Origin of the sequence: Paraburkholderia sp. XV (genome assembly GCF_020177535.1) — a bacterium.
Taxonomy (GTDB): domain Bacteria; phylum Pseudomonadota; class Gammaproteobacteria; order Burkholderiales; family Burkholderiaceae; genus Paraburkholderia; species Paraburkholderia caribensis.
Genome location: NZ_JAGUUD010000078.1, coordinates 1 through 42039, shown reverse-complemented (window position 1 = coordinate 42039; position 42039 = coordinate 1). Strand labels below are relative to the sequence as shown.

General features: G+C 59.1%; 41 protein-coding genes. 30 read left to right on the top strand and 11 right to left on the bottom strand.

What is annotated here, in order from left to right; all coding sequences use genetic code 11:
* Positions 1-285: 285 nt before the first annotated feature.
* Positions 286-1374, bottom strand: a complete 1089-nt coding sequence (locus tag KFO72_RS28965) for an IS630 family transposase (protein WP_225033573.1) — start codon at positions 1372-1374, stop codon at positions 286-288.
* 91 nt (positions 1375-1465) lie between these two features.
* Here KFO72_RS28965 and KFO72_RS28960 point away from each other — a divergent pair, with 91 nt between their 5' ends.
* The 4 genes from KFO72_RS28960 to KFO72_RS28945 all read left to right on the top strand — a co-directional run bounded on the left by KFO72_RS28960 (position 1466) and on the right by KFO72_RS28945 (position 5251).
* Positions 1466-2356 carry a LysR substrate-binding domain-containing protein gene (locus KFO72_RS28960; protein WP_225033572.1) on the top strand — a complete coding sequence of 297 codons (891 nt, stop codon included), beginning with the start codon at positions 1466-1468 and terminating at the stop codon, positions 2354-2356.
* Positions 2357-2530: 174 nt separating this feature from the next.
* Positions 2531-3490, top strand: a complete 960-nt coding sequence (locus KFO72_RS28955) for a hydroxymethylglutaryl-CoA lyase (protein ID WP_412101806.1) — start codon at positions 2531-2533, stop codon at positions 3488-3490.
* Positions 3487-4701, top strand: a complete 1215-nt coding sequence (locus KFO72_RS28950; RefSeq protein WP_225033570.1) for a CaiB/BaiF CoA transferase family protein — start codon at positions 3487-3489, stop codon at positions 4699-4701. Before KFO72_RS28955 ends, KFO72_RS28950 begins: the two co-directional genes overlap by 4 nt.
* Positions 4702-4726: 25 nt before the next feature.
* Complete coding sequence (locus KFO72_RS28945; RefSeq protein ID WP_225033569.1) at positions 4727-5251, top strand: gamma carbonic anhydrase family protein; 525 nt, start codon at positions 4727-4729, stop codon at positions 5249-5251.
* Positions 5252-5276: 25 nt separating this feature from the next.
* Here the strand turns inward: KFO72_RS28945 and KFO72_RS28940 are convergent, their stop codons facing one another.
* Positions 5277-5474: a hypothetical protein gene (locus KFO72_RS28940; protein ID WP_225033576.1), complete on the bottom strand. Its 198-nt coding sequence runs from the start codon at positions 5472-5474 to the stop codon at positions 5277-5279.
* On the opposite strand from KFO72_RS28940, the gene KFO72_RS28935 reads away from it, so the two are divergent.
* The 11 genes from KFO72_RS28935 to KFO72_RS28885 all read left to right on the top strand — a co-directional run bounded on the left by KFO72_RS28935 (position 5395) and on the right by KFO72_RS28885 (position 18428).
* Entirely contained in the window at positions 5395-6771 is a 1377-nt protein-coding gene (locus tag KFO72_RS28935) for an MFS transporter (protein WP_225033575.1), read from the top strand. The two genes, KFO72_RS28940 and KFO72_RS28935, sit on opposite strands and share 80 nt — an antisense overlap.
* 52 nt (positions 6772-6823) lie before the next feature.
* Positions 6824-8035, top strand: a complete 1212-nt coding sequence (locus KFO72_RS28930) for a porin (protein WP_225033568.1) — start codon at positions 6824-6826, stop codon at positions 8033-8035.
* Between the two features lie 448 nt (positions 8036-8483).
* Positions 8484-8648, top strand: a complete 165-nt coding sequence (locus KFO72_RS28925; RefSeq protein WP_225033567.1) for an alpha-hydroxy-acid oxidizing protein — start codon at positions 8484-8486, stop codon at positions 8646-8648.
* Positions 8649-8731: 83 nt separating this feature from the next.
* Positions 8732-9691, top strand: a complete 960-nt coding sequence (locus tag KFO72_RS28920) for a helix-turn-helix domain-containing protein (protein WP_225033566.1) — start codon at positions 8732-8734, stop codon at positions 9689-9691.
* A 152-nt stretch (positions 9692-9843) separates the two neighbouring features.
* Positions 9844-10896 (top strand): carbon-nitrogen hydrolase family protein, encoded by a 1053-nt coding sequence (locus KFO72_RS28915; RefSeq protein ID WP_225033565.1) that lies wholly within the window; start codon positions 9844-9846, stop codon positions 10894-10896.
* A 150-nt stretch (positions 10897-11046) separates the two neighbouring features.
* Complete coding sequence (locus KFO72_RS28910; RefSeq protein WP_412101805.1) at positions 11047-12279, top strand: MFS transporter; 1233 nt, start codon at positions 11047-11049, stop codon at positions 12277-12279.
* A gap of 199 nt (positions 12280-12478) precedes the next feature.
* A complete protein-coding gene (iaaH, locus tag KFO72_RS28905; protein ID WP_225033564.1) occupies positions 12479-13900 on the top strand; it encodes an indoleacetamide hydrolase in 1422 nt (473 codons plus the stop codon).
* Between the two features lie 36 nt (positions 13901-13936).
* Positions 13937-15121, top strand: coding sequence for a substrate-binding domain-containing protein (locus KFO72_RS28900; protein ID WP_225033563.1), 1185 nt, complete (start codon positions 13937-13939; stop codon positions 15119-15121).
* 4 nt (positions 15122-15125) lie between these two features.
* On the top strand, positions 15126-15971 hold the full coding sequence (locus KFO72_RS28895) for a branched-chain amino acid ABC transporter permease (RefSeq protein WP_225033562.1): 846 nt from the start codon (positions 15126-15128) through the stop codon (positions 15969-15971).
* Positions 15949-17724: an ABC transporter permease subunit gene (locus KFO72_RS28890; protein WP_225033561.1), complete on the top strand. Its 1776-nt coding sequence runs from the start codon at positions 15949-15951 to the stop codon at positions 17722-17724. The genes KFO72_RS28895 and KFO72_RS28890 overlap by 23 nt, the downstream gene beginning before the upstream one ends.
* Before the next feature lie 20 nt (positions 17725-17744).
* Positions 17745-18428, top strand: a complete 684-nt coding sequence (locus KFO72_RS28885; RefSeq protein WP_225033560.1) for an ABC transporter ATP-binding protein — start codon at positions 17745-17747, stop codon at positions 18426-18428.
* On the opposite strand, the gene KFO72_RS28880 is transcribed toward KFO72_RS28885, so the two are convergent.
* On the bottom strand, positions 18425-19147 hold the full coding sequence (locus KFO72_RS28880; protein ID WP_225033559.1) for a helix-turn-helix transcriptional regulator: 723 nt from the start codon (positions 19145-19147) through the stop codon (positions 18425-18427). The genes KFO72_RS28885 and KFO72_RS28880 overlap by 4 nt on opposite strands.
* A 454-nt stretch (positions 19148-19601) precedes the next feature.
* On the opposite strand from KFO72_RS28880, the gene KFO72_RS28875 reads away from it, so the two are divergent.
* Complete coding sequence (locus KFO72_RS28875; protein WP_225033558.1) at positions 19602-20660, top strand: porin; 1059 nt, start codon at positions 19602-19604, stop codon at positions 20658-20660.
* Positions 20661-21521: 861 nt separating this feature from the next.
* Here the strand turns inward: KFO72_RS28875 and KFO72_RS28870 are convergent.
* Complete coding sequence (locus KFO72_RS28870) at positions 21522-22430, bottom strand: LysR family transcriptional regulator (protein ID WP_225033557.1); 909 nt, start codon at positions 22428-22430, stop codon at positions 21522-21524.
* A 102-nt stretch (positions 22431-22532) separates the two neighbouring features.
* Between KFO72_RS28870 and KFO72_RS28865 the strand changes: the two genes are divergently transcribed.
* From KFO72_RS28865 to KFO72_RS28850, 4 genes are all read left to right on the top strand, one after another.
* Positions 22533-23984, top strand: a complete 1452-nt coding sequence (locus tag KFO72_RS28865; RefSeq protein ID WP_225033556.1) for a M20 family metallopeptidase — start codon at positions 22533-22535, stop codon at positions 23982-23984.
* A 49-nt stretch (positions 23985-24033) separates the two neighbouring features.
* Positions 24034-25314, top strand: coding sequence for an MFS transporter (locus KFO72_RS28860; RefSeq protein WP_225033555.1), 1281 nt, complete (start codon positions 24034-24036; stop codon positions 25312-25314).
* A gap of 103 nt (positions 25315-25417) precedes the next feature.
* Positions 25418-27067 carry a gamma-glutamyltransferase gene (ggt, locus tag KFO72_RS28855; RefSeq protein WP_225033554.1) on the top strand — a complete coding sequence of 550 codons (1650 nt, stop codon included), beginning with the start codon at positions 25418-25420 and terminating at the stop codon, positions 27065-27067.
* Positions 27068-27150: 83 nt separating this feature from the next.
* Entirely contained in the window at positions 27151-28314 is a 1164-nt protein-coding gene (locus KFO72_RS28850; RefSeq protein ID WP_225033553.1) for a porin, read from the top strand.
* A gap of 558 nt (positions 28315-28872) precedes the next feature.
* Here KFO72_RS28850 and KFO72_RS28845 read toward each other — a convergent pair.
* The 3 genes from KFO72_RS28845 to KFO72_RS28835 all read right to left on the bottom strand — a co-directional run bounded on the left by KFO72_RS28845 (position 28873) and on the right by KFO72_RS28835 (position 32126).
* Positions 28873-29796, bottom strand: coding sequence for a 3-keto-5-aminohexanoate cleavage protein (locus tag KFO72_RS28845; RefSeq protein ID WP_225033552.1), 924 nt, complete (start codon positions 29794-29796; stop codon positions 28873-28875).
* A gap of 96 nt (positions 29797-29892) precedes the next feature.
* Positions 29893-30330, bottom strand: a complete 438-nt coding sequence (locus tag KFO72_RS28840; RefSeq protein ID WP_225033551.1) for an acyl-CoA thioesterase — start codon at positions 30328-30330, stop codon at positions 29893-29895.
* A gap of 242 nt (positions 30331-30572) precedes the next feature.
* Positions 30573-32126 carry an aspartate aminotransferase family protein gene (locus KFO72_RS28835; RefSeq protein WP_225033550.1) on the bottom strand — a complete coding sequence of 518 codons (1554 nt, stop codon included), beginning with the start codon at positions 32124-32126 and terminating at the stop codon, positions 30573-30575.
* Positions 32127-32214: 88 nt separating this feature from the next.
* Between KFO72_RS28835 and KFO72_RS28830 the strand changes: the two genes are divergently transcribed.
* Both KFO72_RS28830 and KFO72_RS28825 read left to right on the top strand, forming a co-directional pair.
* A complete protein-coding gene (locus tag KFO72_RS28830) occupies positions 32215-33117 on the top strand; it encodes a LysR substrate-binding domain-containing protein (RefSeq protein WP_225033549.1) in 903 nt (300 codons plus the stop codon).
* Positions 33114-34031, top strand: coding sequence for a LysR family transcriptional regulator (locus tag KFO72_RS28825; protein ID WP_225033548.1), 918 nt, complete (start codon positions 33114-33116; stop codon positions 34029-34031). The genes KFO72_RS28830 and KFO72_RS28825 overlap by 4 nt, the downstream gene beginning before the upstream one ends.
* 393 nt (positions 34032-34424) lie before the next feature.
* On the opposite strand, the gene KFO72_RS28820 is transcribed toward KFO72_RS28825, so the two are convergent.
* A complete protein-coding gene (locus tag KFO72_RS28820) occupies positions 34425-34814 on the bottom strand; it encodes a hypothetical protein (RefSeq protein WP_225033547.1) in 390 nt (129 codons plus the stop codon).
* Positions 34815-34853: 39 nt separating this feature from the next.
* Here KFO72_RS28820 and KFO72_RS28815 point away from each other — a divergent pair, with 39 nt between their 5' ends.
* A complete protein-coding gene (locus tag KFO72_RS28815) occupies positions 34854-35870 on the top strand; it encodes an IS30 family transposase (protein WP_225033546.1) in 1017 nt (338 codons plus the stop codon).
* Between the two features lie 270 nt (positions 35871-36140).
* Here KFO72_RS28815 and KFO72_RS28810 read toward each other — a convergent pair whose 3' ends face one another.
* Entirely contained in the window at positions 36141-36590 is a 450-nt protein-coding gene (locus tag KFO72_RS28810) for an SET domain-containing protein (protein WP_225033545.1), read from the bottom strand.
* Between the two features lie 319 nt (positions 36591-36909).
* Here KFO72_RS28810 and KFO72_RS28805 point away from each other — a divergent pair, with 319 nt between their 5' ends.
* The 7 genes from KFO72_RS28805 (at position 36910) to KFO72_RS28775 (ending at position 40902) form a co-directional block, all read left to right on the top strand.
* On the top strand, positions 36910-37188 hold the full coding sequence (locus tag KFO72_RS28805; RefSeq protein WP_225033544.1) for an HU family DNA-binding protein: 279 nt from the start codon (positions 36910-36912) through the stop codon (positions 37186-37188).
* A 428-nt stretch (positions 37189-37616) separates the two neighbouring features.
* A complete protein-coding gene (locus KFO72_RS28800) occupies positions 37617-38273 on the top strand; it encodes a hypothetical protein (RefSeq protein WP_225033543.1) in 657 nt (218 codons plus the stop codon).
* Between the two features lie 159 nt (positions 38274-38432).
* Complete coding sequence (locus KFO72_RS28795; RefSeq protein ID WP_225033542.1) at positions 38433-38690, top strand: hypothetical protein; 258 nt, start codon at positions 38433-38435, stop codon at positions 38688-38690.
* 507 nt (positions 38691-39197) lie between these two features.
* Complete coding sequence (locus KFO72_RS28790; RefSeq protein ID WP_225033541.1) at positions 39198-39440, top strand: type II toxin-antitoxin system CcdA family antitoxin; 243 nt, start codon at positions 39198-39200, stop codon at positions 39438-39440.
* Complete coding sequence (locus tag KFO72_RS28785) at positions 39440-39760, top strand: CcdB family protein (RefSeq protein WP_225033540.1); 321 nt, start codon at positions 39440-39442, stop codon at positions 39758-39760. The genes KFO72_RS28790 and KFO72_RS28785 overlap by 1 nt, the downstream gene beginning before the upstream one ends.
* A gap of 134 nt (positions 39761-39894) precedes the next feature.
* On the top strand, positions 39895-40257 hold the full coding sequence (locus KFO72_RS28780) for a hypothetical protein (RefSeq protein ID WP_225033539.1): 363 nt from the start codon (positions 39895-39897) through the stop codon (positions 40255-40257).
* Between the two features lie 342 nt (positions 40258-40599).
* Complete coding sequence (locus KFO72_RS28775; protein ID WP_225033538.1) at positions 40600-40902, top strand: hypothetical protein; 303 nt, start codon at positions 40600-40602, stop codon at positions 40900-40902.
* A gap of 259 nt (positions 40903-41161) precedes the next feature.
* Here the strand turns inward: KFO72_RS28775 and KFO72_RS28770 are convergent, their stop codons facing one another.
* Both KFO72_RS28770 and KFO72_RS28765 read right to left on the bottom strand, forming a co-directional pair.
* Positions 41162-41542 (bottom strand): type II toxin-antitoxin system VapC family toxin, encoded by a 381-nt coding sequence (locus tag KFO72_RS28770; protein ID WP_225033537.1) that lies wholly within the window; start codon positions 41540-41542, stop codon positions 41162-41164.
* Positions 41539-41745 carry a type II toxin-antitoxin system VapB family antitoxin gene (locus tag KFO72_RS28765; protein WP_225033536.1) on the bottom strand — a complete coding sequence of 69 codons (207 nt, stop codon included), beginning with the start codon at positions 41743-41745 and terminating at the stop codon, positions 41539-41541. The genes KFO72_RS28770 and KFO72_RS28765 overlap by 4 nt, the downstream gene beginning before the upstream one ends.
* Between the last annotated feature and the right edge of the window lie 294 nt (positions 41746-42039).

Here is a 42039-nt window from a genome sequence, read left to right as displayed (position 1 = left end):
TTTGTCTTCTTCATCGCGACATCTTACGTGACCACCTCGCCAACGTGACAGAGCCGTCAAAGATCCATCGAGGCAAGCACACAGTTTCTTGCCCGATGCACGAGATTAGTGAATTTTGCTTAAAGCCTGTCTGAGCTTCAATCGGCGAATGGTGGCCGACCGCTCGGACGGCTCCGACGCTTTCTCGGTCACCCACCTTGTTCCCGCTCGTACCGTTTGGGAAGGGTAAGATGCGCAACCATCCCTTATTCGTCACCTTTGGGTGTGCCTGAGAACGAAGTTACACTAGTGTCCCGAGTTAGAAATTCGTAGACAAAATCGCTTGACGCTGGCGAGGATGTCGTCGGCCGATTTGGTCCAGCTGAAAGGTCTCGGATCAGTGTTGTTGATCTGGATGTATTGGCGAATAGCCTGTTCGAGTTGCCGGGTGGAGCGATGCGTGCCACGGCGGATGTATGTCTCGCTGAGCGTGGCAAACCATCGTTCGACCTGGTTAATCCACGAAGCAGAGGTCGGGGTGAAATGCGCATGAAAACGCGGATGGCGAGCCAGCCAGGTATTGATCGAGGAGGTCTTGTGCGTACCGTAGTTGTCCATCACCAGATGCACGTCCAGTTGCGGTGGCACGTTGGCCTCGATGGTGCGCAGGAACTGCAGGAATTCACTGCTGCGGTGACGTCGATGCAGTTCGCCAATGACTTCGCCCGTGGAGATGTCCAGCGCCGCGAACAGTGTGGTTGTGCCGTGACGCATATAGTCGTGCGTGCGTCGCTCAGGGATGCCCGGGGCCAACGGCAGCATAGGCTGGGTGCGGTCCAGCGCCTGGATCTGGCTCTTCTCGTCCACGCACAACACCATGATCTTGAGCGGCGGGTCCAGATACAGCCCAACGATATCGCGCACCTTGTCCACAAACAATGGATCGCTGGAGAGCTTGAAGGTTTCCTGCCGGTGTGGCTGAAGCCCGAAGGCACGCCATATCCGCGTCACCGCCGTCTGCGACAGCCCCATCTCGCGGGCCATTGTGCGCGTGCTCCAGTGGGTCGCTCCCGTGGGCACGGACTCAAGCGTGCGAGCAATGAGCGCGTCGACCTGGGAGTCCTCGATCGTCCTCGGTGCTCCCGGGCGCGGTGCATCGATCAACCCATCCACGCGGTGATTGATGAATCGCGAACGCCACTTCGAAACCGTATGCGAGGTCACACGCTGTCTTGTCGCGACCGTCTTGTTGTCTATGCCCTCGGCGCAGGCCAGCACAATGCGTGCGCGCAAGGCCAGCGCCTGCGCGGTCTTGCGCCGCATGGTCAGCGCCGTTAGCTGTTCGCGTTCCGCTTCACTCAAGACCAGTGGCGCCTTCGGTCTTCCTCTCATCATCGCCTCGCTTATTTGCCAATCCTGCAACCCAGGTTAGTACACAACGCGAATAAGGCAATGAATTTTTAACTCGGGACACTAGGAGATATCGATGTGGCAGCCGGATCCGACCTCGCTTCGATTGTTTGTCGCCATTTGCGAGGAAGGCAGTATTGCAAGAGCAAGCGCGCGGGAAGAAGTTGCCGCGGCAGCCGTGAGCCGTCGAATCGCCGATATGGAAAACGCATTAGGGACGTCGCTGCTGTTGCGGCGAGCGCGAGGCGTCACGCCAACACCGGCCGGGGAAATCTTGTTGCGGCACGCCCGACATCTCATGCATTCGGTGGAGATTCTGCAGTCGGACTTGAGCGAATTCTCGAGTGGGGTGAGAGGCCTTGTCAGAGTGCTGGCGAACGTCTCCTCGATCGTCGAATTTCTCCCTAACGAGATCGCGTCGTTTCTTCAATGCAACGAGAAAATGAATGTCATTCTGGAAGAGCGGGTAAGTTCGGAAGTCGTACGGGGCGTCGCGGACGGCGTCGCCGATCTCGGCATCTGTCGTGATTTCGTCGGGGCATCCGAGGTTCAAACGCTTCCATACCGATCCGATCATTTCGCCGTGGTGGTGCACAGCAAGCATGCGCTGGCCGGATGCCAGGTCGTCTCCTTTGCGGAAACGCTTGCATATGAGCAAATCGGTTTGTCGGTCAATGCCGCACTGAACGGCCTCATGCGGCGAGTGGCAGCCGAGCACGGCCGGCAATTGCGATATCGCGCGAACGTGTCTACCTTCGATGCGGCGTTTCGCCTCGTGCAATTGAATCTCGGCCTCGCCATTCTTCCAGTGGAAGCCGTCAACCAATTCGGTCCTTACGATCTTCGGGCTATACCGCTTTCGGACCAATGGGCGACCCGGCAATTCGTGATCTGCGTAAGAAGCCAGGACCAGTTGACGCTGCCGGCGGGACGCTTTCTCGATCATCTTCTGCGAGGCCAGGATTAGCGCGGCCTTGGCAGTGGAAACCCTTAGGGGATGGACCCTAATGCCCTCGAGCCCTTGACGGACCGGCCGTCCAGCCCATCGCGAACGGCGATGGAGGCCATCGCGGCCACGTGATTGTTACATTGCGCGCGTCTCGGCATGCTGTCCGCATGACGGATGACCGAGGGACGTATCGTGACGCAGTCGAACAAGAGAGTAGTCGTGCAAGAGGTAGGGCTTCGAGACGGCCTGCAGAGCTTGTCTCAGGTGATGCCGACGGACGCGAAGAAGCGCTGGATCACTGCCGCCTACGAGGCGGGTGTCCGGCATATCGAAGTCGCGTCCTTCGTTCCGCCAAAATTGCTGCCGCAAATGGCCGACGCGGCCGAAGTGGTCTCGCATGCGCTGACGCTGCCGGATCTGGTCGTGACCGCGCTCGTGCCCAATCTCAAGGGCGCGGAGAATGCGCTCAGAGCCGGCGCGCATCGAATCGTCGCGCCGATATCGGTGAGCGAGAAGCACAGCCTCGCCAACGTCCGTAAGACGCCGGACGCGATGATCGAAGAATTCGCGCGACTTCGACACTTGCGCGACAGCGAATCGGCGTGGAGAAACGTCACGCTCATCGGTGGTTTATCGACCGTGTTCGGATGCACGTTCCAGGGCTACGTGCTGGAACGCGATGTCGTGCGCATCGCGCTTGCGACGATCGAAGCGGGAGCGGACGTCGTGGCACTCGGCGACACGACGGGTCACGCAACGCCCGTGCACGTCGGACGTCTGCTGGATCAATTGCTGCCCCTTGCGAAGGGCAAAGTGACGAGTCTTCACTTCCACGACACGCGCGGACTCGCGCTCGCCAACACGGTCGTCGCGCTCGATTACGGCATTCGCAAATTCGACGCGTCGCTCGCCGGCATCGGTGGATGTCCGAACGCGCCCGGCGCGACCGGCAACGTAGCGACGGAGGACCTCGTCTACATGCTGCATGCGATGGGCTATGAGACAGGCATCGATATCGCGTCTCTTCTTGAAATTCGCAATACCCTGGCCGATGCCTTGCCGCAAGCGCCCCTCTATGGATATATCGCGCGAGAAGGGATTTTCGTCGGATCCGTACCCACTCAACTTAGCGCGCGAGGCGTGCAGTCATGAACCAAGTCAACACTGCGAACATACCGGACGTGACCAGCCTTCCTCTCGAAGGCATTCGCGTCGTCGAAATGTCTCATATGGTCATGGGACCGACATGCGGCATGATTCTCGGCGATCTCGGCGCCGAGGTCATCAAAGTCGAACCGCTCAAGGGCGACAACACGCGTCGTCTTCTCGGCGCGGGCGCGGGTTTCTTCCGCACTTTTAATCGAAACAAGAAGAGCATTGCACTCGACCTGTCGAATGCCGATAGCCAGGACGCGCTGCTGAAACTCCTCGATACCGCCGATATCTTCGTGGAGAACTTCAAGCCGGGTCGCATGGCCGAACTGGGCCTGGATTACGCGACGCTGCGGGAGAGGAATCCCAGACTTATCTATGTATCGCACAAGGGCTTTCTCAGCGGCCCATACGACAAGCGGCTCGCGCTGGACGAGGTCGTGCAGATGATGGCCGGTCTCGCGTACATGACGGGTCCGGTCGGTCGTCCGCTGCGCGCCGGGAGTTCAGTGAATGACATCATGGGTGGGATGTTCGGCGCGATCGGCGTGCTGGCCGCGCTGCATGAACGCGCGTCGACGGGCAAGGGCAAGGAAGTGCAGTCGGCGCTGTTCGAAAACTGCGTGCTTCTGTCTGCGCAGCATATGCAGCAATACGTGGTCACCGGCAAACCTGCCGCGCCCATGCCCGAGCGTATCAACGCCTGGGCTGTCTACGATGTATTCACGCTCGCCGACGGTCATCAGATGTTCATCGCCGCAACTGGCGACGGGCAGTGGAAAGCGCTCTGCAACATTCTCGGCCGAGAGGACCTGCTCGGTGACGTCAGCCTCACGACGAACAACGACCGGGTGTTATCCCGAGAGCGGATCATCCCGTCTCTGGCCGCCACTTTGTCCACGCGAAGCCCCGAGGAACTGGCCGTCGCCTTCGAAGCGAACAACGTACCGTTCGCCAACATAACGAAGCCGGAGGAACTGTTCGACGATCCGCATCTTCAGGATAGCGGCGGCCTCGTTGATCTGGAACTCGAAGACGGCTCTCAAACCAGGATGCCGCTTTTACCTCTGATGCTGGACGGCGCGCGGCTGGGTCCCCGTCGTCCCATCGCGTTCATCGGACAGCACACGCGGGAGGTATTGGAGTCGCTCGGCTATTCGAGCGACAAAGCAGGGGCGCTGTCGCAGGCCAAAGCCTCGGAAGCGGCCTGAACGAAGGCAGAAAAAGGAACTAGCTATGCCGATTTTGCGTTTGGGTGAACGACTTCCGCGGATTGCGGAATCCGCATTTATCGCGGAAGGCGCGACCGTGATAGGCGCGGTCGATATCGACGACGGCGCGACGATCTGGACCAATGCCGTCCTGCGCGGAGATAACGAACCGATTCGTATCGGTGCGAACACGAACGTGCAAGAGGGCGCCGTTCTTCATGGCGATCCTGGATATCCGCTCGTCGTGGAGGACAACGTGAGCGTAGGTCATCAGGCCATGCTGCATGGATGCACGGTCGGCAGCGGCACACTGATCGGTATTCAGGCCGTGGTCCTGAACGGAGCCGTCATCGGAAAGAACTGTCTGGTCGGGGCGGGTGCGCTGGTCACGGAAGGCAAGCAGTTTCCGGACAACGTGCTAATCATCGGCGCGCCGGCGAAAGTCGCGCGGGAACTCAGCGCGGAAGAAATCGCGAACGTGTCGAGGAACGTCGATTCGTACGTGGCCAAGGGCGTTGAGTACAAGCAATCGCTGAGCCGGGTCGGATAGTCCGGCCGCGCCCCGGACATCGAGATCAAAAAGAGGCGGCCAGCCCCAGAAAGGAGACATGTATGAGCGCATCGAGAACCATGCCGTACCCGGCGAGCGACGCTACGCCGATCGTGACCGATTCCTCGCGGGTCGAATCGAAGATCGAACTTTCCGCCGGCACGATCAGTTGCCGTTTGGACCGTCTTCCCGCGACGCGATCCGTCTGGAAGATGGTGGGCATGCTAAGTCTCGGATTGTTCTTCGAGATCTACGACCTGATGTACACCGGTTATATCGCACTGGGACTCATCAAGAGCGGGGTATTGGCGCAATCCACGCACGGGCTCTTCGGTACGACGGGGATCGCTAGTTTCATCGCGGCGCTGTTTTGCGGGCTTTTTCTAGGCACTCTGGCGTGCGGATTTCTTGCGGACAAATTCGGCCGGCGCGCGGTATTCACCTATGCGCTGATCGGCTACGTGATCGCCAACACTATCATGGCCTTTCAGACGACAGCCCTCGGGTTGAATTTCTGGCGTTTCGTTGCAGGACTCGGACTCGGCGTCGAGCTGATCACGATCGGTGCCTATATCTCCGAACTGGTGCCGAAGCAAATACGCGGACGCGCCTTCGCGACTTCGCAGGCCGTGGGATTTTCCGCCGTACCGATCGCCGCGTTCCTCTCCTACCTGCTCGTGCCCGTTACGTTTCTCGGGCTCGAAGGGTGGCGCTGGGTCGTGCTTTTGGGCGCGCACGGTGCGGTCTTCGTCTGGCTCATCCGTCTGAATCTTCCGGAGAGCCCGCGCTGGCTCGCTCAACGAGGCCGTCTTGCCGAAGCCGATGCGATTCTCACCGGGCTCGAAGCGCGGGTCGAGCGCGAGTACGGCCGCCCGCTTCCTCCGCCCGCCGCGCCGGAAGCCGTGATTGTGTGTGGCAAGTTCAGGGACATGTGGAAAAAGCCGTTCGGCAAGCGGACGATCATGTTCATCATCTTCCATGTATGCCAGACCGTCGGCTATTACGGATTCGCAAGCTGGGTCCCGACGCTGCTGATCAAACAGGGCATCAACGTCACTCACAGCCTGATGTATTCCAGCCTCATCGCTATTGCCGCGCCGATCGGTCCGTTGATCGGATTGCTGATCGCGGATCGTTTCGAGCGCAAGACGATCATTGTCGCGATGAGCGTGGTGAACGTCGTGTGCGGGATTCTCTTCAGTCAGTTCCGCGACACGACGATGCTGATCTTGATGGGAATTTGTCTCACGCTGTCGGGAAATATCATCTCGTATACGTATCACACGTATCAAACCGAGATGTTCCCCACCAGCATCCGGGCGCGTGCCGTCGGCTTCGTGTATTCGTGGAGCCGCCTCTCCGCCATTTTCTCGGCGTTCGTCATTGCAGACATTCTGAAGCAATTCGGCGTGACAGGTGTCTTCACATTCATCTCCTGCGCGATGGGACTCGTCATTCTCTCGATCGGTTTGCTCGGGCCTAAGACGAAGAACATCGCTCTGGAAACACTCTCGAAGTAGGCGAATCAACGGAATTTTTGAAGTCGTAAGCGGGATCTAATAAGCATAACTAATGGAGGCAAGTTTGAGAAAGTTGTTCACCTTAGGAATCGTGGGATCGTCGTTGTGGTCACTGACTTCGTTCGCGCAAAGCAGCGTGACGCTTTATGGGATCATCGACGAGGGTGTGAACTACACAAGCAATGTTGCGACTGCTTCAGGCGGAAAGCCGCTGTTCAACCTTTCGAACGGCGTTTTGCAAGGCAGTCGCTGGGGCTTGAAAAGCGTCGAGGATCTGGGAGGAGGGCTGAAGGCGCTGGCCACACTCGAAAGTGGTTTCGACGTGAATAACGGACGCCTCGGTCAAGGCGGACTGCTCTTCGGTCGCCAGGCCTTCGTCGGACTCGGCAGTTCGCAACTGGGCACCGTCACACTGGGTCGCCAATACGATTCCGTGGTGGATTTTGCGTCGCCAATTGCGATCAGTCATCAATGGGCGGGATATATCGGCGCGCATCCCGGCGACATCGACAACTTCAATAACGGCCAGCGAACCAATAACGCAGTCAAGTACACGAGTCCCTCCTTGGGCGGTGTAACGTTCGGCGGACTCTATAGTTTCGGCGGCATCGCCGGAAATGCAGCGCAGAATCAGGTCTGGTCAGTAGGCGCCGCATACGGTCAGGGCCCACTACAACTCGGCGCCGGCTATCTGAACGTGCGCAACGCGAACGTCGGCTTCTTCGGGAACAGTTCCGCCACTGCGCTGACCGCGGCGACTGCGAATGCCACCAACCCTGTGATCAGCGGATTCATGTCGGCGCATACGTATCAGGTCGTCGGCGCGAGCGCGGCTTATACCATCGGCGCTGCGACGGTTGGCGCGACGTACTCGAATAGTCAGTTTAAATCGCTGGGCGATACCGCGACGTCCGGTCCAAATCCGTTGGGTTACACCGGCTCGGTCACGTTCAATAACGCCGAACTGAATTTCAAGTATCAGGTGACGCCCGCGCTGCTGCTCGGCGCCGCGTACGACTACAACAAGAGCGGCAGCACAACTACCCGTTCAGGGACGAATCCGGGTGCCATCTATCATCAGGGTACTATCGGTGCGGATTATTTCCTGTCGAAGCGGACTGATCTCTACTTCATCGGCGTGTTCCAGAAAGCGTCGGGCACGGATTCGACGAACAAGGCGGCTGTGGCGTCGATCAACGGCCTTACCGCGTCCAGCAATGACAGGCAGGTAGCGGTGCGGCTAGGTATCAGGCACAAGTTCTGAGCAGGCAAGAGGTAGCCGGGCTGACGAAAGGCATCAGCCCGCCATCTTGTCGGGCAGTATCATCATCGATTGCGAGTTATGCGCATCTGACCTCTCCCGCCTAAACTGCTGGATTCTCTTAAGGCCTATCTCATTGACCACCAAGGCGTTGGTGCGTGGGGTCGCACTGCTGGGCGCGTTAGCCCGACCGGGGGCGTGGCGAGTGAGCAAAGGGGCGCATGTGGATCGATTTGCCTCTGTATCCCCGCCATACCGACAAATAGCTGCTCCGTGGTTCATCGACTCCATAAGTCTTTGAGGCAGGGGATGGCCGTTGTACCGCTCGAAGCTGCCGATTCGATCGAGTCTGCACTACCAGCCGCTTGGAGCGACTGTAAATTCTCGATAGTGGTATACGGACTGGGGCCGATGTCGTCAAGGCGGCGATGGCCTTGGGGCCAGTGCTCTAATGCTGGGCCGCGCCGCCCTATACGGGTTGGCCGTCAGAGGGGAAATCGGCGTGAGCGACGTCATCGAGATGATCAAGCGGGAAACGGACCGGACGCTCGCCCTCATCGGTTGTTGCTCGGTGAGCGAGCTGGACCGCAGTTCTATTTCGAAGCGGCCATCATAGGCAACTGCCCATTGACGCCGGATTCTGGATGCGCGATTGTTCGGGATAGCGATACCGCGTACTTGCCGCCGGAACCTTGTGCCATGAATCAAGTGACGACTACGGATCATTACCCTCGCGACGACAGGCTTCTGGCATGGGCGGATCAGGTTCGGGCCAGCTGCGTCCCGATGGTTTTCAGGACCGGGTCCGATCAGGGATTTCGTGGCGAGATCTCCAGCGTGAATACGGGCGGAGTGTGCGTGTCGCGAATCTCGGCGGTCGATCACATCGCGGCTCATGACCGGGACGAAGTGCGGCGTACGGCGGATGACTATCTGCTTGTGTCGATACAGACTGAGGGGCGAAGTGCGCTCGAACAGGATTCCCGCACCGCCTTCGTCGACCCCACGGACATGGTGCTGTTCGACTCGTCGCGCAATTTTGTCTGGCGTTTCTCCGGGCAGCATTACACGATCCGCTTTCCCCGCAAGGTGCTGGAGCAATTGGTGCCGTGTGGCCGGCAGCACACCGCAGTGAGGATTCCTGCGGCCACCGGGATACGCCGGATCGCCGCGGACCATATCGCCTCCGTCCACCGGGCGCTTTCATCAGCCGAAGGCGCCATGGAAAGTTGCGAGAGGCTTGGCGATGTGTCGGCGAACCTGGTTGCGCTGGCGTTGGCAGATTATTTCAACACGTTGCCGGTGCCCAGATCCAATGTTAAAGAGATGCACCTGCTCCGGGCACGTGCGATGATTAAGGACCGGATTCACGAACCGGAACTGGGACCCGAACGGATCGCCAATGAGCTGGGGGTTTCCAGCCGTTATCTTTACCGACTGTTCGCCGAGGTCGGAGAGTCGATCGGCGACACCATCTGTACGGCAAGACTCCAGGGGTGTGGCGAGTGGCTTCAGCAACGCGCCTACGCAAACCGCTCGATTACCGATATTGCGATGGCATGGGGCTTCAATAATGCATCGCATTTCAGTCGCACGTTTCGACGTTACTTCGGCATGTCTGCGCGCGACTACCGCGCGAAGCATCGCGGCGCTGGTTGAATCGCCCTCAGTGGGCTGCGCCGCGGTCCCGCCTACCTGGCAGCATAAGTAAAAATTCTGTTCTGTCAAAGTCAAGCGTCCACCATATTGGCCCCGGACACTTCCTCTGTAACGTTGCGGGCGTCCCGTCCCGCGAGTGGTGGAGGAGTATCTTGGCTCTCAATCATCCCCAATACAAAGCCGCTGTCGTGCAGGCCGCCCCGGCGTTCCTCGATCTTCAGGCGGGCATCGAAAAATCCATCCGCCTGATTGAAGAGGCAGCGCAGGCCGGCGCCGCCCTGATCGCATTCCCTGAAGTGTGGCTGCCGGGCTACCCGTTCTACGTCTGGCTCGGCACACCGGCCTGGTATATGAGTAAAGGCTACGTTCAGCGTTACTTCGACAACTCGCTGAGCTACGACAGTCCGGAAGCCGATGCACTAAGGGACGCGGCGAGGAAAAGCCGTATCACGGTCGTGATGGGTCTCTCGGAGCGCAAGGGCCACTCCTTGTATATCTCCCAATGGATGATCGGCCCCGACGGGGAAACCCTCCTGCAACGACAGAAACTCAAGCCCACCCACCTGGAGCGGACGGTTTTCGGTGACGGGGAGGGCAGTGGCCTAACCGTGATCGACAGTCCGTTGGGACAGCTTGGCGCGCTCTGTTGTGCCGAACACGTGCAGCCTTTGACCAAAGCCGCCATGTATGCGCAAGGCGAACAGGTCCACGTTGCCGCCTGGCCGAGCTTTTCCCTCTATGAATTTGCCAGCGCGTTGAGCCACCAGGTGAACAACGCGGTTTCGCGGACCTATGCGGTCGAAGGAGGATGCTTCGTCCTCGCGCCCTCGACCGTCGTCACTGACGAGATGGTCGAGCGTCTTTGCGACACCGAGGACAAACGTCAGCTGCTGCGGGCAGGCGGTGGCCATAGCGTGGGATACGGGCCCGACGGGGCGGAGCTGTTCGACAAGATCGACGAAACCGCGGAAGGCCTGCTCTACGCGAATATCGATCTCGGCATGCAATCGCTTTCAAAGTGCGTCTTCGATCCTGTGGGGCATTACTCCCGGCCTGACGTTCTGCGATTGTTGATCGACCGGCGGCCGCGCCCCCCTGTCACCGAGATTCTCGACAGCACACCCGCGGAGACGGTCGCCGATGATCCAGCACCCCCGGACAACGGTTGCCAGTGCGAGCTGGCGCAAAGCGGCGGAGCTCGGTAGCAGAACCCTCGAGCTCGCCATGTCGTTCCATGGCGAGCCGGCAGGAGGTTTTTGTGTCGCAGCCAGGTTGGCTCGACGCGGATTGAAACGGGATGGTTTGTCTTCGAAACAGCGACCATCTGGTCACGACAATATAGTTAGGATGCCGATATGAATTACAAAGAAAATAGAGACTACGAATGGAAGATGGTCGTCTGTCTTGCGGTGCTGTTCGGCATCGTCGGTCTCGACCGTTTGGTCATCGTGTATCTGTTTCCGGTTCTGCTGCCGGAGCTCAAACTAAACAACACGCAGGCCGGCGCGATCGCGTCGGTTCTCGCGTTGACGTGGGCCATCTCGACCTGGGTGCTCGGGAGCCTGTCCGACCGCCATGGGCGTCGCAAGATTCTGCTCGGGTCTTCGATCTTTTTCTCGGTGATGACTTCCTTTACAGGCATCGCGAAGTCGTTCCACAGCATGCTGCTCGTGCGAGGCCTTCTGGGCGTGGGCGAGGGCGGCGTCTTCAGCGCCAGCGTCGCGACGATCGACGAGATATCGACGCCGAGCCGGCGCGGCCTGAATCTGGGCATTCATCAATCGTTTTTCCCGCTTCTGGGTATCGGGCTTGGGCCGATTATCGCGACCCAGCTCGTGATGCACATGCGCTGGGAATGGGTGTTTTTCGTGCTTGGTATCCCGGGGCTTTTGCTGACGTTCCTGATCGGCAAAACCATGCGCAAGACGGAGGCCAGTCGCGACAAGCAGGTCCGGGCGGCTTCGGGCGGCCCGTTGACCGTGCTGAGATACAAGAACATCTGGTTGACCACGGTCATCGGCTCGCTGTTCCAGACGGGCCTGTTCGTGTTCTCGACGTTCGTCGCGCTCTACCTGACCAAAGTCGTGGGCCTGAGCCTCGGCACGGTCGGCCTGATCATCTCAGGCTGGGGCTTCGGCGGGTTTATCGGGATGATCGCCGTTCCGGCGATATCGGACCGGCTCGGGCGGCGTATCGTGCTCGTCGTCTCCGCGGCTTGCTATGGCATCCTGATGTTGACATTCGTGCTTTGTCACGCTTCTCCGGTCGTCATGTTCGCCAACCTCTTTGCTGCCGGGATTTGCGGCTTCGGCATCGCGCCGCTCTTTCTTGCCGTGATTCCCTGCGAATCGGTACCGCCGACGCTGACCGGCTCGGCCGTGGGCGTACCGACCGCTGTCAGCGAACTCATTGGCGGGGTCCTGATGCCGGTGGTGGCCGGTGGGCTCGCCGACACGTTCGGTCTCGGTTATCCGATGCTGATTGTCGGGGGGGTGTCGTTGGTGAGCGCTTTCGTCGGGATGTTCCTTGATGAAACGGTACCCGCTGCGGCGTCAAAGCACGCCGTGTCGAGCGTCGACGCGGCCTGAACGTCCGGCAAAGAGCGGGCGGCTGTCGGACCCGTCGCGCGGACTCGCGCAATCACGGCCGCCGACGTCGGTCGTGAGGCTGCACCAGCGGCGATGACGCGACGCTGCCAGGGTTGGCTGCGCCGTCGTCATTTCTGACGATGCGCTACAAAAAAGCCGACGCGCAATCTACGAATACCAAACTGCAAGAGAAACGTAGATGCTAACCCTGCCGCAGCTTTCAGTTGTCGAAGCAAAAGGCGCGATCGACCGACGCGAGATTTCGTGCCTGGAATACGTTCAGGCGCTGGTGGAACAACAGGCCAAAACCGAGTCGCTGAACGGGTTCGTGTATTTCGACCCGGACGCGCTGTTGCAAGCGGCGCGAGTGCACGACGAAGCGTTCGCAGCCCAAACCAGCCGGATGCCACTTGCCGGCATTCCATTGGCAATCAAGGACAACATCGACTGCGCGGGCATGCCGACAGCCGCGGGAACGGCCGCGCTGCGCGGCGCCGTGCCGCGAGAGAACGCGCCAGTCGTGGCACGCGTGATCGAAGCGGGTGCATTGGTTGCCGGCAAGGCCAACATGCACGAACTCGCTTTCGGCTGCACCAACGACAACGGATTTTTCGGTCCGGCCCGCAACCCGTATGACGCGTCCAGAATTCCCGGGGGAAGCAGCGGCGGGTCTGCGGTGTTGGTGGCGAGTGGTGCGGCGCCGGCGTCGCTCGGCACCGACACCGGCGGATCGGTTCGAATTCCGGCGGCGCTGTGCGGACTGGTCGGCTTTCGTCCTACGCATGGACGCTATCCGTCCGAGGGCGTCGTACCGATATCGCCCACGCGCGACACGGTCGGCCCGATCGCCCGTACGGTCGCCGACGTGATGTTGCTGGACGAGATCCTGTCGGGAAGTAGCTCGGCGCTTCCCGTGGTCGACGATACACGCGAATTTCGCCTCGCGGTTCCGTATTCGACGTTGTGGGAAGGGCTGTCACCCGATGCCTGGCCGGTACTCGAATGTGCGCTGCAGAAACTCGAGGATGCAGGCTTTGAGTTGGTCGACGTGGATCTGCGGCGTTATCCGCTTTTCCGTTCGCAGAAGAGCGAAACCATCCCTTTCTTCGAGTTCAGCGGTGCCGTGGGGCGCTATCTCGAAACCGGTGGCGTGGCAGTGACGTTTCCGGAGATCGTTGCCCGGATCAAGAGCCCGGATGTGATCCGGATCGTCGGCGACATCCTGGGGGCCGGAGCGATTTCCGCAAGCGAATATGCAGAAGCGCTCCTCGCGCGAGAGCAGTCGCGCACGTCTTACGCGGCGTGTCTTCGCGAAGTGGACGCAGATGCGCTGCTGTTTCCGACAGTCCTGGTTCCGGCGTGCAGCATCGGCGCTGAAACCGTGGCGGTCGGGTCTGAAGCGCTCGATGTCTTTGCCGCGTACACACGAAATACCGAACCAGGCAGCAACGCAGGGGTACCCGGCATCACCGTTCCCGCAGGTCTGACCCAGGATGGACTCCCGGTTGGATTGGCGCTGGACGGTGCTCCGTATTCTGATCGGCGAATCCTGCAGATCGGCAAGGAAATGGAGCGCGTTCTGTGTGCCGCGACGTTCCCGCGTCTCGACGCACACGTTTAATCCATCCGGCAACGTCTTAACGAGAAAGGCAAGCAAATGAATCGTCGAAACATCCTGAAAAGTTTTGCGCTTGGTGCTGCAAGTGCTGCGGTGGGGGTCGGGGGGCTCGTTCCAGCATCAGTGCGTGCGGCAAACCAGCCGCTCAAGTTGGCGCTGATGGCGCCGATGAGCGGGCCGGCCGCATTTTTCGGTCAGGCGTGCAAAAACTGTGCAGCGATGGCAATCGACGAGATCAATGCGCGCGGAGGCGTGTTGGGGCGCCCCCTCGAGTTGCTGGTCGGAGACGCTGGCGCCGCACCTTCCGAGTCGGCGCAGACGGCACTCCGTCTCTGGAAACGCGACAAGGCGGAGGTCTTCATCGGCTCGCACGATAGTGCCGTCCGCACGGCGCTGGAAAGTCTCTTCCGGGGGCAGGTGCCTTACTTCTACACCCCGATGTACGAGGGGGGCGATTGCGCCAAGGGGACGTTCTTCGTTGGCGAGACGCCCGCGCAGCAACTCACGCCGGTCATTCCCTGGCTGACGGCCAAACACCAGGTCAGGCGCTGGTTCCTGATCGGCAACGACTATATCTGGCCGCGAAAGTCGAACGAAGTGGCGAAAAGGGCGATTCAGGGTGCTGGTGCGACTGTGGTCGGCGAAGAGTACGTGCCATTCGACGTCGACAATTTCGACGCGGTACTGGGAAAAATTCGGGACAGCAAGGCGGATGCTGTCTTTATTACGCTGGTGGGCGGCTCGGCCGTCACGTTCAACAGAAGTTTTGCGAGCTTCGGTCTCAGCGACAAGATGATCCGTTTCGGCACGATGATCGAGGAAAACACCTTGATCGGCATCGGTGCGACCAACGCCAGGGACCTCTACTCGGCTTCGGGGTTTTTCTCGACCCCGACCGCAACGTCCGCGCAATTCCTGGAGCGTTATCACAAGCAGTTCGGCGCTTCGTCGGTTTTGAGCAGCATCGGCGAGTCGACGTACGAGGGCATCCTGATGTACGACGCGATTGTCAGGAAGGCCAATTCCGTGTCCATCGGCGATCTGACGAAAGCTTCCGACGGGGCAAGCTACAAAGGCCCGCGCGGCGTCGTCACGATGAAGTCCCGCAACGTGACGGCCGACATCTTCCTCGCGAAGGCATCAGGCGCGCGATACGACATCGTCAAGACGTTCTCGCAACCTGGCTCGGCCGAGACCTGTGCGAGCGGAGCGGGTGCGGGTTGACGTCATGCTGCTTTCCTATTTTCTCAATCTCGGCTACGCGTGTGCGGCCCTCGCGCTTACGACAATCGGCCTCGCAATCGTGTTCGGGCTGCTGGGCGTGCTGAACATGGCGCATGGCGAGTTCATCATGCTGGGCGCGTACTCGGTGGTCGTCGTACAGCGCCTCGGGTTACCCGCCTTGCTTGCAATACCTGTGGCGATCGTCGTGTGCGCCGTCATCGGATGGATCGTCGAGCGCCTGCTGGTTCGTCCTTTGTATCAGCGGCCATTCGATACCTTGCTCGCAACCTGGGGTGTTTCGATCCTGCTGCGCGAGGGCGTGGTCGCGTTGTTCGGAAAGGGTTACCAGGACGTGACAGGTGCGGATGGCGCATCGATCGACGTGTTGGGTACCCCGTATCCGGCATTCCGGCTTGCGATGATGTTCGCGGTGACGCTGGCGTTCGCGGGGCTCGCGGCGTGGTACAGCCGCAGCCAGACGGGCGCTCGGATTCGCGGCATGGTCGCGAATCCCCTTCTTGCCAGGGCGGCCGGCATCAATACGACACGGCTGGCCAGCGGCACTTTCGTCACGGGCGTGGTGCTGGCCGGGTTGGCCGGGGTGCTGCTCGCACCGATCGTGCGGGTCGAGCCGTACATGGGCCTCGACTATCTGCTCAATTCGTTCTTCGTGCTCGTTGTAGGCGGCCTGGGCAGCCTGCTCGGTCTCGCGGTCGGCACGTTCGTCATCGGCGGAACGCAGGTCGCGGTGTCGAGCTTCATCGATCAGACGTCCGGTTATACCGCCGTGCTGATCCTGTCCATCTATTTCTTGTGGAGTCGCCCAAATGGCCTCATCGCGCGCCGTTGAAACGTCCCTGCAGATTGCCACGGCGGCGATTCTTCTGAGCCTGCCGCTGTGGGCCGGCGACTACAGCGCAAACCAGATCGGCCTTCTGCTGCTGTACGGAATGGCCACGCAAAGCGTTGCGTTGTGCTGGGGGAACTCGGGTTTCTTGCCGCTGGGCCAAAGCCTGTTCTTCGGACTGGGCGCGTATGTCAGCGCTTTTGTATTGCGCTCCGCGGCCACGACCGGTGGCGAATGGCAGCTCATTCTGCTTCCGCTCGCCATCGCGGTACCGGCGGTCCTGGCCTATGCCATCGGATTTATCGTCTTTGCGCGCAGAATCGATAGTGGGCCGTTTTTTTCGTTGATTACGCTTGCATTATGCATGTTGGGGTTTCTGCTGGCCAATCAGTGGAGCAGCGTGACCGGCGGCTTCAACGGGCTCACCGATATCCCCGATCTGCCGATGACCGACAGGTATGGAAACCTGTATTACGTGATCGCCGCGGCTGCGGTCGGGGTCACGGCGCTGATCACCTGGCTGAACCGCAGGCCGATCGGGACGCTCTGGGCAGCGATCTCGGAGAATGAAGATCGCCTCCAGTTTTTCGGATTCGCGACGCACAAGCTGAAGGCCGCCGCTTTCGGCCTTTCAGGCGCGATCGCCGGTTTGGGCGGCGCGCTGTATGCGCCTCACGAGGGCCTTGTCGGTCCTCAGGCGGTCGGGGTGGCATTGTCCGCGCAGTTCGTCATCTGGGCGGCCGTCGGGGGGAAGCGCAGTCCGCTGGGCGCGCAACTCGGTGCGGTCGTGATCGGACTGCTCGCCGCGACGTGGCGTGACCTGTTCACCTATTGGGAGGTGCTGGTTGCGCTGATTTTCATCGGTGTGGTGCGGTTATTTCCCGATGGTCTGGCCGGCGCCGCCACCGCGCTTGCCCGAATGGCGGGTCTGCGCGTTGCGAACCCCATTCCGGAGAAACGAATCGATGCGCACGATATCGCGACGATCGACTTACGACCGGCTGAATCCACGCTGCTTAGTTTCAGGAAGGTGGAAGTCAGCCAGGGCGGCGTCAACATTCTCAACGGGCTCGATCTCGAAGTTGGGGCAGGGGGCGTCAATTGTTTCATTGGCCCGAATGGCGCAGGCAAGACGTCGACATTCAATGCGATGACGGGCCGCTTGCCCGTCCGTTCAGGTGAAATCCGCTTTCGCGGCGCCGAGATTTCGTCCTCGCAGGCATGGCAGGTCGCCCGCCTCGGCGTTGGCCGCAAGTTCCAGATTCCGTCGGTTTTTGCGCAGTTGTCCGTCAACGAGAATCTTCAGATCGCGCTCTGGTCGAACCGGATCCGTCCGCGAGAGATGTTGACCGCGGTGCCACTGCATTGGAATTCGCTTCAACGCGTTCGCACGCTCGAAAAATTTGGATTTCTCGAATCGAACATGGCTGTGCGTGCCGGTGACCTTTCTCAAGGGATGCGCCAGATGCTGGAGTTCGCGATGGTGGCGATCACAGAGCCGCGGCTTTTGCTTCTCGACGAACCGTGCGCCGGCCTCTCGGCACACGAAACCCGTCACATGATGGATGCGATCACGTCGACCGTGGGCGAACTGGACGCGTCGGCCATCGTGATCGAGCATGACATGAGCGCGCTTGAAAAAATCGCCGACAAGGTGGTGGTCCTGCATCAGGGACGAAGCCTCGCGGTCGGCTCCCTGGCGCAGATCAAGATGTCGGAAGACGTCAAGGCCGTCTACTCGGGAGGAAGAAAGTGAGCGAGCGCCGGGAAGAAGCAATGCTGAAGTTTTCGTCGATCGTCGCGGGCTACGGCGACACGATGGTGCTCAAAGGGATCAACGGCGAGGTGGCCGCGGGTAGCGTCCTGGGCGTATTCGGCCGCAACGGCGTGGGCAAGTCGACGCTCATGCGCGCTTTGACGGGCGTTATCCAGCCCGCGTCCGGTAAGGTCACCGTCAACGGCAGCGAAGTGGGCAGAGTGCCGTCGCATCAACGGCGGCGTCTGGGGGTGAGCTATGCGCCGCAGGAGCGGGTCGTTTTCGACAATTTGAGCGTCTCGGACAACCTGACACTCGGATTCAGGAGCCGAAGCCTGGAGGCATACGACGAGCTATTCCGGGTTTTCCCGCGGCTGAAAGAGCGCTTGTTCCAACCGGCCGGGAAGCTGAGCGGTGGGGAAAAGAAACTGCTTTCCTTCGCCAGGATCATCGCGGAGCGTTCGCCTCTCACGCTGATCGACGAGCCGTCGGAAGGGGTTCAGCAGGAGAACCTGGAGCGGATGGCATCCGTAATCCGGGCTCGAATCGCGGAAGGGGCGGCGTTCGTGGTCGTTGAACAGAATCTGACGTTTCTCACTTCGATCGCCGACCATTTCATCGGTCTGGATCATGGAGAGGTCGTACTGTCGGGCGACTCGGTCGACATGTCTCGCGACCGGCTCGAAGCGGTATTGGCGGTTTAGCCCGCCGCGGCGACGGAGGCTGCCAGCTCCGCGCGGTTGGAGAGGCCTTTCTTGTCCATAACCCGCCGCAAATGAGTGCGCACGGTCGACAGGCTAATGCAGAGAAGGCGGCCGATATCCTGGTCGGTACACCCCTTTGCGACAAGCTGGGCAATCTCGCTCTCACGGTCCGTGAGCCCCGTCGCGCTGCCTGCGCGACGTTTGACGGCGCGGCAAAGGAACGGCTCGACCGCATCGAGCACGAGTTTGTCGCGCATCTCGAACTCCGGTCGATTCCTGGTTCGCCAGATTCTCAGGTCGCAGAGCTGCCGATCGCCATCGAAGACAAACACGTTGATCCCGTGATGCAAGCCATCCTGCGCGAGAAATTCGTTATAGAACTCGCTTCTCTCCAGTGCAGGCCGGTCCATCACTTCCTCGACGAACGTGGCCCTGCGCATCTTGCATAGCTGCGCCGTCATCGGGTCGTTGTGCTGGTACCAGGTCGTGTAGCGACGCACGTGATCGGAGTCGACATTCACCGCAATCGGGTCGACATAGGTCCCTTTCTCCGCGTCCCAATTGTAGGAGACGCAGAAATCGGATCGCATCAGCCGGGTCAGGTCCGGCAAGACGACGCGCCTGACATCCACAATTGGCCCGAGCTCTTCGAGCCGTCCGATGATGTCGCCGAAAAGTCGGAGTTCGTCGAGCGTGAGATCGTGAACTTGTGGCTTCAAGGGTGCCTCATCGGTAAGAGGAATCGGGGGCGGCCTGCGCGGCAGACTCGAAAGGCTGGTTCGCATTACGCGTCAAGCATAGCAGGTAAAAAAACGCCCTCAGCAACGATCTTCGCTGCCGTTGCCCGTCCGTTGTATCCATGCCGAAGTCAGGTTCACTGCCGATTGCAGATCGGAAGGGAGATCGCGAGGGGTCCAGAATTTCGCGAGCGCGGGCTCATGTCGCAGTGTCCGTGTCGATATTTCTAACGATGGGGCTCAAAAAACCCCGGTCATAGAGTAGACGCACAGTGGGAAGCGGACGTGCTGAGACTGTTCGTAGTAGCGAGGCAAGCTGGAGGATCACCCGGAGACGCCTGCCCATTGACCGAACGATTCCGACGCATTTCCAGCGGGACGTTTTCCTCAGTCACTCTCGTCAACGAAAACTACTCTATAAAGTTAGGATCGCGATATGAATATGGTAATCAAGCGAAGCATGGTTGTCTGCGTGGCGGTTTTGTGCAGCGCGGCACATGCGCAGTCGTCAGTGACGCTATACGGGCTGATGGACGCGGGCATCACATACACAAACAATGCAGTATCGAGCACAGGACATGGCGCTCTTGTGCAATTTACATCAGGATCTTCGCAGGGCGACCGCTGGGGCGTGACGGGGAAAGAGAATCTAGGTGGCGGGCTCAGCGCAATCTTCACGCTCGAAAGTGGTTTTCAACTTTCAAGTGGGGCATTGGCGCAGAGCGGGCTCTTGTTCAATCGCAAAGCCTACGTAGGCCTTGACGGGCGCTTCGGAACACTGACGCTCGGACGCCAATACGACTTCATCGGCGATATCTTCCCCGCGTACTCGATCGCAGGAAACACCGCAGCGGGTATCCTGGGGTGGGGAATTCCAGCCTACGCTGCTGGTGGCTATACGCTTGATAACAGGTTGTGGGGCGATAACATCAACAACTCGGTGAAGTATCTTTCGCCAACAATTTCGGGTTTCAGTGTCGGCGCGATGTACGGTTTCGGCAATGTTGCCGGCTCGCTGGGCACCAACAGCTCGATGAACTTTCTGCTGAACTATAGCCAAGGCGCGCTTGCTGCATCGCTGTCGTATTTCAAGCAGCATAACGCTACGGATTCCGCGAATCTGACGGAATATGCTTGCGGTGCAAGTTACAGCTTGGGGAACGCTCAGATATTCGGCGTAGTGACCGATGTTCAGTTGAGCAGCGGAACCAAAGCTCGGGCGCTGACCTATGACGGTGGCATGACTTACCTTGTCAGGCCGGATCTCTCAGTCGGGGCAGGGTTCCAGTTTCAAGACCGCAACAACGGAGTTGGCAGCGCGAATCAGGTAACCATCGGCGCGGATTACTTCATTTCCAAGCGAACAGACGTTTATTTCGTTGGCGCGCTCGCGCATGACCATGGATTCGGCGCGCAAATCGAAGCGGCGCTCGGATCGCCGTCCAGCACGAATTTTCAGACTGCGGCGAGGATCGGCATTCGGCACAAGTTCTAGCTGCCGGGGTTAAGGCCGATGGCGAACTGGAGGTTCGCCAATTTGTTGGAGAAGGGAGTGTATGTTGATAAAGAGTCGCGCGGGATACATTTCTACGCGAAAATGGGACTAAAACACCGAGTTACCTGGCTACGTTTTACGCGCGAATGGCTGTTGTCTCGCGTTGTGAGCAGCCGTTTCGCTATCACCATCACGTCGGGTTGCGTCAATCTGCCCTTCAAATCCTCCGCCGGGAAGCGGCCATTGAATATTCTCTTGCCGGAAGCGGCCAGTCGCCGGTGAGTACTCCCGACCCTTCTCGGTCAGACAACTTTCTCAGAAACGGTCATTCGACAAATCCAGGTCCTGCGAACTGCGGTGCCAGAAAGCGGCCGGTGGCGACCTGACCCAATCGGTCACGAACGGCCGTTCGTGGTCGTCGTCAAGTTTCTATGCCCGAAGTCTCATAGGTGCTTGCTCAATGGCCGCTTCGCGGCGCGCAAATCGCCAAGGGCACGGCCTCAATCCGGCCAGGTGCCGTCATTCACTCATGCTGTCATACAGACATTCGGACGACCGCTTCGCACCAGACAACAGACTTTCCCCAAAATCTGACCGATTGCGCTACCACGCGCGATCGGCCACGGATTTCAATTTATGGTGTCCGCTTCGGTTGAAAATCCACAAAGCGATCGCGCGCAGATGGGATATTTACGCCGATGGGCGAGATGTCGACCCGCGCAGGGTATTTCCCAAAGCAACGACTCAGCGGGGCGATGCCGTGTTGATCCGAGAGGGCCTTCGAGACAAGATATCCGTGTTTGCCGACAACACGCCATCGTGGGACCACCTGGCGGCAGAGACCTTTTAGCAGCGTCGGGATCAGTTATCACTTAGCGCGTCGATCAGGTGCTGCTTGAAGGTGGCTATTGCGGTGGACAGTCGGCGTCCCGCCATGGTTTGGACCTCAATCGTTCTCGCGCGCACTTCCTTGGGATCGACTTGAACGGGCACAAACCCGTCAGCTTCAAATCGATGAGTCAGCGATTGCCGCGCAGCGAAAAAGACAGCGTCTGTTCGTTTGGCGACCGCATACAGAAGCGAGAACGTATTGCTTTCTATGACGATTCGTTCGAACACAACTCCCGCGTGTGCCGCGCCGGCGTCAAGTAGGTCGCGCAAAGTTGTTCCTTCGTTTGGAAGGGCCACCTTTCTTCTCGCAATATCTCGCAATGAGACCTTCGTGCGCCGAGCAAGCGGATCAGTGGCTCGGACGAGTACCGAAACAGACGCGAGATTCGCTTTGTCAGATCGCACACCCTCAAGGGGCGAAATAGCGTAGCTGATTCCGACGTCAGCGTCGCCGTCTTTCACCCGCTGTGCCACCTCACGTGGAGACCCTGCATACACATCAATATGTACGCCTGGATATCGCGCCAGGAATTCCGCCACACAGTTCGGAACGATTCCGTTAGAGAACCCTTCGGAAATGGCCAGACGGATATTGCCGGACTCAAGCTCGTCCAGACCCTGAATATCACGGGCCAGCATTTCCGCCTCAAGCCTGTTCTTGACGGCAAACGCCATAAGTTTCTTCCCGGCCTCGCTTAGCTCCATCCCTCTCGGGAGCCGCTCGAACAGCGGCACACCAAGGTCTCCCTCCAGCTTCGCAATCTGCCGGCTTATCGCTGAGACGGCTATGTGCAGGCGGTCCGACGCAGCTGAAAGTGAGCCGGCACGAGCGACTTCGATGAAGTACCGGACAGCGGAGCCGTGATAAAGGTCGAACATGGCTTTCTAAAAATTAGAAGGGGGAGTTATTTTTATCATAATTGCCGCGAAAGTTGGTCGGCGTCAACATGTGTCACCGCATCACGTCTCTCAGGAGCGAACATGGCACTGGAAGTTGATCCGACCAACAAGGTAGCTTCTGCGACGGCCGATCCGGAAGCGCGAGCCGCCGCGCTCGCTCACGTAGCTGAATTCTTCGACCGCGGTGACTTTCGGGAAAGTCTGGCGACCCGCGTGATGCACAAGACTGAAAGTCAGGCGGGGTCCAGCCGAGACGCTATACAAACGTACCTGGACGACGAGATCGCCGTCCCTCTACATGCGATGGGGTTCGAAACGCTGGTCCTCGAGAATCCAGAACGGGCGGACTTACCCCTTTTGGTCGGGACCCGCCACGAATCCGACGAATGTCCGACGGTTCTGATCTACGGCCATGCGGATGTCGTCAAGGGAGATGACGCGAAATGGCGCAAAGGACTATCACCATGGACCCTCGTTGTTGAGGGGAACCGTTGGTACGGCAGAGGCACCGCTGACAACAAGGGCCAACATTCGGTCAATCTCGCCGCGCTCGCGAGTGTCCTTCACACACGAGGCGGGCGTCTCGGTTTCAACTGTAAAGTTTTGATAGAAAGTGGAGAGGAGTGCGGTTCGCCTGGCTTGGAACGCGTGTGCGCAGAACACGCCAGCCTGCTTGCAGCAGATGTACTAATCGCATCGGACGGACCAAGAGTCAGCGCAGAGCGGCCGACGATCTTCCTTGGATCGAGAGGCATTGTTCGGGTGGAACTGTCTTTAAACCTTCGCGACGCGGCTCACCATTCAGGAAACTGGGGTGGTTTGCTAAGCAATCCGGCTGTGATCCTGGCAGCCGCAATCAACCTGATCGTAGACAAGGACGGTCGCATCCTTATAGATTCGATGCGCCCTCCCGCTATTCCAGACACCGTGCGTCAAGCTCTGGCCCACATCGAGATCGGTGGTTCCAATGGAGACCCAGTAATAGACCAAGGATGGGGCGAACCCGGGTTGACGCCCAGCGAACGAGTGATTGGGTGGAATGCTTTTGAAGTGCTTGCGATGCAAAGCGGTAATCCCTCCAACCCGGTAGGAGCCATTCCGCCCAACGCGATCGCTCACTGCCACCTTCGGTATGTCGTTGGTACGCCAGTAGCCGAAATAGAAGGCGAACTTCGGCGTGTTTTCGATGCGCACGGCCTTACGAGCGTCAATGTCGCTGTGAAACACGGGACGCCGGCAACCCGGCTCGATCCGGAATCGCCATGGACACGCCTGGCGGCGCAGTCTATCACTGCGAGCACCGGTAAGCAGACAGCCGTTTTGCCGAATCTCGGAGGCACGATTCCCAACCATGTCTTCGCCGACGTTCTCCAGTTGCCGACCATCTGGATACCTCACTCCTACCCTGCCTGCGCACAGCATGCCCCCAATGAACACCTCCTTGGTGATGTCGCCCGAGAAGGCTTGCAGCTTATGGCAGGCCTTTTTTGGGACTTGGGCGATGTGAAAGGCAAGCCCTTCTCAGCAGCGTAACCCTCACCACAAACTAGCATCGCGCTAGTGCCGAATGACAAGGTGTTATATGGAAACCACGGCCGCACAACCAACGTTATCGAAGACGAAAGCATCAACCCGGACCCTGATCGCTGCTGCTTCTATCGGCAACGCTCTGGAATGGTTCGACCTCGTCATTTACGGTTTTTTCGCCATTCCAATCGCAAGAAACTTTTTCCCCGCCAGTTCCGAAACACTCTCGCTGGTAATCGCGCTCGCAACATTCGCAATCTCTTACATTGCCCGGCCGATTGGAGCGCTCGCCCTTGGCAGCTACGCCGACCGTCGCGGCCGCAAGGCAGCAATGCTGGTATCGATCCAGTTGATGATGATCGGAACGGCAATGATTGCCTTAATGCCCTCATACAGGCAAATAGGCATTGCAGCGCCGATCCTGATACTCGTATCGCGATTGATTCAAGGATTTTCAGCCGGGGGCGAGTTCGGCAGTACAACGGCATTGCTTGTTGAGCATGCACCGCACCGCCGAGGGTTTATGTCGAGTTGGCAGTTCGCCAGCCAGGGGCTCACCACTGTCATTGCCTCGCTCTTCGGCCTTGGATTATCAGCCGCACTGACACCCGACCAGCTCGCTGACTGGGGTTGGCGAATCCCCTTCTTCTTTGGCCTTTTGATAGGTCCAGTGGGTCTCTACATCAGGAAGCATCTTGGTGACGGGAAAGAGTTTGTCGCCGCGTCTGCCGCTGAGTCGCCGGTGAAAGAGCTTCTACTCAGCCAAAAACGTCGCGTCGCGCTTGCGGTAGGCATTTTGGTCCTGTCGACCGCTGCAGGCTATCTCATCCTTTACCTGCCAACCTACGCGATCAAGCAGTTGCACTTGCCGTCTACCATTGGATTCTCGGCGACCCTTTTGGGAGGCGTGATATTGTCCCTCGTCACCCCAGTCGTCGGACATCTCTCTGACTCCGTTGGCCGCGTGAGACTGATGGTAATCGCTTCGTTGCTGTATGCCGTGAGCGTCATCCCGAGCTTCGTGCTCTTGACGAAATTCCCGTCGGCATCGGTGCTCCTGGCTGTCACCGCCTGGCTATGCCTGCTCAAGGCTCTCTATTTCGGTGCCCTTCCAGCGCTAATGTCCGAAGCGTTCCCGGTCAGGACAAGGGCGACCGGACTTGCGTTGAGCTACAACATAGGCACAACGGTCTTCGGGGGCTTCACGCCGATGGTCATCACGTGGCTGATTAGCATCACGGCTAGCAGTCTCTCACCAGGCTTTTATCTCGTGCTGTGTGCCGCCGTTAGCCTTGTGTCGCTAACCGCTGTCCGTAAAACGGTTGCACTGCGCTAACCCTATCCGACTGACTGACATTGCCATCGGGACCGCCTCCGTCTCAACCGCCGACGCATCGTCCAGGCGTTAGACGACGCGGTTTTGTATCACAGGTCTATTAATGAATATCAAGCGTTCTCACCGCCCTCTCATAATCGGTCGCAATGGAGCAGTCGCGACGAATCACCCAGTCGCAAGTCAAGCAGGTCTGGATATTCTGAGGTCGGGCGGAAATGCTGTCGATGCAGCGGTAGCAATTTCGCTGACTCTCGGCGTCGTCGAGCCGCACATGTCCGGGTTGGGCGGGGACGGGTTCTACCATACGTTTGCGCCGGCGTTGGACCAGGCGCAAGGCTGCGTCTATAACGGAAGCGGATTGCCCCCAAAAGCGTTGGCCGCAGCGCAACAAAAGGAACTCGCTTTACACGGTCCATTAAGCGTTTCTGTCCCGGGGAGCCTCGGCGCTCTAGAGGCCATGCATCGCCGCGAGGGTAGTATGCCTTGGGCAGCTTTATGCCAGCACGCGATTGATGCCGCCGAGGGAGGCTTCGGCGTAACCTTCTCGTACAAACGATTCGCTGAACGGAATGCCCATAAACTTCGGGAAGACCGTAACAGTAAGGAAATCTATCTGCGTTCGGGCGACGTTCCCGATGTTGGCAGCTATGTCACACAGGGAAAGCTTGCTCAGACGCTCCGCGCCATCGCCGAGGACGGTGCGGAGTCGTTCTATCGTGGCGAGCTTGCGAAGCGGATGGTCTCCGACTTCAAGAACGCCGACGTTCCGATCAGCGCTACCGACCTTGGCGCGTATGAGCCAGAAATTCAAAAGCCTTTATCCATTAAGTATCGGGGGTACGAAGTACGGCAAATACCGCCTAATTCGACCGGCTTTGTGCACCTTCAAACGCTCAAAATTCTTGAGCGGTTCGATATGGCATCGCTTGGCCACCTGTCGGCTGCTTCAATACATCACATGGTTGAGGCCAAGAAGTTGGCTTTTCTCGATCGGGAACGCCATGCGAGCGATCCGCGCGTTAGGCGCGTTCCTGTCGAAGAGCTTCTAGGGGCTAGACATATTGAGTACCTGGCGGCTCAGATCGACCTTTCGAGGGCTGCCGATATTGATCTGCGGAAACCTGGAGTCGACGGGCAGACTGGACGGTCGCGCTGCGATGGCAATACAACCTACTTCTGTGTCACAGATGCGAACGGTCGGGCTGTGTCCGCCATTCAGAGCCTGAACAACGCTTTCGGCTCGGCAATTACGTTGCCCGGAACCGGAATCCTGTTGAACAATCGCATGACATGTTGGCACCTCGCGCCTGACCACCCTAACCAGTTGACCGTCGGCAAGCGGGTCAGACACACGATGAACGCGCCGATGATCCTGCACGACGGCGCCGTATGGGCTCTCTTCGGAACGCCCGGTGCGGATGACCAGGTGCAGACCAATCTTCAGGCTTCGGTAGCCTTCATGGATTGTGAACTTGACCCTCAGTACGTCGCCGAAGTCACACGCTGGAGTAGCGATCAAACCGGACAGGAGGCTAACTGGCCTCATGGCGGAAGCAACTTACTTACGATCGAAGAAGGATTAGATGCCTCTGTTATGGACGATCTGCGTCGATTAGGCCACCAGCTACAGACGGTCCCCGCTTTGGAAGGACCTTGCAGTCTAGCTTGCATCCGCGCCTTGCACACTCCTGACGGACCGACGTTTATGGCGGGCTCCGATCCTCGCCGCGACGGTTGGGCCGCTTCGTTCTGAAACGTTAAAGATTTGCTATTGTGGTTAAGTCAAGAAGTTTTCCCTTTCAACGTAGATTCGTTATCCTAAATTAGGTCGCCGACATGAAGAAATTGATAGTTCCTGCGTTGGGTTATGTGCTTCTCGCGCCCATTGCACACGCCCAAAATTCAACCACGCTATTCGGCATCGTCGACACGGGCGTGACATATACCAGCAATGTAGGTAGAAAGTCGCTTGTTGCCATGACGGCGGGAAACCTTCAAGGCAACCGCTGGGGGCTCATGGGAACGGAGCAGTTGGGAAATGGCATGTCGGCCATCTTCAAGGTTGAGTCCGGCTTCAGCTCGACCACAGGCGCACTCGGACAAGGCGGGGCCATGTTTGGCCGTCAAGCGTGGGTTGGTCTTTCCGATAAGACGTACGGGGCGCTAACTTTAGGCCGGCAATACGACCCGCTTGTGGAATATGTCGCACCTGTCCAGGGAGGAACGAGTTGGGGATCGCTCGCGGCGGTTCACCCAGGCGACTACGACAATATGGCCAACTCGTACCGCTTGAACAACTCCGTCAAATATCGGTACGCATCGCCGTCCGGCATTGCATTCAGCGTAGCGTACGCATTCGGGAACGTCGCAGGCTCGATGAGTCGAAACCGGATCATTGCTGTGGGCGGCGGGTATAAACACGGCCCCGTCGAGTTAGGTGTCGCATATCTCAACATCAACGACCCCAACTACTCTTTCTACGGCAATAATCCGTCGTCGAGCACCACCGCGTCGAACATTACGAATGTTGTGTTCGCCGGCTTTGCCTCGGCGAAAAATGAGGAAATCATTGCGACAAGCGGAGCGCTAACTTTCGGCGGTTCGACTGTGGGTTTGATTTATACCAACACGCGATTCAACAGGCTTGGCTATCAAACCGGAATCGGAAATATGTATGGCAAAGATTCAACCGCAATGTTGAATAATGTCGAGGTCAATTACCGCTACCAGGTCAGCCCTGCGTGGACAATCGGTGCTGCATATGATCTCACCTACGGCAGTTCGCTTAACGGTCATGAAGGGGCTCGATATCACCAGTTCAACGTCGGGACAGACTACAAGCTGTCGGTCAGGACGGACCTTTACCTGGCGGCGGTGTATCAACACGCGGATGGTTACGACTCGTTGAACCGCCCCGCGGTAGCTAACCTGACGGGAACCTCTGCTTCTAGCAGCGCCAACCAGCTCCTCGTCACAACGGGAATTCGTCACAAATTTTGAGAAGCCGCTGTCCCTTCGTTGCACCAGGGCATTTTTTGACTGTGAAACTTCAACGTGGCGAAGGGATTGCTAGCGCTCAGTGAATCCTGTAAACGCCGCCCGGCGTTACTGTCGGGTAATCCGCGTTCGCACCGGGACTCGCATTGATCTGTTGTTTCGTTGTCGTCCGAGCGATCGGCAACTCCGGTTTCAGCCACGCTTCGATTGGTTCGCGCATGATAGACGCGGGTGCTTACGACGACCATCGCTTGTGACTTATGACCAGGCGGCCCGTAGACCTTCTTTGTCCCTCATGTCAACGTGTCGCCGTCGTGCACCTGGGCGGTGGGCTTCTGCGAACCCCGCTCTGGGGCTCGCTTCCCGCATTGGCGGGCCGCTACCATCGCCGTATTTGTCGTGCAGCGCGCAGTGCCTTGGCAGAGTCCGCTCGCTTCCTTAGAGGAAAGGCCGCCAGTCAATCCGAGATACACCGGAAAAAGCCGACGCTTTGCGCGTCGGCAAGAAAGGCTCCGATGGAGTCCCTGAGAGATCGTTCGGAAGCCGTGGGCGAGCGCTCGTTCACGCGACAGAGAAATGTGGACGGGCCGGTGTATCGGTGCGGGGCAGTCCCATCATATGCCTCGCTTCAGCCGGTGTGGCGATCTCGTAGTCCATTTCGCGAAGAATGCGAACTGTTCGCTCGACCAGCTGGACGTTCCGAGCAAGCTGCCCCTGACGGTAGTACAAATTATCCTCAAGGCCCACGCGAATGATCTGACCGCCCAGCAGAAGAGAATTCACGCTCGCTGGTAGCTGCGCAGGGCCGATGCCGCTTACACAGAAGATACTGTCCTTCGGGAGCAGATCGACCATGTACTGCAGCGAGCGCGGATTGTATGGCATTGCGTTCTGAAAGCCGCGATGAGCGTTCATAACCATGTTAATCACGTAGGGCGGTTCGTCCAGCCCCAGTTGGATAAGCGAAGTCACGTCCTGCACGATATGTGTGGGGCTAAAAACTTCCCATTCGGGCTTAATGCCGCGCTTTCTCATTTCTTCCGCGAGAAAGCGACAGCGCGATGGCGACGTGTTGAGCAGGACTTCCTTGCCACCGAAGCTCGCAACAAATGTGCAGGCGTCGAGCGTGCACATTTCGGCGCCTGCTTCCATGCCTTTGAGGCGTTCTTCCCAGACGGTGTCCCACATTCCGCCTTCGATCGGCTGGATCATGTCTCCGTGGACGCCGCCGCCCGTCGAATTGTTGATGACGATGTCGCACTTCGCACGGATCTGCTCGTTGATACTGCGATAAATATCAGCGTTACAGGTCGCCTGGTCATTTGGCAGACGCGCATGAACTGCGACGACGCTTGCGCCAGCGTTGTAGCAATCGCACACATCGCGCGCGATCTCGTGGGGCTGTGTGGGTAGATGAGGATTTTGTTCCTTGAATGCCATCCCGCCGGTCGGGGCAACCAGTATGATGACTTTGTTCGTGGCCATTAGATGTCTCCAGAGATTGGCTTGATTTCCGCTTCGGGAAGTACCTCGCGCGCATCTGGCGCACCAGGTGTTGATGCAGCAACGCACGGCGAGGACTTATCGGGCAACGTCCTGTTCGCCCACGACGAAATTGTCGATTTGCGTGCGTAGTTCGGGCGGAATGGGAATCGCGTTGCGGCTTTCTAGTGAGAACAGCACGATCACCTGTTCGGTACGTACGCGTACCGATTCGCCGGCATAGGCGGAGAGCGAGAGCGCAATAGAGCTTCTGCCGGCCCTACGCACGATGAGGCGCAACGCAAGCGTCTCGCCGATAGTGCTCGGTGCAACGAAGTCGCACTCGATGCGCACGGTGGGAACGCCGAGCCGCTGTTTCGCGATGAAGTCTCCGTATTTGATGCCTAGTCCGTCGTTGAACCAGTCCTCGATCAATTCGTGGAAAAGCACGAAGTATTGGGGGTAGAAAACAATTCCCGCTGGATCGCAGTGCTGAAAGCGGATCAGCTTGTGGGATTCAAATGCCCGTCCTTGCATGAGCGGTCTCCGTTGTCGTGATCATCGTTCATCGCAGTGCGCGTCGGCGGAAGATCCCAACGTAGTTTCGGGGCGCGCCGCTCGGCGGGCAGGCCCGGCTGTGCACGTCACGGCGCCGGGCATGATCGCGTCGCTCAAGACGTGCACGCTGTGACGCGGGGTGCCGGTTAATGTTCTGACGAGGCCGACGAGCGCTGGACAAATCGGTCCGTCCTGAAAGCCGAGCGGAATGACCAATGGGCTCAGCCGACGAGGCCCTCGCGATGGAGATCGCGCTCAAAGTCGGCGAGCGAGCGTTCGAGCTTTTCTACCAGTTCGTCGATCTGCGGCTCGGTCACGATCAGCGGCGGCGCAATCAGCTGGATGTCACCGAATTGACCGCGGTTGGCCCGCCGGTTATACAGTGCGATACCGTGCGCAAGACCGTAGTTGGTGAGTCGTGCCGGTGCGTTCATGGCGACGGGCAGTTGCCGTTTCGTGGCAGGGTCGGCGACGAGTTCAATCGCCATCAGCAGCCCCTTGCCCCGGACGTCGCCAATCAATCTGCAGCGCTGCTGCAAGTCGCGCAGCTGGGCGTCGAGGTATCTGCCCATTGCCGCCGCGCGCTCGACGAGTTGCTGATCCACCACTTCGTCGAGCACCGCAGCTGCGACCGCGCACGAGAACGGGTTGGAGAAATACGTATGGCCGTGCACGAAACCACCGTTGTTTGCAATGGTCTCCACAATGCGGTTCGGTGCAAGTACCGCGCCGAACGGTGTATATCCAGCAGCGAGTCCCTTGGCCATCGTCACGATGTCGGGCCGCGAACCCGCCCAATGCTGCGAAGACAGGAACGCACCGCTGCGCCCGGCACCACTCATGATTTCGTCGTGGATTAACAGGACGCCGTAGCGGTCGCAGATTTCCCGAACCGAACGATAGTACGACGCCGGCGACACGAGCGCACCGCTCGATAAGCCCCCGATCGGCTCGATAATGAAAGCCAGCACCGACTCTGGTCCTTCTTCCAGAATTTTCGCCTCCAGCGCCTGGACGCAGCTCGCCACGTAGTCGGCGGCGGTCGCGCCAGCTGGAAGCCGATAGGTCATCGGCGCGGGAACCTTTGGCATGGTCCGGTACATCGGCCCATAGATGGATTCTGTGAAGGAATCGCCCGTCACTGCCATCGCACCCATCGTCGAACCGTGATAGCTCGGATCACGTGAGATGACTTTAAATCGCGTGGCTTCGCCTCGTGCTACCGCGTATTGCCGCGCGAGCTTGAGCGCCGACTCGTTTGCTTCAGACCCGCCTGAAACAAAGAAGGCCCGGTCGAATCCTTCCCCAGCGAGCCCGGTCAGTCGGTCGGCGAGACGCACGTTCTGCTCGCTTTCAAAAAAGCGTGGATAGGCGAACGTGACACGCTGCGCCTGTTCAAGCATTGCGGCGACCACGCGCGGATTCGAATGGCCCAGATTGCTGACGACTGCGCCGGACGTAGCGTCGAGAAACTGTCTGCCGCTTTCGTCGTAAAGATAGATACCTTCGCCGCGCGCGACGCGCGGCGGTCGCGCTGCGCCCTTCGGCAAATAAAAGCTCATCACGCTGCCGCCGTGCGGCGTATCGCCGACGAGACGGGTGAGAGAGTGTTCGGACATATCAGTTACCTCAGTTAGGGTGTTGGCAGACGCACCTTCCAATTCGCGGCGCAGTCGTGGCAAGAGCGAAAAGAGGGTTGTGCAGCCGCGACGGTGTACGTCGCCGCGTCGTATCGCCGATCTCCAGCGTGTCGGTGCGTCTGTGGGAACCAGCATGCAGTGTTGGCTGAAACGGATGCGAGGCAGTCTAGGTCCGCAATTTTTTTCTCACAACGCGACGGCCGTTTGATCGTATATTCGTTTCATGAATATCAACGATATCGATCTGAATCTGCTGCGGATACTCGACGCGGTCTACAGCGAGCGCAGTGTGAGCCGGGCGGCACTCAGGCTCAATCTGTCTCAGCCCCGGGTCAGCAACGCGCTGCTTTCCTTGCGTGCATTGCTGGAAGACCGCCTGTTCGTCCGTACCGGCCGCGGGGTCGCACCGACTGAACGAATGACCGCGCTGGCGCCTCGTATCCGGGAGGCGCTGACCCTTCTCGAGGGCTGCCTCGTGCAGCGGTCCAGCTTCGAGCCGCGTACAACAGACCGTACCTTCCGCCTGCATATGAGCGACAGCATCGAAATAGTCGCAGTGCCGTCCCTGCGCCAGCGCGTGGAGAAGCTGGCACCCCGCATCAGGCTTGAGACGACGCAGATCCCTACGCAGCGTATCCCACAGGCCCTGCAAGCCGGCGAAATCGACTTTGCAATCGGTAGTTACGGCGCGCTCGGAGACGACATCATCCGTGAGCACCTGTTCAATGATCCCTTCGTTCTGCTCGTGGCGCATTCACACGTGTTGCCGCGCAACCCCTCACGGGAGGCGCTGCAGCGGGCGAGATACGTGGTGGTCGGCGAATCGCAAGACCTGGAACAATTGATGGCGGACCTCGGCTTGACGAGACGGGTCAGCGTGCGCACGTCGTTCTATCTCTCGGTGCCCGCGCTGGTGCATGGCGGAGCCCTTGCGGTGTGGCTGCCGCGCAGTGTTGCGCGCGCGATCGTCGGGACCGGAAAATACAGGATTGTCGTTCCATCGATTCAGCAACGCGCATTGGCGGTCAATCTGTTTCGGCACCCGCGCGCGGCGCTCGATCCAGGGCTGGTGTGGATGAGCAATCTTGTCCGCGCTTCGCTACCGCGTTCGCGGGAGGCGCGATGATCAAGCGCGCAAGGACCAACGAGGCGCGCATCGAACTCACTCTGCTTGAGGTGCTGGACGCCGTCTATATAGAACGCAATATTGGCCGTGCGGCGCGGCGTCTGGGCGTTTCACAGCCGGTCGTTAGCGGCGCCCTGACGCGTCTGCGTCTTCTGCTCAAGGATCAACTGTTCAGGCGCCATCCCGGTGGCGTCGAACCTACGGAGTTGGTGAATCTGATCGCGCCGGCCATTCATCGCTCGCTAAGCGACATTCATGACACGTTGCAGGAAGCTGGGACATTTGTGCCCGAGCAATCGGATCGCACCTTTGTCATTAGTATGAGCGACAGCGGCGAGCTCTCGTTCCTGCCCATTCTGCACCGGCATCTGGCAACGATCGCGCCTAACCTGCGACTTCGATCCGTCAGGGTTCCGCTCGGCGAACTGGCAAGCGCCCTCGAAACTAACGCGGTGCATATTGCACTGGGGCAACTTCCCGACATGGGCGTCGAATTCGAACGTGCACATTTATTCGACCAGGACTACGTCCTCGTCACGGGTGCGCATCATCCCCTCGCGGGGCAAGCGGTCACGCGAGAGCTACTGGCGCAGTTTGAATTCGTTCTGGTGGGCCGCTTTCCTGGGGTCGAGCAGCTGATCGCGGAACAGGGCCTGAGCAGCCAGATCCGGCTGCGGGTCGCGCATTACCTCGCCGTGCCGATGATCCTCTCCACGAGCAACCTCGCCGTGTGGTTGCCGCGTAGCTTGATCGGACCGCTTGGATTGCTAGGAAGCTACTGGGCAACCAGCGTCGCCTCGTTGGAACGACACTTTTCCTTGAGCGCGGTTCGGCATCGACGCAGCGCGCGGGATCCGGGCGCCCAATGGTTATGGGGACAGGTCATCCAGTCGATTTCCGAAGATTTTGGTTAGCTAATTTGGCCTGCCATGCTGGACGCGCGTCCGAAATCAGTTTTTATATTCGCCCGTGGCCCCAAACCGGCTGTCCGTCGGTGTTCTCGCGAAACCAAGGCCTGTCCGTACCAGAGCGTCAATATCCACCCGATCATCGTCTGCGGCACGCCCAGCGAGACGTTCGATCCGATCGTTGCGAGCATTGCGAATAAGGCAATGCGCTACTCGCGCACGTGAACGTAAAAGGCGGCGCGGACGGCCGTTCGACCTTAAAACCGGACATCGATGAAATACGGACATCTTAGACCGCTTTGGGTCGAATTCAGCCAAACGTCCTAGACTTCGAATCCCGTCCGTATTCTGCGAAGCGGTGCAGCACATGCGAGCACGTAGCGAGTCTGGTCAGAGTGGCTACAACTCGTACCGCCATGTCTTCAGCCGGGCTACGCAAACTTCGTGGATGCCGCGCGCGATCGGCGACTCATAATCAAGTCGCCAGCTGTCGGTGAACATGTTCGATAGCACGTCGATGTCGTGCAGCAGCTCAATCGACCATATGGATGTTGCAAGCTGCACGGAGGCTTTGGCGAGCCGCACGCCTTCCAGCCAGTCCGGCGAAATGCCGTTGGCCTGCGACCATATCGCTTTTGATTCGACGAGGTGATCGGTGCGAAGCCAGTTGCCCGAACGCGCACGGGCGATCAGCTGCGCGACCACAAGGTAGCAGAGCAGGTCCGTCCGCCCTTCGTCATCGAGATGGTTTGTCGCCGGCATTCGCTGACTATAGCAGCGAGTTTTCAAATCTGAAGTGCAACACCCCGACTCGTTTAAGGTGTTGCCATGGAAAAACGATATCGACAACTCCAGCCAGAAGAGCGGCTGACGATCGCCAGCCTGCGTCTGCAAGGTTCAAGCATACGGGCCATGGCCCGTATGCTTAAGCGCTCACCTGCAACTGTGAGCCGTGAACTGGCGCGCAACAGCGGACCCGAGCACTATGCTTCGATGCCGGCCCAGGCGCTAAGCGTCGCACGACGTGCCGCTGCCCGACGCCCCGCCAAGCTCGACCCGCAAGGCGTTACATGGCGTATTGTCCTCACGCTGCTGGACTGGAAATGGTCGCCTCAGCAGATATCGGGTACGCTCAAACGTATGTATCCGAATGATTCGTCCCAGCGGGTCTCGCACGAGACTATCTACACGGCAATCTACGCCCACCCGTATGGGGAATTGCGTCGCCAGCTCATCGCCTGTCTGCGCCACCATCGCAGTGATCGCATGCCACGAACCCGAGGCAAAGACCGGCGCGGCCAGATCCCCGACATGCTCAGCATTCATGTGCGCCCACCCGAGGTGGACGAGCGCGTGATGCCGGGCCACTGGGAAGGCGACTTCATCAAGGGCGCAAACAATGGTTCTGCTGTGGGCGTGCTGGTCGAACGCTCCAGCCGCCTGGTGCTGCTTGCCAGGATGGACGATGCGACAGCGGCATCGGCACTCGCAGGGTTCTCTGCCAAACTCAATTCCATCGCTGCGCCGCTACGCCGAAGCCTGACGTACGACCAGGGCAAGGAAATGGCGTACCACGAGCAACTCGCTGCTGCCACCGGAGTGAAGGTCTACTTCTGTGACCCTCATAGCCCCTGGCAACGTGGCACGTGCGAGAACACCAATGGTCTGCTACACCAGTATCTGCCCAAGGGCACCAATCTCTCGGTCTACAGTCAGGATGACCTTGACGCCATTGCCGATAGCCTCAACACTCGCCCTCGTGCCATACACGCATTTCATTCGCCGTTCGAAGTCTTCTCCACCATGCTTGCACTTGCTTCCAGCCCCGATACTTCTGTCCACTAAGCCTTGTGTTGCACTTCACGTTTGAAACCGCCCAGCGAATGCTGCCGTAATTTTTGCGAGGGGGATGCCGCGAGTTGACTGCAATTGGAAACGGGTCAGGCGCATGGCCAGGTGATTACGAGTCGGCTTGCGCGCGAACTATTGGAATTAAATCCGCACCAGTGCGAATAAGAAATCCTGCGTGCAGTGTTGAATGCGACATCGAACGACCGCTTTGCACGGAATTGAAAGTCCGCAACGGATCAACATCAGGCGCCCATACACGAGGAGTCATTGCGCTGTGTCCGCGCCAGCGAGCATTGATCGATGGCAAATGACGGGGCCGCAATGACATGCGTAGTGTGCGCGGAGTTCGTCGCTGATCTCGCCGTCCACTGCCAGGCCGTAATCGATGAAGAGTTCGTCTCCCGGCTCGATGGCCATGAGGGCATGAATAAAGACTCGGTCGCCTGTCTCGATGGCCTCGCAGTTCGGTGCGCAAGCGTGATTGATGAAGCGCGCACTGTTGCCACCTCGACTGCCGTCGATGACCCGTCCGTCGGAAAGATCAAATACAAAAGTATGCCCGTTCTCGGATTGCTGGCGGGCGGCCGCGCGTCGCCAGCTGGTCACTTCGCCCGCGTACTCGATGAGCCGCTCGCCTGCGGCGATCGGCTGTAACGCAAACAAACCCCTGCCGTGCACAGGAGAGCGTCGTGCTGTGATGCGTCGTCGATGCATTGAATCGTATCCGTTCGTAGTCGGTGCGCGACGAACATCCTGCGAGCGGCGAGCATAACGCTGCGATCAAACTCCTTCAACACAGATATCAAATTGGATGCAACTAACTGGCTGGCGCACATGCATCACGGACCAGCTTCGCCATGACAACCGTCTACAGTGAAGGGGGCGGCCGGATGTCGCGGGACGACAAGAGGGCAGAAGGGATGAAACACGCTACAGCGGCTCCGCTCGCGCGAGTTGCCTTGCACTCCACACATGCGTTAGGGTGTCCGCTCGTCCCGTAATATACGGGAGTCACACAGAGGAAGCTTCTTACATGAACAAACAAGAACTCATCGACGCCATCGCTGCCAGCACGGGCGAAAGCAAGTCCAGCACCGGCGAAGCCATTGACGCCATCCTTCAGGTCGTGACGGCGGCCGTCGCGCGTGGCGAGGCGGTTCAACTGGTGGGCTTCGGCTCGTTTTCCACGGGCGCACGCGCTGAGCGCGCGGGCCGTAATCCTGCGACGGGCGAGACGATCACGATCCCTGCCGCGAAAACCGTCAAATTCACCGCGGGCAAGGCGTTCAAGGACGCGGTCAACGCGGCTTAAGGTGGCTGCAAAATCCGGGCTCTGATTTCGGCGGCGCGCCAGCAGCCGACGTCAGAGCTGCCGAGACGATGTTTGCTCCGGTCGGCGGAGTCCGCTCACATCCGTTCGCGGTTCCGCCGACCGGGTGATCAGGGATGAGGAAAGTTGTCCGGCGTTAGTTCAGGCGTAGTTGTTGGCTGCGCAGATCGGCGTATGTGCGTCGACCGCGCGAGCGTCCAGTAAGCTGTAGTTCGATAAGTCATCCTACGTATTTGACATAAGTAAAGTTATTACCGAGTAATAAGGAGTACATAATTATACTCCAAGAAAATCCCGCATCTGCGGGTTTGCCCAATTCATCACGAATTGTGAAGAGGGGTAGCAAAAAATCCAGTTCTTAACCGACAAGGCTGCGCGGCTAGCAACCAGGTGGCGAAGATGCATGGCAAGTGAAGATCGCGCTGCGCAAAGATGCGACAATCGATATTGTCATTGCGAAAGAATCTGGAGGAGCGTTGATGTCAAATAACATCTGCGCCCGGTGCGGAGCAGTCACGTCACCGCACGACGTTGTGAGTGTTGCTTCAGGCGATGGCGCGTTCCGATCGTTGTGCAGTCGCTGTTTCAACACCGAGATGGCGCATCTTGCGAAGCTTAACGCGTTTGAACATCCGGAGTTTGCGCCCGTGCGTCTGGCCGATGCGGATGGTGTAGTGCACGAGTTTCATTTTCGGAGCCTGCTGTTCGGCGACCAGCTTTCACTGGAGGCGTTCGAACTGGCTTCCGGCGACGAAGACTGCGCGGGTTACCGGTTTCAGCTTCTTGGTGATCCACGGTCGGATCCGTTCGAGCTACTGGGACACCTGGTAGAGAAGGTCAAGCGTGCTCTGGCGACCAGGCACCTGGTCGAGCATGCTGGCAATCTCGAGGTAGCCGGAACGACGGTCCGGGGGCGAATCGAGTGGGACAGCAGCGAGAGCGGCCACATGCCGTGTGTGATCATAGATGGCAAGCGCGTCGACTGGCCCGCTTTTGGGGCAATGTTGATGCAGTTTGAAGGGTGGCAGTTCCGGATTGCATTGGTGGATTCGAGCGATGAGGCATGAGGCGCGCGTGGCGCCAGCCGGCGCAAACGGCGCTATCACCTCAGCGTCAGACGCACCAACCGCCGTGGGCGATTCGGTCACGAAGAAACCTGGTAAATCACCGTATCCCACCGCGCGGTCAGATGACTAACCTAGCTCATGAGCCTAGGGGGCGATACGATGGCAGCGCCGAGTTTTGTCTACACGATCTCCTGTGTCGCAAAGATGCTCGGAGAGCCGGAGGGTTGGCTGGACGAACTGGCGAGCATGAACCTGGAGCCAGAGGACGGGTGTCTCAGGATCATCTACGATCTGGACGTCCCCTCTGAACAACTGATTGCCGTAACCGCGTTGACGGATGCTGGCATCGAGGCCCTCCGGGAACTGGTTGCTGAAGCGAAGCGGCAGTCGGGCGGGGCGAGCGTCCCAGATAGATAGTTACCGGATCAGGACAACGCGTTCCCGCTCTGTCCGACAGGGCATCATCGTAAGCCTCACTCGGTCGCCGAAATTCGGGGCGGTGTTGCCGGCGCGTGCACGGCCGGTCGTCTCGATATGCCTGGTCAGCACGCTGCGCGACCGGCCGTGCCCCAGCGTCTTTTCCGCTTACCACAGTCGGTGGACGTCATCGTTGAGCGCGGGTTGCAGAGTCACAACGTGTGACCAGGATAACTGTGCAGCGGGCTGTTGCACAAACTCCAGCTGCGGGAACGCCCGTGCGGGTGCGCGCATGTAGTTTGGACCCGCAGGCCCGGCTCCGCGCGTGGATGAGAACCGCTGCAGCATGGTTGTAGGATGATCAAGACGGTCCGCTGAAAGGACGTGGGGCCGACCTCCCCAGCTTGCGCGATATTGGTCTCGCGATGGCGTGCCAGCGGCCGATACGCTTGTGACCCGCCGGGCTTGTGCGGCATAATGCACATGATATGCAACATGGAGTCGCACATGGGCAAAGCACTCGAAGTTCGACCGCGTAAATCCACCAACATCACCTTGCCGCCCGAGGTGCTTGAGCGGGCCAAGCAGCTTGGCATCAATCTTTCGCGGGCGAGCGAGCGCGGCGTGCGTGAAGAAATCCAGGAGGCGGAGGCCCGCCGTTGGGCGGAGGATAACGCCGAACTGGTCGCCGCTTACACTGCGATGGTCGATCGAGACGGGCTTCCGCTCGCGAAATACAGGGCGTTTTGATGGCCAGGTTTGATCTGTACGCGAACCCCGACATTGAGACGCGCAAACTGGCACCTTACCTGCTCGACGTGCAAAGTACCCATGTCGGCGTTCTGCCGACGCGCATTGTGATTCCTCTGCGACCTGTCAGACATCTCGCCTTCTCCGGTAAGCCATCCGACCTACTTCCCGTGTTCAAAATTCACGGCGAAGAATGTTTCCTTGATACGCCTGGCATGGGCTCGGTCCCCCTGAACGCTCTTGGGAAGTGCATCGGTTCCCTTTCAGATCGGCGTGAAGCCATTCTCGCGGCGCTCGACCGGATCTTCGGCGCATACTGAGTAATGACCGGGCAGCTTTGTTCGCAAGGGGCGAGCGTCCATCAGCATAATCAACCTCAACCCGCTTGAATATTAAGCTCGCTGTTACGCCTCACCCCTGACACTGCCTCAGGAAAACCGCGATCGGAGGTGCGATGCAATTTGACAAGCAACAGGAGAGACTCAGGCAGAGTGGCGCAATGATGCGTCCTGGTCCACCGAGCCTATTGGCGAAGGTGTTGGCCGTGGTGATAGGCGCTGCGCTGCTCGTCGTGGGGTTCGCCGTGTCGCTCGTGATGTTGGCAGTGGTGCTTGGGGCAGGCATCGCGATCGGTGGTTTTGTCTGGTGGAAAACGCGCGAACTGCGCAAACAGCTTCGCGAGCAGGCCATGCGCGCACAAGAGATGCATGAGCAACAGGTGCGCGAGCGCGCGGGCCAGCGCTTGGATATCGCGCGACGTGATCGAGGACGTCGAGTTCCACGACGAGAATCGACAGAAATAAGCGTTGAACCGTGACTGCGCATGCGCCGCCGCGCACCGGATGTGCGCCGCCTGGTGCTACGCCGCACCGGCTTTTCAGCCTGTAGTTTGCGCGCTTCCCGACGTAATGCCGGGCAGCCATCGAACTTGATGCCGGTTGGTACCCGATCTCGGGTATTTGTCCTTTTCGTGCATTTTCCGGCGGCAACGGCGGTAGAAGCCGCTTGCAGGGGAGAGGCTCCCTGTCTGCGTACCGCCAGAAAGGGGGCCGCAAAAGGTGCGCCATTTTTTAACGCGCGTTCAGGTCAGTAGACGATCGACGGCATGCGCTATGCGCTGACATTGCCGTATCGGCGGGCCGCGTAAGAGGCGACGATCATGCTCGAACAGCAGACAATCGGCAGGGTTCGAATCAACTATCTGACCGGCCGCATAAGCCGGGACGAAGTTGATGCGGCTTTGGCGAGAATCAGTCCCGCAGAAGCACGCGTATTTGCGCATGAAGCGCTGGAAGGATGTTCGCGCACGCTTATATGGACCAATCGCGCGGCCGCCGTCCTCAATGCGCCAATTAACGGCATTGCCCAGACCTTCACGGCCAATGATCCCGACAAGATCATCGGCCTGGCCGCCGTGATGATTCAGGCGAGCCGCAAGATCGCACACAGGCTCACGCACTGACGGGAGTCTGAGACGAACGCTTGGCTCGCTTCTGTGACCATACACGCACGATCGTTCGTACAGGTGATAATTCGCTTTATCGCCAACGCCTCGACTGGAATCAGGGTGCGAGTTCAGCGCGCCCCCAGTGAGCAGCAACGGGATCATCGGACGGATTGCGGCTGGCGAAACCTCAGGGACCATCCGGGAAAATCGGCTGTCGACCTCGCGCCTGGCTTAGGCGCCCTCACCGGAATTGCAGGCAAATCAAGCTCACCCGCTAGTGGACATCGTGCATATACGCGATGCCGAGTTCGCCGGCGAGCTGCGCGAGCCGTTTGTCCAGGGTCCAAAGTGACGCACCGCGAGTCATCAGGGTCGACGCAAGTAAAGTGAGGTCGCTGCTTCCGCAGCCTCGACCGTACAATTGCCTTGCTTCGATCAACTCCATCACCTCAGCCCAGGTCGGGTGCGTCGCATGTTGCAGCAGCCCGATGTCGTGAAGCGTCCGCGCGCGAGGTGCGGGCGGAGTGCCACAGGCGAGCTCAACAAGCACGACTGGATGCGTAAGCGCGCGATCGCTGGTGATCAGTTGAATAAGCTTCGTATTGGACCGACGGAAATGATCAACCCATACCGATGTATCGATGAGCACGCTCATTGAGCCGCAGGCTCCGATCGGCGTCGCGGGATGTCGGGCATATCTGGCCCAGTGCCACCGAGCGCTGCCAGACGCTTGCCAGCCTGGACGCGAACAAACGTCTGCATCGCGACCCGGAAGAGGTCAGCTTTATCCATGTCAGGGTCGGCAAGCTCGAGCGCGCGCTCGTAAAGGGTGTCGTCGATCGTTACGGTGGTTCGCATCTCGACTCCAAATTGATGCCGGGTTGCATCAATTATAGCATCTGTCTGGACGCCGACGTTGCGATCCAACTCAAGCGCTCCAACGCAACTCGGGTACCTAATTACATGCTTGCTGCCGCCCGTGGGACATAGCCTCGGTGTAGATGGCGACGCAAATTTCCGTTGAGCTTCCGTCGGGAAAACAGGGCTCCACGGGCCCTCTGATCGCAAACATTTTGTGTAATGGAAATGACGGCAAACGGCGTTGTCACGTTAAGGTCTTCGAGAGGCAAGTGGGCATAGAACGTACATTTG

What these genes read in the sequence shown, in the direction of transcription:
- KFO72_RS28965 (WP_225033573.1), bottom strand. Translation starts at nt 1,374, where the DNA reads ATGATGAGAGGAAGACCGAAGGCGCCACTGGTCTTGAGTGAAGCGGAA.
- KFO72_RS28960 (WP_225033572.1), top strand. Translation starts at nt 1,466, where the DNA reads ATGTGGCAGCCGGATCCGACCTCGCTTCGATTGTTTGTCGCCATTTGC.
- KFO72_RS28950 (WP_225033570.1), top strand. Translation starts at nt 3,487, where the DNA reads ATGAACCAAGTCAACACTGCGAACATACCGGACGTGACCAGCCTTCCT.
- KFO72_RS28945 (WP_225033569.1), top strand. Translation starts at nt 4,727, where the DNA reads ATGCCGATTTTGCGTTTGGGTGAACGACTTCCGCGGATTGCGGAATCC.
- KFO72_RS28940 (WP_225033576.1), bottom strand. Translation starts at nt 5,474, where the DNA reads ATGCCCACCATCTTCCAGACGGATCGCGTCGCGGGAAGACGGTCCAAA.
- KFO72_RS28930 (WP_225033568.1), top strand. Translation starts at nt 6,824, where the DNA reads ATGGAGGCAAGTTTGAGAAAGTTGTTCACCTTAGGAATCGTGGGATCG.
- KFO72_RS28925 (WP_225033567.1), top strand. Translation starts at nt 8,484, where the DNA reads ATGCTGGGCCGCGCCGCCCTATACGGGTTGGCCGTCAGAGGGGAAATC.
- KFO72_RS28920 (WP_225033566.1), top strand. Translation starts at nt 8,732, where the DNA reads ATGAATCAAGTGACGACTACGGATCATTACCCTCGCGACGACAGGCTT.
- KFO72_RS28910 (WP_412101805.1), top strand. Translation starts at nt 11,047, where the DNA reads ATGAATTACAAAGAAAATAGAGACTACGAATGGAAGATGGTCGTCTGT.
- iaaH (WP_225033564.1), top strand. Translation starts at nt 12,479, where the DNA reads ATGCTAACCCTGCCGCAGCTTTCAGTTGTCGAAGCAAAAGGCGCGATC.
- KFO72_RS28900 (WP_225033563.1), top strand. Translation starts at nt 13,937, where the DNA reads ATGAATCGTCGAAACATCCTGAAAAGTTTTGCGCTTGGTGCTGCAAGT.
- KFO72_RS28895 (WP_225033562.1), top strand. Translation starts at nt 15,126, where the DNA reads ATGCTGCTTTCCTATTTTCTCAATCTCGGCTACGCGTGTGCGGCCCTC.
- KFO72_RS28890 (WP_225033561.1), top strand. Translation starts at nt 15,949, where the DNA reads ATGGCCTCATCGCGCGCCGTTGAAACGTCCCTGCAGATTGCCACGGCG.
- KFO72_RS28885 (WP_225033560.1), top strand. Translation starts at nt 17,745, where the DNA reads ATGCTGAAGTTTTCGTCGATCGTCGCGGGCTACGGCGACACGATGGTG.
- KFO72_RS28875 (WP_225033558.1), top strand. Translation starts at nt 19,602, where the DNA reads ATGAATATGGTAATCAAGCGAAGCATGGTTGTCTGCGTGGCGGTTTTG.
- KFO72_RS28870 (WP_225033557.1), bottom strand. Translation starts at nt 22,430, where the DNA reads ATGTTCGACCTTTATCACGGCTCCGCTGTCCGGTACTTCATCGAAGTC.
- KFO72_RS28865 (WP_225033556.1), top strand. Translation starts at nt 22,533, where the DNA reads ATGGCACTGGAAGTTGATCCGACCAACAAGGTAGCTTCTGCGACGGCC.
- KFO72_RS28860 (WP_225033555.1), top strand. Translation starts at nt 24,034, where the DNA reads ATGGAAACCACGGCCGCACAACCAACGTTATCGAAGACGAAAGCATCA.
- ggt (WP_225033554.1), top strand. Translation starts at nt 25,418, where the DNA reads ATGAATATCAAGCGTTCTCACCGCCCTCTCATAATCGGTCGCAATGGA.
- KFO72_RS28850 (WP_225033553.1), top strand. Translation starts at nt 27,151, where the DNA reads ATGAAGAAATTGATAGTTCCTGCGTTGGGTTATGTGCTTCTCGCGCCC.
- KFO72_RS28845 (WP_225033552.1), bottom strand. Translation starts at nt 29,796, where the DNA reads ATGGCCACGAACAAAGTCATCATACTGGTTGCCCCGACCGGCGGGATG.
- KFO72_RS28840 (WP_225033551.1), bottom strand. Translation starts at nt 30,330, where the DNA reads ATGCAAGGACGGGCATTTGAATCCCACAAGCTGATCCGCTTTCAGCAC.
- KFO72_RS28835 (WP_225033550.1), bottom strand. Translation starts at nt 32,126, where the DNA reads ATGCTGGTTCCCACAGACGCACCGACACGCTGGAGATCGGCGATACGA.
- KFO72_RS28830 (WP_225033549.1), top strand. Translation starts at nt 32,215, where the DNA reads ATGAATATCAACGATATCGATCTGAATCTGCTGCGGATACTCGACGCG.
- KFO72_RS28825 (WP_225033548.1), top strand. Translation starts at nt 33,114, where the DNA reads ATGATCAAGCGCGCAAGGACCAACGAGGCGCGCATCGAACTCACTCTG.
- KFO72_RS28815 (WP_225033546.1), top strand. Translation starts at nt 34,854, where the DNA reads ATGGAAAAACGATATCGACAACTCCAGCCAGAAGAGCGGCTGACGATC.
- KFO72_RS28810 (WP_225033545.1), bottom strand. Translation starts at nt 36,590, where the DNA reads ATGCATCGACGACGCATCACAGCACGACGCTCTCCTGTGCACGGCAGG.
- KFO72_RS28805 (WP_225033544.1), top strand. Translation starts at nt 36,910, where the DNA reads ATGAACAAACAAGAACTCATCGACGCCATCGCTGCCAGCACGGGCGAA.
- KFO72_RS28795 (WP_225033542.1), top strand. Translation starts at nt 38,433, where the DNA reads ATGGCAGCGCCGAGTTTTGTCTACACGATCTCCTGTGTCGCAAAGATG.
- KFO72_RS28790 (WP_225033541.1), top strand. Translation starts at nt 39,198, where the DNA reads ATGGGCAAAGCACTCGAAGTTCGACCGCGTAAATCCACCAACATCACC.
- KFO72_RS28785 (WP_225033540.1), top strand. Translation starts at nt 39,440, where the DNA reads ATGGCCAGGTTTGATCTGTACGCGAACCCCGACATTGAGACGCGCAAA.
- KFO72_RS28780 (WP_225033539.1), top strand. Translation starts at nt 39,895, where the DNA reads ATGCAATTTGACAAGCAACAGGAGAGACTCAGGCAGAGTGGCGCAATG.
- KFO72_RS28775 (WP_225033538.1), top strand. Translation starts at nt 40,600, where the DNA reads ATGCTCGAACAGCAGACAATCGGCAGGGTTCGAATCAACTATCTGACC.
- KFO72_RS28770 (WP_225033537.1), bottom strand. Translation starts at nt 41,542, where the DNA reads ATGAGCGTGCTCATCGATACATCGGTATGGGTTGATCATTTCCGTCGG.
- KFO72_RS28765 (WP_225033536.1), bottom strand. Translation starts at nt 41,745, where the DNA reads ATGCGAACCACCGTAACGATCGACGACACCCTTTACGAGCGCGCGCTC.